The 55633-nt window shown below is 72.8% G+C and carries 48 protein-coding genes and 1 riboswitch (2 of these 49 running past the window's edge); of the genes, 32 read left to right on the forward strand and 16 right to left on the reverse strand.

What is annotated here, in order from left to right; all coding sequences use genetic code 11:
* Together ACYQ8Q_RS07815 and ACYQ8Q_RS07820 are read right to left on the reverse strand one after the other, a co-directional pair.
* On the reverse strand, positions 1-227 hold the 5' end (the start) of the coding sequence (locus ACYQ8Q_RS07815) for an ATP-binding protein (RefSeq protein WP_460063035.1). 2488 nt of this gene lie to the left of the window's left edge; the window shows 227 of its 2715 coding nt (coding positions 1-227); it begins with the start codon at positions 225-227; its stop codon lies beyond the left edge, outside the window.
* 466 nt (positions 228-693) lie between these two features.
* Positions 694-1377 carry a hypothetical protein gene (locus ACYQ8Q_RS07820; RefSeq protein WP_460063037.1) on the reverse strand — a complete coding sequence of 228 codons (684 nt, stop codon included), beginning with the start codon at positions 1375-1377 and terminating at the stop codon, positions 694-696.
* Positions 1378-1579: 202 nt separating this feature from the next.
* Here ACYQ8Q_RS07820 and ACYQ8Q_RS07825 point away from each other — a divergent pair, with 202 nt between their 5' ends.
* Positions 1580-1810, forward strand: a complete 231-nt coding sequence (locus ACYQ8Q_RS07825; RefSeq protein ID WP_460063038.1) for a hypothetical protein — start codon at positions 1580-1582, stop codon at positions 1808-1810.
* 31 nt (positions 1811-1841) lie between these two features.
* The gene (locus tag ACYQ8Q_RS07830; RefSeq protein WP_460063039.1) at positions 1842-2492 is read left to right on the forward strand and encodes a hypothetical protein; all 651 of its coding nucleotides are present in this window, start codon (positions 1842-1844) and stop codon (positions 2490-2492) included.
* Between the two features lie 88 nt (positions 2493-2580).
* Here ACYQ8Q_RS07830 and ACYQ8Q_RS07835 read toward each other — a convergent pair whose 3' ends face one another.
* The 3 genes from ACYQ8Q_RS07835 to ACYQ8Q_RS07845 all read right to left on the reverse strand — a co-directional run bounded on the left by ACYQ8Q_RS07835 (position 2581) and on the right by ACYQ8Q_RS07845 (position 9158).
* A complete protein-coding gene (locus tag ACYQ8Q_RS07835) occupies positions 2581-6981 on the reverse strand; it encodes an FtsK/SpoIIIE domain-containing protein (RefSeq protein ID WP_460063040.1) in 4401 nt (1466 codons plus the stop codon).
* 70 nt (positions 6982-7051) lie between these two features.
* Complete coding sequence (locus ACYQ8Q_RS07840) at positions 7052-7345, reverse strand: WXG100 family type VII secretion target (RefSeq protein ID WP_460063041.1); 294 nt, start codon at positions 7343-7345, stop codon at positions 7052-7054.
* A 70-nt stretch (positions 7346-7415) separates the two neighbouring features.
* A complete protein-coding gene (locus tag ACYQ8Q_RS07845; RefSeq protein ID WP_460063042.1) occupies positions 7416-9158 on the reverse strand; it encodes a putative T7SS-secreted protein in 1743 nt (580 codons plus the stop codon).
* Between the two features lie 164 nt (positions 9159-9322).
* On the opposite strand from ACYQ8Q_RS07845, the gene ACYQ8Q_RS07850 reads away from it, so the two are divergent.
* The 4 genes from ACYQ8Q_RS07850 to ACYQ8Q_RS07865 all read left to right on the forward strand — a co-directional run bounded on the left by ACYQ8Q_RS07850 (position 9323) and on the right by ACYQ8Q_RS07865 (position 13255).
* A complete protein-coding gene (locus tag ACYQ8Q_RS07850; RefSeq protein ID WP_460063043.1) occupies positions 9323-10777 on the forward strand; it encodes a hypothetical protein in 1455 nt (484 codons plus the stop codon).
* A 510-nt stretch (positions 10778-11287) separates the two neighbouring features.
* Positions 11288-11914, forward strand: a complete 627-nt coding sequence (locus ACYQ8Q_RS07855) for an ATP-dependent Clp protease proteolytic subunit (RefSeq protein ID WP_460063044.1) — start codon at positions 11288-11290, stop codon at positions 11912-11914.
* A gap of 6 nt (positions 11915-11920) precedes the next feature.
* The gene (locus ACYQ8Q_RS07860) at positions 11921-12226 is read left to right on the forward strand and encodes a hypothetical protein (protein WP_359276376.1); all 306 of its coding nucleotides are present in this window, start codon (positions 11921-11923) and stop codon (positions 12224-12226) included.
* A 372-nt stretch (positions 12227-12598) separates the two neighbouring features.
* Positions 12599-12778: riboswitch (cyclic di-AMP (ydaO/yuaA leader) on the forward strand.
* Between the two features lie 3 nt (positions 12779-12781).
* Positions 12782-13255, forward strand: a complete 474-nt coding sequence (locus ACYQ8Q_RS07865; RefSeq protein WP_460063045.1) for a C40 family peptidase — start codon at positions 12782-12784, stop codon at positions 13253-13255.
* Between the two features lie 52 nt (positions 13256-13307).
* On the opposite strand, the gene ACYQ8Q_RS07870 is transcribed toward ACYQ8Q_RS07865, so the two are convergent.
* Entirely contained in the window at positions 13308-13787 is a 480-nt protein-coding gene (locus ACYQ8Q_RS07870) for an ATP-binding protein (RefSeq protein WP_460063046.1), read from the reverse strand.
* A gap of 213 nt (positions 13788-14000) precedes the next feature.
* Here ACYQ8Q_RS07870 and ACYQ8Q_RS07875 point away from each other — a divergent pair, with 213 nt between their 5' ends.
* Positions 14001-14861 (forward strand): helix-turn-helix domain-containing protein, encoded by an 861-nt coding sequence (locus tag ACYQ8Q_RS07875; protein ID WP_359002107.1) that lies wholly within the window; start codon positions 14001-14003, stop codon positions 14859-14861.
* A 9-nt stretch (positions 14862-14870) separates the two neighbouring features.
* A complete protein-coding gene (locus ACYQ8Q_RS07880; RefSeq protein WP_460063047.1) occupies positions 14871-15116 on the forward strand; it encodes a DUF397 domain-containing protein in 246 nt (81 codons plus the stop codon).
* A gap of 35 nt (positions 15117-15151) precedes the next feature.
* Here the strand turns inward: ACYQ8Q_RS07880 and ACYQ8Q_RS07885 are convergent, their stop codons facing one another.
* Positions 15152-16279, reverse strand: coding sequence for an 8-amino-7-oxononanoate synthase (locus ACYQ8Q_RS07885; RefSeq protein ID WP_460063048.1), 1128 nt, complete (start codon positions 16277-16279; stop codon positions 15152-15154).
* A gap of 148 nt (positions 16280-16427) precedes the next feature.
* Here ACYQ8Q_RS07885 and bioB point away from each other — a divergent pair, with 148 nt between their 5' ends.
* The 3 genes from bioB to bioD are packed head-to-tail and all read left to right on the forward strand — an operon-like array spanning position 16428 to position 19646.
* A complete protein-coding gene (bioB, locus tag ACYQ8Q_RS07890; protein WP_460063049.1) occupies positions 16428-17636 on the forward strand; it encodes a biotin synthase BioB in 1209 nt (402 codons plus the stop codon).
* On the forward strand, positions 17629-18918 hold the full coding sequence (locus ACYQ8Q_RS07895; protein WP_460063050.1) for an adenosylmethionine--8-amino-7-oxononanoate transaminase: 1290 nt from the start codon (positions 17629-17631) through the stop codon (positions 18916-18918). The genes bioB and ACYQ8Q_RS07895 overlap by 8 nt, the downstream gene beginning before the upstream one ends.
* A gap of 2 nt (positions 18919-18920) precedes the next feature.
* On the forward strand, positions 18921-19646 hold the full coding sequence (gene bioD / locus ACYQ8Q_RS07900) for a dethiobiotin synthase (RefSeq protein ID WP_460073212.1): 726 nt from the start codon (positions 18921-18923) through the stop codon (positions 19644-19646).
* 43 nt (positions 19647-19689) lie between these two features.
* Here bioD and ACYQ8Q_RS07905 read toward each other — a convergent pair whose 3' ends face one another.
* Positions 19690-21780 carry a helix-turn-helix transcriptional regulator gene (locus tag ACYQ8Q_RS07905; protein ID WP_460063051.1) on the reverse strand — a complete coding sequence of 697 codons (2091 nt, stop codon included), beginning with the start codon at positions 21778-21780 and terminating at the stop codon, positions 19690-19692.
* A 199-nt stretch (positions 21781-21979) separates the two neighbouring features.
* Between ACYQ8Q_RS07905 and ACYQ8Q_RS07910 the strand changes: the two genes are divergently transcribed.
* Together ACYQ8Q_RS07910 and ACYQ8Q_RS07915 are read left to right on the forward strand one after the other, a co-directional pair.
* Entirely contained in the window at positions 21980-22666 is a 687-nt protein-coding gene (locus ACYQ8Q_RS07910) for an esterase/lipase family protein (RefSeq protein WP_460063053.1), read from the forward strand.
* Between the two features lie 100 nt (positions 22667-22766).
* Complete coding sequence (locus ACYQ8Q_RS07915; protein ID WP_460063054.1) at positions 22767-23444, forward strand: class I SAM-dependent methyltransferase; 678 nt, start codon at positions 22767-22769, stop codon at positions 23442-23444.
* A gap of 7 nt (positions 23445-23451) precedes the next feature.
* Here the strand turns inward: ACYQ8Q_RS07915 and ACYQ8Q_RS07920 are convergent, their stop codons facing one another.
* Positions 23452-23826, reverse strand: a complete 375-nt coding sequence (locus ACYQ8Q_RS07920; protein ID WP_460063055.1) for a fic family toxin-antitoxin system, toxin component — start codon at positions 23824-23826, stop codon at positions 23452-23454.
* Between the two features lie 4 nt (positions 23827-23830).
* Positions 23831-24073, reverse strand: coding sequence for a toxin-antitoxin system, antitoxin component (locus ACYQ8Q_RS07925; RefSeq protein WP_067256046.1), 243 nt, complete (start codon positions 24071-24073; stop codon positions 23831-23833).
* A gap of 120 nt (positions 24074-24193) precedes the next feature.
* On the opposite strand from ACYQ8Q_RS07925, the gene ACYQ8Q_RS07930 reads away from it, so the two are divergent.
* From ACYQ8Q_RS07930 to ACYQ8Q_RS07940, 3 genes are all read left to right on the forward strand, one after another.
* The gene (locus tag ACYQ8Q_RS07930; RefSeq protein ID WP_460063058.1) at positions 24194-24985 is read left to right on the forward strand and encodes an ABC transporter ATP-binding protein; all 792 of its coding nucleotides are present in this window, start codon (positions 24194-24196) and stop codon (positions 24983-24985) included.
* Between the two features lie 4 nt (positions 24986-24989).
* A complete protein-coding gene (locus ACYQ8Q_RS07935) occupies positions 24990-27557 on the forward strand; it encodes an ABC transporter permease (RefSeq protein ID WP_460063059.1) in 2568 nt (855 codons plus the stop codon).
* Between the two features lie 213 nt (positions 27558-27770).
* Positions 27771-30617: a carbohydrate binding domain-containing protein gene (locus ACYQ8Q_RS07940; RefSeq protein WP_460063062.1), complete on the forward strand. Its 2847-nt coding sequence runs from the start codon at positions 27771-27773 to the stop codon at positions 30615-30617.
* A gap of 6 nt (positions 30618-30623) precedes the next feature.
* Here ACYQ8Q_RS07940 and ACYQ8Q_RS07945 read toward each other — a convergent pair whose 3' ends face one another.
* Positions 30624-33167 (reverse strand): glycoside hydrolase family 36 protein, encoded by a 2544-nt coding sequence (locus tag ACYQ8Q_RS07945; protein ID WP_460063063.1) that lies wholly within the window; start codon positions 33165-33167, stop codon positions 30624-30626.
* A 128-nt stretch (positions 33168-33295) separates the two neighbouring features.
* On the opposite strand from ACYQ8Q_RS07945, the gene ACYQ8Q_RS07950 reads away from it, so the two are divergent.
* From ACYQ8Q_RS07950 to mug, 6 genes are all read left to right on the forward strand, one after another.
* A complete protein-coding gene (locus tag ACYQ8Q_RS07950) occupies positions 33296-33742 on the forward strand; it encodes a GNAT family N-acetyltransferase (RefSeq protein WP_460063065.1) in 447 nt (148 codons plus the stop codon).
* A 164-nt stretch (positions 33743-33906) separates the two neighbouring features.
* The gene (locus ACYQ8Q_RS07955; RefSeq protein ID WP_460063066.1) at positions 33907-35241 is read left to right on the forward strand and encodes a hemolysin family protein; all 1335 of its coding nucleotides are present in this window, start codon (positions 33907-33909) and stop codon (positions 35239-35241) included.
* Positions 35238-36251, forward strand: a complete 1014-nt coding sequence (locus tag ACYQ8Q_RS07960) for a hemolysin family protein (protein ID WP_460063067.1) — start codon at positions 35238-35240, stop codon at positions 36249-36251. Before ACYQ8Q_RS07955 ends, ACYQ8Q_RS07960 begins: the two co-directional genes overlap by 4 nt.
* Positions 36252-36331: 80 nt before the next feature.
* Positions 36332-37111: an SGNH/GDSL hydrolase family protein gene (locus ACYQ8Q_RS07965; RefSeq protein ID WP_460063070.1), complete on the forward strand. Its 780-nt coding sequence runs from the start codon at positions 36332-36334 to the stop codon at positions 37109-37111.
* 122 nt (positions 37112-37233) lie between these two features.
* Positions 37234-38676, forward strand: a complete 1443-nt coding sequence (purB, locus tag ACYQ8Q_RS07970) for an adenylosuccinate lyase (protein WP_460063073.1) — start codon at positions 37234-37236, stop codon at positions 38674-38676.
* Complete coding sequence (gene mug, locus ACYQ8Q_RS07975; RefSeq protein WP_460073213.1) at positions 38673-39227, forward strand: G/U mismatch-specific DNA glycosylase; 555 nt, start codon at positions 38673-38675, stop codon at positions 39225-39227. Before purB ends, mug begins: the two co-directional genes overlap by 4 nt.
* A 181-nt stretch (positions 39228-39408) precedes the next feature.
* Here the strand turns inward: mug and ACYQ8Q_RS07980 are convergent, their stop codons facing one another.
* Genes ACYQ8Q_RS07980 through ACYQ8Q_RS07990 form a run of 3 tightly spaced genes read right to left on the reverse strand, consistent with a single transcriptional unit; the run spans position 39409 to position 41498 of the window.
* Positions 39409-39783, reverse strand: a complete 375-nt coding sequence (locus ACYQ8Q_RS07980) for a hypothetical protein (protein WP_460063074.1) — start codon at positions 39781-39783, stop codon at positions 39409-39411.
* A gap of 57 nt (positions 39784-39840) precedes the next feature.
* Complete coding sequence (locus ACYQ8Q_RS07985) at positions 39841-40563, reverse strand: ABC transporter permease (RefSeq protein ID WP_460063076.1); 723 nt, start codon at positions 40561-40563, stop codon at positions 39841-39843.
* 2 nt (positions 40564-40565) lie between these two features.
* The gene (locus tag ACYQ8Q_RS07990) at positions 40566-41498 is read right to left on the reverse strand and encodes an ABC transporter ATP-binding protein (RefSeq protein WP_460063078.1); all 933 of its coding nucleotides are present in this window, start codon (positions 41496-41498) and stop codon (positions 40566-40568) included.
* 110 nt (positions 41499-41608) lie between these two features.
* On the opposite strand from ACYQ8Q_RS07990, the gene ACYQ8Q_RS07995 reads away from it, so the two are divergent.
* The 3 genes from ACYQ8Q_RS07995 (at position 41609) to ACYQ8Q_RS08005 (ending at position 44696) form a co-directional block, all read left to right on the forward strand.
* A complete protein-coding gene (locus ACYQ8Q_RS07995) occupies positions 41609-42763 on the forward strand; it encodes a sensor histidine kinase (RefSeq protein WP_460063079.1) in 1155 nt (384 codons plus the stop codon).
* 14 nt (positions 42764-42777) lie between these two features.
* Positions 42778-43440, forward strand: coding sequence for a response regulator transcription factor (locus ACYQ8Q_RS08000; protein WP_460063080.1), 663 nt, complete (start codon positions 42778-42780; stop codon positions 43438-43440).
* A 98-nt stretch (positions 43441-43538) separates the two neighbouring features.
* On the forward strand, positions 43539-44696 hold the full coding sequence (locus ACYQ8Q_RS08005; protein WP_460063083.1) for an ROK family transcriptional regulator: 1158 nt from the start codon (positions 43539-43541) through the stop codon (positions 44694-44696).
* Between the two features lie 95 nt (positions 44697-44791).
* Here ACYQ8Q_RS08005 and ACYQ8Q_RS08010 read toward each other — a convergent pair whose 3' ends face one another.
* Positions 44792-45559: a GntR family transcriptional regulator gene (locus tag ACYQ8Q_RS08010; protein ID WP_460063085.1), complete on the reverse strand. Its 768-nt coding sequence runs from the start codon at positions 45557-45559 to the stop codon at positions 44792-44794.
* Positions 45560-45754: 195 nt separating this feature from the next.
* On the opposite strand from ACYQ8Q_RS08010, the gene ACYQ8Q_RS08015 reads away from it, so the two are divergent.
* The 5 genes from ACYQ8Q_RS08015 (at position 45755) to ACYQ8Q_RS08035 (ending at position 52067) form a co-directional block, all read left to right on the forward strand.
* Positions 45755-46402: an NADPH-dependent F420 reductase gene (locus ACYQ8Q_RS08015; protein WP_460073214.1), complete on the forward strand. Its 648-nt coding sequence runs from the start codon at positions 45755-45757 to the stop codon at positions 46400-46402.
* A 102-nt stretch (positions 46403-46504) separates the two neighbouring features.
* Positions 46505-47335 carry an alpha/beta fold hydrolase gene (locus ACYQ8Q_RS08020; RefSeq protein WP_460063088.1) on the forward strand — a complete coding sequence of 277 codons (831 nt, stop codon included), beginning with the start codon at positions 46505-46507 and terminating at the stop codon, positions 47333-47335.
* Positions 47336-48372: 1037 nt separating this feature from the next.
* Positions 48373-49959, forward strand: coding sequence for an alkaline phosphatase D family protein (locus tag ACYQ8Q_RS08025; RefSeq protein WP_460063089.1), 1587 nt, complete (start codon positions 48373-48375; stop codon positions 49957-49959).
* A gap of 109 nt (positions 49960-50068) precedes the next feature.
* The gene (locus tag ACYQ8Q_RS08030) at positions 50069-51337 is read left to right on the forward strand and encodes an N-acetyltransferase family protein (RefSeq protein WP_460063090.1); all 1269 of its coding nucleotides are present in this window, start codon (positions 50069-50071) and stop codon (positions 51335-51337) included.
* A 142-nt stretch (positions 51338-51479) separates the two neighbouring features.
* Complete coding sequence (locus tag ACYQ8Q_RS08035; protein ID WP_460063091.1) at positions 51480-52067, forward strand: hypothetical protein; 588 nt, start codon at positions 51480-51482, stop codon at positions 52065-52067.
* A 75-nt stretch (positions 52068-52142) separates the two neighbouring features.
* On the opposite strand, the gene ACYQ8Q_RS08040 is transcribed toward ACYQ8Q_RS08035, so the two are convergent.
* The gene (locus tag ACYQ8Q_RS08040) at positions 52143-53363 is read right to left on the reverse strand and encodes a trans-sulfuration enzyme family protein (RefSeq protein ID WP_460063093.1); all 1221 of its coding nucleotides are present in this window, start codon (positions 53361-53363) and stop codon (positions 52143-52145) included.
* 60 nt (positions 53364-53423) lie between these two features.
* On the opposite strand from ACYQ8Q_RS08040, the gene ACYQ8Q_RS08045 reads away from it, so the two are divergent.
* Positions 53424-53897 (forward strand): Lrp/AsnC family transcriptional regulator, encoded by a 474-nt coding sequence (locus ACYQ8Q_RS08045; protein WP_340383724.1) that lies wholly within the window; start codon positions 53424-53426, stop codon positions 53895-53897.
* Positions 53898-54044: 147 nt separating this feature from the next.
* Positions 54045-55633, forward strand: the 5' portion of a protein-coding gene (locus ACYQ8Q_RS08050; RefSeq protein ID WP_460063095.1) for a DUF885 domain-containing protein. Its footprint extends 115 nt past the window's final position; only the first 1589 of its 1704 coding nucleotides appear in the window; it begins with the start codon at positions 54045-54047; its stop codon lies off the right edge, out of view.

Raw genomic sequence — 55633 nt, forward strand, 5'->3', positions numbered from 1 at the left:
AGGACGAGCTGCAGACCCGCGTAGGGGATGTCGCTCTCGGCCTCGACACCGCTGGTGCGCAGGACCCGGTAACCGAGACCCTCGGCGAGGGCGGCGGTCTCGGCGAGCAACGCCGTCTTCCCGATGCCGGGCGCCCCGCGGACCAGCACCGCGCTCCCGTGGCTCCGCGGCTCGGCCAGCAGCCGGCGCAACAGATCCAGCTGATCATCCCGACCGATGAGCTCCACGTTCCCCCCATCAGCCGGGTCCCCGGACTCGGTCTGTCTGGAGGTCAGGGTACTGCGCCGCGGCCGACGGCCCCAACGGGAGACCGGGATGCGACGGGCGCTCGCTTCACCTCGGCCCCAGGACCAGGCGGTGTCCGCCGGCTCTTCCGCCCGACCGCCAGGGAGCAGCCGCCCAGCAGCCCGGCGACGGAATCCAACCGCGCGGCGTCGTCGGCGTGTTGCGGCAGCAGTCCGCCGGCCGGCGCGGGACTCCCTGCCCGGCCGGACCGACCGGTCCGCCCGGTCGGCCGGACTGCGCGAGGCAGGGCTGCTGCTGTCGCTCCGGCCCGCGCAGGAGGACGCGCCCTGCGAGGACACGGATCGGCCGAAACGATGTCCGAGGAGGCGCCCTTGTGACCTCAGGAAACGCAAGTCGCCCGCGGGAGCGCATGACGCTCCGGGATGTTGCGCCCACCAGTGAGCGGTGTCAGCGCACCGCCTTCTGTCCCGTAGGACCGACAGCGAACCACTTGCCGTCGAGGCCCTGCCCGTTCAGGTCACCGGCCCCGGCGTCGCCGGAGAAGCGGTAGACGGGCCAGCCCCCCACCGTGACCTGGACCTGGCCGTCCTGCCTGCGGATGGCCCCGACCTCCTTCGGGTTCACACCCGCCAGGTAGACGTTGCCGCCCTCCTTGATGATCACCGGCGGCCACTTCGAGGCGCAGGCGTCATTGCAGTTCGACTGGGAAGGAGCGGCGGTGTCGCCGTCGAAGCGGTAGAGCGCCGCCTGGTTGATGTTGATCAGGTGGGCCACCGGCAGCTGCGGCGAGGTCACCGCCGACAGCTGCACCCACTTGGGCGGAGTCTCCTGCACCGCCGCGCCGACCACCGTGCCGCCGGTGCCGCCCAGGCCCGCGTCCCGCGCCGTGGAGTCCACCACCTGCAGCGCCGAGTTGTCGGCGCCGCCCTGGCCGGGCGCGGCAGTCGTGGGGGCCGCCGAGGACGTGGCTGGGGCGGGGGCCGGGGTGGACGGATCCTTGCTGTCACCGATCTGGATCGTCTTGCCGCAGGCGGTCAGGCTCGCCACACCGCACACCGCGAGGACGGTGGCGACGGTGGCACGGTGCTTGGCGGCGCCGGGGGACAGCAGGCCGCTGAGAAACGAGGTCATGCGAGAGACACGACACAGCAGCCGCCGAGGGTTCAATGCCGTGCCCGGATCGCCTCGCGCCCGGCCCGGTTGAACGATCCGGCCCGGTGGCCTCGTGTCCCTCGCAGAGACGGATGGCCAGCGCACAGGAACGGATCCGGCAGTGACAGACATCCACATCCCCGATGACGCACTCACGGACGGCGCGAAGAGAATGCGCCTCGTGCAGGACAACATCGACATCGGACGCACCACGTTCGACTTCGATGCCGCCTTCGGACGCGAGCTGTCCAGCGGCGCCGCACAGAACTTCGAGGACCGGTGGAACGACGGCAAGCACCAGCTGCAGAAGCAGGTGGGGGGCATCATCGACGCCATCACCCAGATCTCCGACGCCTTCGCCGAGGCGGACCGGCGCTCGGCGGCGAGTCTCGACGACGGCCAGGGCAAGTGACCTCCCCGACGGACACGGTGAAGGGTGACCGATGAGCACGGCACAGCGATTCCTGCTGGAGATCCCCGACGGGTGGGGCCAGGTCGATCTGAGCGGCGAGGAGATGGCGCGGGTCCGCGCACAAGCTCTCGCCGCGACCGGCGACCCGCGGCAGAAGGCCGAGATCAACGACATGTTCCGGCAGGGCCGTGAGGTGACCCGCGCCGCTCGCCGCTACGGAGCGCTGCTGGCCTCGGGCACGGCGACCATGTACCCGGACGGACTCTTCATGGCGTACGGCATGGTCTTCGCCGTCACCACTCCCGAAGGCCAGGAGCTGACGCTGCCCGTGCTGTCCGCGCAGCTGGGTGTCTCCTCCGGCACCGGTGCGGCACCGAAGGACCGCGTGATCACCTCGGTGGAGGTGCCCCATGTCGGCCCGGCGGCGCGCGTGACCGGCACCGAGGTGACACGGGTGACCGCGGACATCTCCGTCAAGCTGCTGACGATGCACACGATGATGCCGGTGCCCGGCACCACCCGGGACTTCCTCGCGGTCTCCCTCGCCAGCCCCAACCTGCCGTTGAAGGACGAGGTGTACGACCTCTTCGACGCCATCACGAGCACGTTCCGGTTCATCACCGACGACGGAGTCCAGGTCCCCGCGGGAGCGAGCAGCACCGGCGAGATCCCCTCCGGCTGAATCCCCGGAAGGGCCCTGTACGTCACTGCGGGGGGACCGTCGTACGGACGGCCGCCCCGCAGTGGACGTGAGGATGCACCCCCGCCCTCTACCGGTCCGACTCCAGGTAGGGCACCTGCACGGTCCTCAGCACCCCGTCGCCCAGGTGCAGCAGACCACGCCCCGGCTGCGGGGCCTGGCCGACGACACCGCGGCTCAGCTTCACACCGATGACCTCGCCGTCGCTCAGTCCCTGCGGGGAGAGGAGCATGCCGGTGCGGTTGCGCTTCACCTGGCCCATCCATCCGGCCAGGCTCAGCGACAGCGACTCGGCGTTGCCGGCCGCGAGCACGCCCCAGCCGGTTCCGGCGCCGCCGCGGGCGAGCAGCGCGAGGTCGGAGTCGATCTCGGCGCCCATGAAGAGTTCGGCGTCGTCGACGACGATCACGCCGTACTCCTGCGAGACGTTGTTGAGTGCCTGCCGGAAGTCACCCACCGGCACCTCCGCGTCGGTGACGACGGTGACCACGCCCGGCCGTCCCTGCAGATCGCGCAGAGGTGAGCGCCGCGGGGCCAGCACGATCAGGCCGGTGCCGGCCGCCAGCAGCGACTCCGCCGCCGTGAGCAGGGTGGTGCTGCGTCCGGTGCGCGGCGGCCCGGCGATCACGAAGGTCGGCACGTCCGTGAGGTCGGGACCGAGCGAGGTGAGGGTGTCCCCGCCGACTGCCACCAGTGGGCGCATCGGACCCCCCGCGGTGTGTAGGGCGAGGGCGTCGGCGTACGTGATCCGGTCGGGCAGGACGTCCAGCCGGAGCGCGCGGCGGGCGTCGGGGACCGCTGCCTCACGCTCGGTCAGCTGTCGGCCCAGCGCGGCCAGGACATCGGCCTGCGCGGTGCCCGCGAGGTCCTCGCCGAGCACGGCGATCTGGGCCTCGCTGAGGTCCTGGGGGCGGATGCCCCGGCCGGGCGCGGGGTCGGACGGCGCGGACTTGGTGGGGATTCCGACGCCGGAGTAGTCCTGGCGGTCGTTGAGCCTGAGGACGATCTTGTCCTCGGTGGTGCCGGAGAAGCGGCTGCTGCCGAGCACCCGGTCTCCGGCCAGTACGACGTGGATGCCCACGCCCGCACCGTCGCGCAGCAGACGCAGCATGCGCTCCATGTAGCTGCCGTTGTCGTACGAGGTGAACTCGCGCTCGAAGACCTCGAACCGGTCGACCAGCAGCACGATGTGCGCGAGCCGCTCGTGCACCGGCTGGCTGCTGCGCAGTTCGGTCAGGTCCGCCGTGCCGCGCGCGCCCAGAATGCTCTGGCGCCCGGTGAGTTCGGCAGCGAGGCGGTCCAGCAGCCGGCCCAGCCGCTCGATCTGGGTGCGGTCGACGACGGCACCGCAGTGCGGCAGTTCGGTGAGCACGTTGAGCGCGCCGTTGCCGCAGTCGATGCCGTACAGGTGCACGTCGTCGGCCCCGTGGGCCTGGCCGAGCGCCGCGGCCAGGGTGCGCAGGGTCTGGGAGCGCCCGCTGCGGGGCGAGCCGATGATGTGCAGATGGCCCGTCCGGTCGAGGTCGAACGTCAGCGGCGCCCGGCTCTGCTGGGCGGGCAGGTCGACCATGCCGTACGCGACCGGCAACAGCGCGGCCTCGCGTTCGGCTGCGGGCTTCGGCGCGGGCGCTGCCGTCCACGGCAGCAGGGCGGGCAGGGGCGGCAGCCACGGGCTGGGCCGGCGCGGCACCCCGGCGAGCGTGGCGGCCTCTGCGACGGCTACGACGAGCACGGCGAGGTCGGTGACGGCCTCGGTCTGCGCCGCGGAGGAGCCGCCGCGTGCGCGCGGATTCGGCAGCGGGCCCCCGAGAGCGTTCCAGGACACCGGCGTCGCGCTGACGGCCACCTCCGTCCCCGCGGCGGGCAGGCCGCCCGGACGGCGGCCGCCGACGCGCCCGGACTGGAACGGCAGCAGCGCCGAGGGACCCAGCCGGGCATAGGCACGGCCGGGGTTGGCCGGGGAGATGTCACCGGAGTCGGGAGCGTCGATGATGTCCCGGCTCTCGCCGGTGTCGGTGGTGCGCAGCGCGATCCGCAGGTTGGTGTTGGCACGGATGTCAGGGGTGACCGCGCCGCCGGGCCGCTGGGTGGCCAGCACCAGATGGATGCCCAGGGACCGGCCGCGCTGCGCGATGTTCACCAGGCCCGAGATGAAGTCGGGCAGTTCGCGCACCATGGAGGCGAACTCGTCGATGACGAGCAGCAGTCGGGGCAGGGGTGGCAGGACGTTGCCGCCCCGCGAGCGCTTGTCGAGGTAGTCCTCGATGTCCTTGGCGCCCGCCTGGGCCAGCTGCGTCTCACGGCGGCGCAGTTCGGCACCGAGCGAGACCAGGGCCCGCTCCACCAGCCGGGTGTCCAGGTCGGTCACCAGACCGACGGTGTGCGGCAGGTCGGCACATTCGGCGAATGCGCTGCCGCCCTTGTAGTCGACGAGGACGAACGTCATCTCGTCGGGCCGGTTGACCACGGCGAGGGTGGCGACGAGGGTCTGCAGCAGCTCGGACTTGCCGGAGCCGGTGGTGCCGGCGATGAGGGCGTGCGGGCCGTCGCGCACCAGGTCGACGGCGAACTCCCCGTCATAGCCGACGCCGAGGACCGCCTTCGTGGACCGGCCGCCCAGGGACCAGCCCGCCGCCAGTGCCTGTGCGGTGGGCGGCTCGATCTGCAGCAGGTCCAGCAGCCGTACGGATCCGGGCAGCGCGCTCTCGTCGCTGTCGCCCACACCTCGCAACGGGGCGAGCGCCCGCGCGAAGTCCTCGTACCAGGCGGGCTCCGGGGAGTCGCCGCGCACGTTCTCCAGCGCTGCGGCGGAACCGGTGCGCACCTTGGCGGTGCCCGTGCCGGCCTCGGTGACGACGACGGCGCCGCACTCCTCGGGCAGCAGCCGCTCCTCCCGGTCGATGCAGACGGTGTGGACTCCCACCGCCGGCCCGTCGCGCAGCAGGGCGATCACGCCGGGCAGTGAACGGGCCCGGCGCGCCTCCTCCAGGACGACGAGGATGTCGGGGTAGCCGTTGGCACCGCCCCGCGTGATGTCCGGTCCGGCCGCGCCACGGGCGGCGACGATCTGGCCGAGTTCACCGACGCGGCGGGCCAGCGAATCCGCGGTGCTGCCGATCAGGGCGTAGGCGTCCTCGCCCTGCGCCTGGGTGTGCGGCAGCCAGCGGGTCCAGGACCAGTCGCGTTCGCCGGACGGCCCGGCGAGGACGACGATGCGCAGGTCGGTGGGGCTGTGCAGGGCGGCGGCCTGAGCGGTCAGCCATCCCGCCAGCCGGGTCGCGCCCGGTCCGGCGACACCCGCGACACCGACCCGGCGCAGGGGAAGGGCCACCGGCACCTGGTACAGCCACGGCACGGTGTTGCGGCGGTGCTCGTCCTGCTCCGGGTCGTCGACGCCGACCGACGACGGCAGATCGGCGGTGCCCGCGCGCACGGACAGGAAGTCCGGGTCCTGCCAGCGGCGTTCCCACAGCCGTTCCGACGGCTGGATCGCCATCTGCAGCAGTGCGGCCGGATCGGGCAGGGAGAGACGGAGGTTGTGCTGTTCGTCCAGAACGGCGGCGTCGATGTCCGCGCGGACGCCGGCCACCGCCCGGTCGTACTCCTCCTTCTTCTCCAGGTACTTCAGCATCGCCTGCTTGCGCCCGCCGAACTGGGTGACCAGGGCGGCGATCGGCGAGAGCAGGGCGATGAAGACGAACGACCACCGGTGCGTGACGAAGATGGCGATCGCGGCGCTGCCGGCCGGCAGCAGCAGGATCGGCAGCAGCGGGATGGGCCGCTTGTCGGGCTTGACGGGAGGCGTGGGCAGCCGGAACTTCGCCCCCGCCGCGGGCGGCAGGAACCTCGGCGGCCGGTTGAACTCCAGGCCGAGCCCGTCCTCCGCCGCGACCAGCGGTGCGCGCGCCGTTCGCCTGGAGGTGAGCTCGAGCAGGATGGTGCCGACGGCGAGCTGGCTGCCCTCGCGCCAGGGGGACCGAGGGCGCGGGGGCTTGCCGTCGAGCAGAGCGTTTTCGGTCTCGAGAAGATCGGCGCGGCCGTCGAGGTGGACGCGTACCCGTGCCGCGAGCGCCGGGGCGCCCTCGGTCAGGCGGATACGGCAGCCCGGGGCGGTGCCGATGTCGTAGTCGCCGGGGACCAGGCGGTAGGTGACGCCCGCGCCAGGCCCGGAGACGATACGGACCTCGGTGCGGCCCTCGGGCTCGGCCTCCCCGGGAACGGGAGCGCCGAGCCCCAGGTCCATGCCGTCCCGCACGCCCGCCACCTGCAGAGTGCTGCGCGGGTCGACGGGCGTCGAGCCGATGTACAGGGCCGGCTCCGGCGGCGCGGTGCCGTCGGCCCCCGCGTACCCGACGGCGCGTGCCAGTTCGGACGCGAACCTGCCCGCGGTGGCGGTGGGTTCGGTCTGCACGGAGACGGTGGTGGACGCCTCCTCGGCCCGCGGGTCACGAACGCTGACGGTCAGTCGCACTGCTCATCGTCCTTCTCGAGTAGCGGTGGGTCGGCCCCGCACGCCGAGGCGGCGAGCCGGGCCGGATGGGTCAGGACAGGGCGGAACCGAGCTGGCTGTCGGTCTGGTCGAAGGCCTCACCGACGGTCTTCACGTACTGGCCGATGCCCTGCAGGCCCTGGTTGACCTGCTCGAAGCCCTTGGCGAACTCGTCGAAGAACGGCGAGAACTTCTGCTGGGCGGCCGGGGTGCTGTAACCGTCGGCGAGCAGGTTGGTGATCTTGCCCCTGACCTCGTTCAGCTTGTCCTGGAGCTGGGAGAAGTCGTTGAGCAGAGCCTGCGAAGTCGACGCGGTGGTGTCGGAGTTGACGCTGTAGTTGGGCACGGAAGTACTCCTTGCTGGTGATTAATGCCGTCCATCCGTTCAGGGATGGAGAACTGGAGGTGCGTGGGACCTAGCCGCCTTGGCCGTCGGCCGGGGGCACGACGGGCCGCGCCGCGGACGCACCGTCCGGGACGGTGGGCGACGGCGGCAGCGGGACGTCGACAGGGTTCACCGGCACCGGGGTTGCGGGCCGCGGGTCGGCCGGAGACGGAGGAGAAGCCACCGGACTCCCAGGCCGCCCATCCACCGGAGACCCCGGAGGAACCACCGGACTCACAGGCCGCGTGTCCGCCGGAGGCGGCGTCGCAGGCCGCGGGCCTGTCGGGGATGCCGGCGGGGTGACGTCCGGCGGCGGCGCCGCAGGCGTGGCATCCGGTCGGGGACGTCCCTTGAAGGGGATCTTGTCGGTGATGCTGTCGATGCCACGGCCCAGGCCGGCTTTGCCGAGCGCGCCCACAGCGAGTTTCGAGGCGCCATTGGCGATCTCCCCGGCCGCGACCTCCTTGGGATCGCCGCCCTGAGCAACACCGACCCCGATCTTCGTACCGACGCTGGCGCCCTCCTCGAGGAAGCCGCCCAGCTGGTCGGACACCTTCTTGCCGAGGGAATCGCCCACCGCGGGCGCCGTCGTGTTGCCGAACCGGCCACTCTGGCCTTCTTCCACCGACGGGACGCCTCGGCCTTTGCCGATGGCGCCCACCCCGCCCTTGAAGAGGGCTCCGGCAACAGCACCGGCTGCGGCTCCGCCGAGCACGCTGGCAAACGTGAGCTCGTCGCCGTTGGCTTTCTTGGCGGCCGCCTCGATGCCGGCGTTGACGGCGAATTTCTTGCCGGCGTCGGCGAGGGCATCGCCGATGAACTTGCCGACGGGGTTGCCGAGGAAGCCCCCGACAACCTTGTTGTCGGTGAGCGACTTGCCGATGTCGCCGATGCTGCCCGTGGCCTTTTTGATCAAGGGGAGGTTCTTCACTGTGGCGGCAAGGGCGGGACTGATGGCCTCCGCGAGCCGGCCGCCGAACTTGAGGAGCGCGCCGCCGGGGATGATGCCCAGCAGGCCGGTGACGAAGTCACCGGCCTTGATTCCGCCTGTCTGACTTGCGACTACTTGGTTGAAGACGAACAACAGGCCGCCGAGCAGGGCTCCGACCACGGGGAAGAAGACCGCGAGAATCGCCACGAAGGCGGCGACCAGGACCTGCACGAACGGAAACTCCTTGAAGAAGTCGGCGATCTTCTGGAAGATGTTCCGCTCCGGGATCGCCTCCTCCGCCGCCTTGTCCAGCACCTGGACCAGCCGGCGCTGCGCGCTCTCCCGCAGCGTCCTCGCCTGCTCCGCCAGACTCCGGGCCGCACCCATCTCGGCCTGGCCCGCGTCGATGGAATCCTGGGTCGAACGCGCCTGCGCCCGCTGCTCGTCGGTCGCATCGGCGCCCAACTGCCGCACAGTCCGGTTCGCCTGCGGCGCGGCGGCTCGCGCCCGGTCCACGGCCTGGTCGAAGACGCCCTGCGCCTCCTCCAGCCGGGGAACGTACTCGCTGTACGCCTGAGCCGCGTCGTGGTACGACGTCTTGGTCTTGGTCAGCTTGTCCGGCAGGTCGTCGCCGACCTTCGCTCTGAGGGCGTCCATCGCGTCACCGGTGCCCTCGGAGATCGCCCCGTCCCGCTTGACGATGTTGAGCGCCCGCTCCGCGTCGTCGCCGACGCTCTGGTAGCGCTGCACGATCTTCAAGATGATGTCGGGGTCGCCCGGTGTCGGGTCCGAGTCCATCCCAAGAAGCTCGAAGTCCTCGGGGCTCGAGTGCCGGCGTGCCATTGCGATTCCCCCCGGTCCGGTCCGGTGCGTTGACGTGCGATCGCGAGGTACACGGGGCCGGGCTCGCGGAAGGTTCAACAAATTCCGCGTCAGGTTCGAACTTTTCGGCCGGGTGGTCCCGTGTAGTCGGTGCAACGCAACACCGGACGACATGGGTGGACACGATGAGCAACGGCGCGGGCCAGGTGCCCGACCATCGGCCGAGAACCGTCACGGCACACCGCATCCCGCAGGCTCTGCTGTACGCCTTGACAACTCTGTTGGCGGCTCTGTTGGCGGCGTTCCTGGTGGCGATCGGCACAGCCGGTTCCGCCGAGGCGGCAGCCCCCGGCGACGATCTGATCAAGGTGTTCGTGGTCCAGGACCCGGCGCAGACCGGCGGGCAGCTCGCCACTTTGCAGTCGATCGCCGCGGCCACACTGGGAGACGCGGCGCGGGCCGACGAGATCTTCGACCTCAACCGCGGTCTGACGCAGAAGGACGGAAGTGCCCTCAGCGGTCCCGGCGAGCAGCTGCACCCGGGCTGGATACTGCGACTGCCGACAGACGCCTCAGGAGCCGGGGTGCAACTGGCCAGGGACACCGGAGGCCAGAGCAGTGCCTCCGCTCCCCCGGCCTCCGGGTCGTCGGCTCCGCCGGGCGCGGGCGACGAGCAGTCCACCATGCTCACCATCCCTCTGGCCACCGCGATCGCGCTGCTCGGCACGATCCTGCTCGCCCTGGTCACCGCAGGCATCGTGGGCCGGCGGAAGGTGCGTGCCGGGTACGTCGTCGTCCGCCGGGGCGTTCACAGGCTGGGCGAGCCCGCACGCCGGCGCCGCAGGCTGGCGCATCGGCAGGCGACCAGCCGCTGGTTCGCCGCAGACCTCGACGCGGTGCGGCGTGCCTACGGCACCCTCGGCGAGTTCGCCGCCACGGACCGGGAGCCCGAGAGGCCGGTGCACGCGCTGAGCGTCGATGACACCGGCGTGACGGTGTGGCTGTCCGCGTCCGATGCGGCCGGTGCGCCATGGACGAGCATCGACAGCACGCGCTGGCGTCGTCCCGCTGCCGCGCCGGGCTGGCAGGTCCCGGGGGACGGCGGCGTGACCTCACCCGCTGTTCCCACCACGGCCTGTCTGGTACGGGCAGGCACGGACACCGACGGCCGGCCCGTGTTCGTAGACCTCAGCCGCCTGGACGGCGTCCTCAGCGTGACCGGCGAGAAGGCGGTGGCCCGTGACGTCGTGCAGAACCTGCTGGCGGAGATCGCCCGTACCCGCCCCGGCACCCCGGTGACCGTGCTGCGGGGAACGGCCGATGCTCCGCCGCTCGCCGTTCCGCCGAGCCTCCAGCAGCTGCCGCAGGTCCCCGCTCCGGCCGTGGCCGTTCCGGTCCGGGCACCAGCCACGGTACGCGGCGCCGCCTCGCGCCGGCCGCTCAAGGGACTGGTCGTGGTGGCGGGTACGCCGGGCTCGCGAGAGTCCGCCGAACTGGCAGCCTTGTGCGGCCCGGGCGGTGCGGGCTGGACCGGACTCGTCTATGGGGATGCCCAGGACGCGCACTGGCGCTGGTACACCGACGGTGACGGGCGCGTCGACATCCCGGCACTGGACCTGAAGCTCACGGTTCCGGCCTGAGTGCCGTCCGGCCCGTCACCGATGGACGTCGTGATCTTCCGGAATCCGAGATGTCTCCTACAGAGCGGCACTGGACCACATTCGACACCCGGAATGCCCGGACATGCCGCATGGGTAGTGGACACAAACGACGAAACCCACAGCCCGGATTCGACCCGGATTCGCCCCCTGTTCGAGATGGAGTCGCCCCACGTTCGACATCCATCAACCATCCGGGCGCGACACGCCGGGCAAGTCGGCCCCAACCCGTCCGCCTCGCGTCACGACACCGCCCATGGCCACGAGCGAACGAGCGTCCGGCTTCGGTCATGCAGACCCTCGCGTGGTCCGCCCGGCAATCCAAACGAAGGTTCGTAGAGAGAGTTGTGAGATATCCGCCCTCGGCGAACGGCCGAAATGGCCTCTGACCTGGGCATTTGATGTGATCACTAGAATCCGACCCCCTTCTCGCGTCACGTACGTCCTGTACATTTTTTACAGATGCGCCAGACGCCCGAGGAGGGGTTCCCGATGACCCGACCGTCCGCCCGACATGTCCTGCCCGAGTTCACGGAACGCACGAGCCACGGACACCGCACGATGGATCCGTACAGCAAGCTGCTGGAGGAGCGGATCGTCTTCCTCGGCACACCGATCGACGACATCGCGGCGAACGACGTGATGGCCCAGCTCATGTACCTGGAGCACAAGGACCCGGACCGGGACATCGCGCTGTACATCAACTCCCCCGGCGGCTCGTTCGGCGCGATGACCGCGATCTACGACACCGTCCGGTACGTCACCTGTGACGTGGCGACGACCTGCCTGGGCCAGGCCGGCCCCTCGGCGGCGGTACTGCTGGCGGCGGGCGCGCCGGGCAAGCGGTTCGCGCTGCCGGGCGCCCGGGTGGTGATCCGGCAGCCCGCGCTGCCCGAGCCCGTCGAGGGCCAGGCCAGTGACCTGGCGATCCAGGCCGAGGAGCTGGCGCGCACCCGGGACCTGATGGAGGAGATGCTGGTACGGCACACCGGGCGCAGTCCCGAACAGGTGACCGAGGACATTGAGCGGGACCTGATCCTGACCGCGCCGCAGGCCATGGCGTACGGGCTGGTGGACGGGGTCGTCCCCAGCCGGCGCGACCTCTCCGGGGCGAGGTGAGCAGCGATGGTGCCCGACCTGCCGCCGCTGCCGGCGCTCACCCGCGCCGAGGCCGAGCTGATCGACCGTTATCTGGACGTGGTGGATCTGCTCGGGCGGATCAATCCCGCGCACGACGGTGACACCTACCGGGGCCTCAGGGCCGCCCAGGCGCTGGTGGCGAGGGCGGCGGAGCTGCGCGACGCCCTGACGCTGATGCACCAGCGGGGCGAGAGCGAGCTGCATGCGCCGACCCTCGCGCGGGCGCTGCGCGTCCTGGACGGGGAGCGCCGCACGGCGCGCGTCACGGTGCCTCCGCTCTCCGACAGTTGACCGACCGGCGTCCGGCCCGCCGCGCCGTCCTCGTGACCGCGACGTCCGGGCCGGACTTGAAACGGACCAGTCGAGTTACCCCCGTTCGGCGTAGCCGGGGCTCTTCTTGCGGACGAGCGCACTGCGCCGAAGGCGCCGTTTCACGGGGCGGCACAAGGGGTAGCGGCCCAGGTCGGGAGGCCTTTTGCGGTCTTGACACCTGATAACCCATCAGGGTGTTCACCCGAACAGGTGAATGGTGAGTAACCCCACAAATCACCGGTTCCATTGGGAATTTCGGTCAACGGTGAGTCAAGATCCGTGTCTGACGACAAGTCCCCGCCACAAGCGGCGGGGCGGTCCGGGCGGACGCCGAGTCCTGCCGCTGCCCGGATTGACCCGTCGACAGGAGTGCATCGGCAGGAGTGGAGGACCCAAGCACGACGGGTCGCCGGAACGGTCACGCCATGACCGGGTCGAGCAGCCCTTGGGGTGAAGCCGCGTGAGCGGCCGGGCACCTTTGTCAGCCCGAATCCGACAGGTCATCCTTCACAGGCGGTTGACGAAGGGTTGCGCATGACTGCGCTCAATCGTGTCCCGTCGCTCATGGCCCGGGCCGGTACGGCCTCCGCGTTCGCCATCGCCGCCGTGGGCGGCTCGATCGTGATCCCCGGGGTGGCCGCCGACGCGGCAGCCGCCACGCCGGCGACGAAGGCGCTCCAGGTCGCGGCCTCCAAGAAGGGTGCACCGTACAAGTACGGAGCCGCCGGACCCAAGAGGTTCGACTGCTCAGGTCTCACGATGTACTCGTTCAAGAAGGCGGGCAAGACGCTGCCGCGCACGGCGGCGCAGCAGTACAACAAGACGCGCCACATCTCGGCCTCCAGCCGCAAGGCCGGCGACCTGGTGTTCTTCCACTCCGGATCGAGCGTCTACCACGTCGGGATCTACGCCGGGCACGGCAAGATCTGGCACTCGCCGAAGACCGGCAGCTGGGTCAAGCTGGAGAAGATCTGGACCAAGAGCGTCTGGTACGGCCGGGTCCGCTAGGGCCGGGGAGCACCGCTTCCCGGGGTGGTGACGGCGTCCCCCTGACGCGTCCTCACCGCCCCGGGAGCTCGCCCGGCCGCGGGAGCCCCGCGGCGCGGGCCGCCGGCTCCGCCGGGACGGCCCACGGCAGCTCGACCGTGACCGTCTTGCCGCCCTCCCGTGTGGGGCGCACCCTGAGCCTGCCGCCGCGTTCGGCGGTCAGCCAGCGAATGATCACCATGCCTCGGCCGTTGTCCTGCTGGACGGCGGCCGGCAGTCGTTTGGGGAAGCGCGGGTGGCTGTCGGTGACGCCGATGCACAGCCGTTCGTCGCGGTCGAGCACCAGGTCCACCGTGAAGGTGGGGGACTGACCGAAGGTGTGCTGCACGGCGTTGGTGGCGAGTTCGGAGACGATCAGCCGGATGGCGTCGGCCGTCTCCGTGTCCGCCGGCAGTCCCCATTCGTCCAGCGTGCCGGCCACGAATCCGCGGGCCGTGGAGACCGAGGCGGCTTCGCTCGGCAGAGTGACGGATGCTTCCAGATGGTCTGCCATGGCGACCTCGTCCCTTTCCCACGGGACCGGAGTCCGACACGCTGCGGATGGTTCGATTACGGTCCCGGACTGGTGCTACTTCGCCAGACTGCCATCAGCGCGCCCGTCACGGGTGGCGATCCACCAAGATATGCATATATCTGTCGCTCAATGCGGTGAACTCTGCCACGGCAGAGCGTTTCTGGACGACCCATAAGGAGTAAGGAGGAGCCCATGCAACACGGTCCCGCGGTACGCCGCCGGAAGCTGGGCGCCGAACTGCGCAGCCTGCGCGCCCGGGCGGGGCTCACGAGCGGCGAGGCGGCCCGGCTCGTCGGCTGGCACCAGTCCAAGGTGAGCCGCATCGAGACAGGCACCAGTGGTACGAAACCGGCCGATGTGCGGTTACTTCTCGACGTCTACGGCGTGACCGATCCGCAACTGCGGGAGCTGATGACGGCGTTGGCCGGCTCGGAGGAGAGCGGCGGGCGCGACCACTGGTGGCACGCCTACCGCGGGGTCCTCCCCGCCGCCTACCGGGACTTCATCAGCCTGGAGTCACAGGCCGGCGCGATGCGCACGCTGGAGACGACGGTGGTACCCGGGCTGCTCCAGACGGCCGAGTACGCCCGCGCGGTGACCCGGGCCGCGGTGGAGGGGGCGGACGAGGACCAGTTGGACACCCTGGTGGAGGTGCGGATCGCCCGCCAGGACGTACTGCGCAGACAACCACCGCTCCGGCTGAGCGCGGTGCTGGACGAGGCGGTGCTGAGGCGGGAGGTGGGCGGCCCCGAGGTGATGGAGCGCCAGCTCGTCCGGCTGATGGAGGCGGCGCGGCTTCCCCAAGTGCGTTTGCAGGTACTGCCGTTCGCGGCCGGTGCCCATATCGGTGTCACCGGACCTTTCGTTATCTTCTCTTTTTCGAGCGCCCCTGATCTGGATGTGGTTGTTCTCGACCACTTGACGAGTAGCCTCTATCTCGAACGGAAAGAAGACCTCGAGGCCTACACCGAGGCCTTCAACGCCCTTCGGGCACATGCGCTTTCGCCCGGGGAATCACTGGAATACATCGCCGCGACAGCTGACGGCGCGTAGGGAGGCACCATGACTGCTCTGCCTCGGAACGTACCTCGGAACGTACCTCGCAGCACCGATCCCCACGCTCTCCCCCAGATGCGGTGGCTGCGCAGCAGCTTCAGCACGGGAGCGAACAACTGCGTGGAGACGGCCCGGCCGGCCCTCGGGCCCTTCGCCGGGCTGCTCGCCGTACGCGACTCCAAGGACCCGGAGGGTCCCGCCCTGCTCTTCTCCCCCGAGAGCTGGTCGGGTTTCACCGCCGCGTTCCACTGATCAGCAGGGGCGACCCACGGCCGTGTCACGCCGACTCATGGTCGTGTCTCCCCGATGACCCGTACAGCGCGATCCAGCTCGGCCCCGGAGAGGTCGGCGCGGGCGGTCAGCCGCAGGCGTGAGATGCCGTCGGGCACGGAGGGAGGACGGAAACAGCCCACGGCGAGGCCTGCCGAGCGGCAGTCCGCCGCCCACTGCACGGCCTCCTCCGGGGAGGGCGCACGCACGGAGACGACCGCGGCGTCCGGACGTACCGCTTCCAGGCCTGCGGCCGTCAGCCGGTCGTGCAGTTCCGAGGCCACCGCACGCGCGCGTGCGGCCCGCTCGGGCTCCCGGCGCAGCAGCCGCAGCGCCGCGAGGGCCGCACCCGCCGCAGCGGGGGCGAGGCCCGTGTCGAAGATGAAGGTGCGGGCCGCGTTGACCAGATGGTCGATCACCCGCGCCGGCCCCAGCACGGCCCCGCCCTGGCTGCCGAGGGACTTCGACAGCGTCACCGTGACGACCACGTCCTCGGCGCCGGCCAGCCCGACCGCGTACGGGGCGCCCCGCCCGCCGTTCCCGAGGACGCCGAGGCCGTGCGCGTCGTCCACCACCAGCCCGGCGCCGTGCTCCCGGCAGGCGGCGGCCAGTCCGGCCAGCGGGGCCGCGTCGCCGTCGACCGAGAAGACCGTGTCGGAGACGGCCACCGCCGGGCCGTCGTGGGTGCCGAGCGCCTTCCGTACGGCGTCCGGGTCCGCGTGCGCCACCACCTGGGTGGTCCCCCGGGCCAGCCGGCAGCCGTCGATCAGCGAGGCGTGGTTGCCCGCGTCGGAGACGATCAGCGAGCCGTGCGGGGCCAGCGCGGTGACCGCGGCCAGGTTCGCGGCGTACCCGGAGGAGAAGACGAGCGCCGCCTCGAAGCCGCAGAACTCCGCCAGCTCCCGCTCCAGCTCGGTGTGCAGCTCGGTGGTGCCGGTGACCAGCCGGGAGCCGGTCGAGCCGCCGCCCCAGGTCCGCGCGGCCGCCGCGGCGCCCTCGGCGACCTCCGGGTGCCGGGACAGGCCCAGGTAGTCGTTGCTCGCGAGATCGAGCAGCGGCGAGTCGGCCGGACGGGGCCGCAGCGTCCGGACGAGTCCGGCCCGGCGCCGCGCCCGCGCCTGTTCGTCGATCCAGCCGAACGCCATGGCTCCTCCGGGGCTTTTGTAGGTAGCGGACAGACCCTAGCGTCACGGACCGCTACCCACGGTGTGGCAATACCCACACGTCGATCCGGGTGTGTTGTGTGATCCCTACCTTGGCCCGGGGCGGTCCCGTAGGACAGGATCGGCTCTCATGGACCTGCTGAACACGCTGGTGGACAAGGGGCTTCGGCGCGAGCTGCCGACCCGCGAGGAGGCGCTCGCCGTCCTCGCCACTTCCGACGACGACGTGCTGGACGTGGTGGCCGCGGCCGGGAAGGTGCGCCGGCACTGGTTCGGCCGGCGGGTGAAACTCAACTATCTCGTCAACCTCAAGTCGGGCCTGTGCCCCGAGGACTGCTCGTACTGCTCCCAGCGGCTCGGCTCCACGACCGGCATCCTGAAGTACAGCTGGCTCAAGCCCGACGAGGCTTCCAAGGCCGCCGCGGCGGGGCTCGCGGGCGGGGCCAAGCGGGTCTGTCTGGTGGCGTCCGGGCGCGGTCCGACCGACCGGGACGTGGACCGGGTCTCCGAGACCATCAAGGCGATCAAGGACCAGAACGAGGGCGTCGAGGTGTGCGCCTGTCTGGGGCTGCTCTCCGACGGCCAGGCAGAGCGGCTGCGCGAGGCGGGCGCGGACGCCTACAACCACAACCTCAACACCTCCGAGGCGACCTACGGGGACATCACCACCACCCACACGTACGCCGACCGGGTGGACACCGTCTCCAAGGCGCACGCGGCGGGTCTGTCGGCCTGCTCCGGGCTGATCGCCGGCATGGGCGAGAGCGACGAGGACCTGGTCGACGTGGTCTTCTCGCTGCGCGAGCTGGACCCGGACTCGGTGCCGGTCAACTTCCTCATCCCGGTCGAGGGCACCCCGCTGGGCAAGGAGTGGAACCTCACCCCGCAGCGCTGTCTGCGGATCCTCGCGATGGTCCGGTTCGTCTGCCCCGACGTCGAGGTCCGTATCGCGGGCGGCCGCGAGGTCCATCTGCGCACCCAGCAGCCGCTCGCGCTGCACCTGGCCAACTCGATCTTCCTCGGCGACTACCTCACCACCGAGGGCCAGGCAGGCAAGGCCGACCTGGAGATGATCGCGGACGCGGGCTTCGAGGTGGAGGGCGCGGGCGAGGTCACCCTGCCCGAGCACCGGGCGGCGACGGCCGGCGGCTGCGGCTCCCACGCCGAGGCCGGCTGCGGATCGCACGCCGAGGCGGGCTGCGGTTCCGGCTGCGGGTCGCACGAGGGCGGCTCGGTGTGCGGTACGGCCGCTGCCGCCGCCCCGGCCGGTGAGCCCCGTACGGACCTGGTCGCCGTGCGCCGCCGAGGCGCCGGCACCGACCTCGCGCCCAATGCCTGAGCAGCCCGCACTGCCCGTCGCCGAGCTGCTGGAACTGGACCGGCGGCACGTCTGGCACCCGTACGGTCCGATGCCCGGCCGGGTGGACCCGCTCGTCGTGGAGTCGGCGAGCGGGGTGCGGCTGCGCCTCGCGGACGGCTCGGGCGAGCTGGTCGACGGCATGTCGTCCTGGTGGTCGGCGATCCACGGCTACAACCACCCGGTGCTCAACGAGGCCGCGCGCGAGCAGCTCGGCCGGATGAGCCACGTCATGTTCGGCGGGCTCACGCACGAGCCCGCCGTCCGGCTGGCGAAGCTCCTTGTCGACATGTCGCCCGACGGCCTCGAACACGTCTTCCTCGCCGACTCCGGCTCGGTGTCGGTCGAGGTCGCGGTCAAGATGTGCCTCCAGTACTGGCGTTCGCTCGACCGCCCCGCCAAGCAGCGCCTGCTGACCTGGCGCGGCGGCTACCACGGCGACACCTGGCAGCCGATGTCGGTGTGCGACCCCGAGGGCGGGATGCACGAGCTGTGGACCGGGGTGCTGCCCCGTCAGGTCTTCGTGGACCCGCCGCCGGCCGCGTACGAGGAGGCGTACGCCGAGCAGCTGCGCGCCGCGATCGAGCGGCACGCGGACGAACTGGCCGCGGTGATCGTGGAGCCGGTGGTGCAGGGCGCGGGCGGGATGCGCTTCCACTCCCCCGCCTATCTGCGGGTGCTGCGCGAGGCGTGCGACGCGCACGACGTGCTGCTGGTGTTCGACGAGATCGCGACCGGGTTCGGGCGCACGGGCACGCTGTTCGCGGCGGACCACGCGGCGGTGACGCCGGATGTGATGTGCGTGGGCAAGGCGCTGACCGGGGGTTATCTGACGCTGGCGGCGACGCTGTGCACCTCCCGGGTGGCCGACGGCATCTCGCGCGGCGAGGTGCCCGTCCTCGCCCACGGCCCGACGTTCATGGGCAATCCGCTCGCCGCGTCCGTCGCCTGTGCCTCGATCGGGCTGCTGCTCGGTCAGGACTGGCTCGCGGAGGTCAAACGGATCGAGTCGGGCCTCAGGGACGGGCTGGCGGAGGCCGCCGGGCTCCCCGGGGTGCGCGACGTCCGGGTCCTCGGCGCCATCGGGGTGGTCCAGCTGGACCACCCGGTGGACATGAAGGCGGCCACCGCGGCGGCCGTGCGGGAGGGCGTCTGGCTGCGGCCGTTCCGCGACCTGGTCTACACGATGCCGCCGTACGTCACCGGCGACACGGACCTGGCACGGATCGCGCGCGCGGTGTGCGCCGCGGCGCGGGAGGGATGAGCATGCCGATCCTGGTGATCACGGGGACGGGCACGGAGGTCGGCAAGACCGTCACGACGGCCGCCGTCGCGGCCTCCGCGCTCGCGGCGGGCCGCACGGTGGCGGTCCTGAAGGCCGCGCAGACGGGTGTACGGCCCGACGAGCGCGGGGACGCCGAGGAGATCGCGCGCCTCGCGGGACCGGTCACGACCGCCGAGTGCGCCCGCTACCCCGAGCCGCTGGCCCCGGCCACGGCGGCCCGGCGGGCGGGACTGCCCCCGGTGCGGCCGTACGACGTGGTGGAGGCGGCGCAGAAGCTGGCCGCGGAGCACGACCTGGTACTGGTCGAGGGGGCGGGCGGGCTGCTCGTCCGCTTCGACGAGGCGGGCGGCACCCTGGCCGACGTGGCCCAGGCACTGCGGGCCCCGGTCCTGGTGGTGGCCTCGGCGGGCCTGGGCACCCTGAACACCACGGAACTGACGTCCCGCGAACTGCGCGCACGGGGCGTGGAACTGCTGGGCGTGGTGATCGGCGGCTGGCCCGCGACCCCGGACCTGGCGATGCGCTGCAACGTCACGGACCTGCCGGACGTGGCCGGGGCACCGTTGCTGGGCGCGCTGCCGATGGGCGTGGGCGCCCTTTCACCGACCGAGTTCCGCAGGGCGGCCCCGACCTGGCTGGCGTCGCGCTTGGACGGGACATGGGAGGCATCGACTTTTCGAGAAGGGGCACTGGCAGCGCCCCGATAGGGGCGCGGGGAACTGCGCGACCAGCCCCCACCCGCCCGCACGCTCATTCGACCTCCGAAAGCAGCCGGACCAGCTCGATCCGGGAGCGAATCCCCAGCCGCGTGAAAACCCCCCGCAGATGATGGTCGATGGTCCGGGGGCTGAGCGCGAGCCGCGAGGCGATCTCCCGGTTCGTGGCACCCTCCGCGGCCATCCGGGCGACCAGGAGCTGCTGAGCGGTCAGCCGTACGACGGGCGGCTCGGTGCCCTGAGGCGGGGTGGCGGGCGCGCCGAGGGCGCGCAGCTCCGCACGGGCCGCCTCCGCGCAGTGCGGCGCGCCGAAGGAGTCGAACGCCTCGCGCGCGCTGTGCAGCCGGTCGCGGGCCTCCGCGCGGCGCCGCAGCCGGCGCAGGGCGCTGCCGAACAGCAGTTCCGTGCGGGCCCGTTCGAAGGCACGAGTGCCCTCGGCATGCAGATCGAGGGCCGTGCGGTAGTGGTCGAGGGCTTCGGCGCCGGGGGTGAGCAGCGCCCGGCAGCGGGCGCTCAGCGCGAGGTCGTCGGGGCTGCGGACGGCGCGGGCCCAGCGGTCGTAGTCGGCGTGCGCGGCGCGCGCGATCCGGGTGTCGCCCGCGCGGGCGGCGGCCTCGACGTAGTGCGGGGTGGCCAGATGGCGGACGGCCCGGTGGCCGTGGCCCGGGCCGAAGGCGGCGAGGGCGCGCAGCCGGGCGGCGGCGGCGCCGTAGCGTCCGGAGCCGAGGTCGAGGAAGGCGAGCGCCCACTGGGCGAGGGCGGCGGGCAGGCCGAGACCGTGGGCGAGGGCGTAGGAGCGGGCCGCCGCGGCCCGCTCGCGGCACAGGTCGCCGTCGCCGGTGAGCGCGGCGAACATCGCGAGGGCGGCCTGGAGATGGCAGGCGCCGTTGTCCTGTCCGGTGGCGTACGACTGCCGTAGGGCGTCCAGCGCGGCGGCCTCGGCGGCGCGCGGGCGCCCGGTCCAGAAGTCGGCGTAGGCGCGGAACTCCATCGCCTGGGAGACGACCGCGGTCAGGCCCCGGGCGCGGGCCGCGGTGGCCGCGCGGACGGTGGCGGTGGCGGCGCGGGTGTGGTCGCCGAGCATCAGGGCGGCGATGCCGGCGTGCAGGAGCCGGCTAGGGTCGCCGCCCGGCCCGCACCGTCCTGCGGTCGCCTCCAGCAGGTCACGGGCGTCCTCGTACCGTCCGTCGGCCGCGGCGGCGAGGGCCGGGAGCACGCCCGGCGGCCGGACGCCGAGCCGCCGCGCGGCGACCACGGCCTCTGTACATCGGCGCAGGTCACCGGTGTAGATGGCGGCTTCGGTGGCGCGGGCGAGGAGCGGGACGGGTTCGGTGCCGAGGGCGGCCCCCGCGATCAGCGCGTCGAACGCCTCCCCCGCCTGGCCGGTGCGCAGCGCGAGGACGCCGGTGAGGGCGTCGGTGTGGGTGCGGGCCGCGAGGGTACGGGCGTGGTCGGCGTCCCCGGAGTGCCAGGCGTCGGCCGCCGCGCGGGCGAGGAGACGGGGCTGTTCACGGGGATCGGTGCCGAGCGCGGCGGCGCGTTCGGTGAGGGCGGCGGCGAGGGCGGGGTCGGCGGCCCGGCGGGCCCGGTCGGCGGCGGCCGTCAGCTCGGCCGCGAGCCGTCCGCTGGGGCCGAGCGCGGCCGCGCCCCGGTGCCAGGAGCGGCGGGGCAGTTCGGTGTCGTCGTGCAGGACGCGGGCGAGCAGCCGATGGGCCTCGCGGCGGTCGGCGGGGGTGGCCGTCTCATAGGCGGCGATCCGGGTCCAGGCGTCGCGGAAGCCGACCCCGCCCGCCGTGGCATGGGCGATCCCGGCGCTCTCGGCGGCCTCCAGCGGGCGGGTGTCGAGGCGGGCGGCGGCCACGGCGCGCAGGAAGGCGTGGGTGGCGACGGGGTACTGGTCGGCGGCGGCCAGGAGCAGCAGCAGCCGGGTGTCCTCGGGCAGGGCGCGGATCTCCCGGCGGTAGCCGTGCAGCAGGCCGGGGGCGAGGTCGGCGGGGTCGGTGGGCAGGGGGTCCAGGCCGGCCGCCTGACGGTCGGTGAGCCGCGCCGCGAGTTCGGCGGCGGCGCGCTGATCGCCGTACACCAGACGCAGCACGCGCACCCGGACGCCCTCGGGGAGGGACATCACAGGGCGCCGCCACGCGGCCGGGGCCGGGGGCGGCGGTGGCGAAGTGCCGTCGAGACGTGGGGGGTTTACAGGAGTCACCACCCGATTGACGTTACTGGCGGGTTACTTGAACAGTAAAGACCGGCGATTTCACCGATGCGGCGCGCGTAGACCCGACCGGACACTCCTGGCAACCCCACCCGTTTCAGGAGGCATCATGCAGCGCTCCAGGCGTCGCATCGCCACGGCCCTTACGGCCGTGGTCTCTTCGCTCCTTCTGTCACTCTCGCTCTCCGCCCCCTCCGCCCGGGCGGCGACCCACAACCCCATCGTCTTCGTGCACGGCATCAGCAGTTCGTCGAGCAGCTGGGACGACTGGGTCGCCGACTTCAAGGCCGACGGCTACACGTCCGCCGAGCTGGACGCGTGGACGTACAGCTGGTCCCAGTCGAACGCCACCACGGCCTCCCAGCTGGCCACCGAGATCAAGAACGTGCTGGCGAGAACCGGCGCGAGCAAGGTCGACGTGGTGGTCCACTCGATGGGCGCCCTCAGCTCCCGCTACTACCTCAAGAACCTCGGCGGCACGTCCTACGTGGACGACTTCGTCTCGGTCGCGGGCGTCAACCACGGTACGTCGGTGGCCTCCTGGTGCAGCTGGCTGTACACCTCGTGCGCCGAGATGGTCACCGGCAGCTCGTTCCTCACCGCGCTCAACTCCGGTGACGAGACGCCGGGCAGCGTGACCTACGGGACGTACTGGTCGAACTGCGACGCGGCCATCGACCCCGACTCCTCGGCGCTGCTGAGCGGGGCCACCAACGTCGGCGTCGGGTGCATCTCGCACAACGACATGAACAACGACTACGGCGTATACGAGCAGGTGCGCGACTTCATCCAGTGACCCCTGGGTGACCGGGCACGCCTGTGTGAAGGACAGCGGGGGTGCGACGGCTCCCCACGGGGGAGAATCCGGGTAGGCCCGTCCTGCCCGGGAGGTCGTCATGCCGATACGGTCCGCCGGCTCCGGCCGGGTGCCCGGTGACCCCGTCCACCACCCGCTGTTCGCCCGCTGCTACGCCGCGCTCGGTTCGGCTGCGGAGACCCGGGCCGGTCTCGCCGGTGTGCGGGGCCGGCTGCTCGCCGGGCTCTCCGGCCGGGTCATCGAGATCGGCGCGGGCAACGGACTGAACTTCGCGCACTATCCGGCGGCCGTCTCGGAGGTCGTCGCGATCGAACCGGAGCGCCGGATGCGGACCCTGGCGCTGGAGGCGGCGCTGCGCGCCGGGGTGCCGGTGGACGTCGTCCCCGGTGCGGCGGAGGCGCTGCCGGTCAAGAGCGAGGCGTTCGACGCGGCGGTGGTCTCGCTGGTGCTGTGCAGTGTGCGGGACGTGCCCCGTGCGCTGGCCGAGCTGCGGCGCGTGCTGCGGCCCGGCGGCGAACTGCGCTTCCTCGAACACGGCCCCGGCGGCGGCCGGGCGATGCGGGCCACCCAGCGCGCCCTGGACCGCACGGTCTGGCCCTCCCTCGCGGGCGGCTGCCATCTGACCCGGGACACGGTCGGCGCGCTGCGCGAGGCCGGGTTCGAACTCGGCCCGTACCGGCGGATGTTCCTGCCGGAGAAGGGGCCGAGGTTCCCCTTCTCCTACGCCGTGCTCGGCACGGCCCGCAGGCCCGCCTGAGCGGCGCTCACAGGCTCCACTCGCGCAGTTCCTGCGCGATGTCGGCGACCGACGCCTCACCGGTCTTGACCAGGCGGGCCAGATCCCGCACCTGTTCGGGCGAGGTGGCCACCTTCAGACCGCTGGCGACGAGATAGGCGTAGGCGACCGCACAGGCGAACAGCGCGTTGGAGCGCTCCAGCGCGGGGACGTGGATGAGGAGTTGGAGCAGCGCGGCCGCGCGGGCCGGCGGGTCGGTGTACACGGGGACGTCGAATATCTCGGCCTGATGGCGTGCCACGGCGGCGATCAGGGCGCCCCAGTCGGTGACCTGGGGGTCGCCCGGGGTCTGCTGCTCGGCGAGCATGAGGAGCCAGGCGAGATCGATACGGAGATCGCTCAAGGGATCAGCGGCGGCCTTCCGGCACGGTGCCCTCGCGGTCCGCGCCGAATTCCTCGGCGAAGACGTTCTCGTACTGCTTCATGAAGTCGGCGGCGGCCTCCACGAAGGTGTGGCCCACCTCGCCGGCGTCCTGTCTGACCAGCTCCTCGATATAGCGGTTGACGCTCATGCCGCGCGCCGTGGCGCGCTCGCGGGCGGCCTGGGCCGTGCCCTCGTCGACGCGTACGTTCAGCTGGGTCTTCGCCATGCTGTCGACGCTAGCGCGAGGGTGCTAGCGCGGCAAGGGCGCGCCGGAACCGAAAAGAGATACCGGCTGTGCGCCGGGTCACACTAGTCTCGGCACGACGACGCGAGCGAGGAGGCAGTCTTGTCCACAGCGGCCTTGTCCACCCCCGACGGGATCGCGGCCCGTGCCCACGGTCTGACCAAGGCGTACGGCTCCGGCGAGACGACGGTGCTGGCCCTGGACTCCGTGGACGTGAGCATCGGGCGGGGCCGCTTCACCGCGGTCATGGGGCCCTCGGGGTCCGGGAAGTCCACACTGATGCACTGTCTGGCCGGGCTCGACACCGTCTCGGCCGGTCAGGTCTGGCTCGGCGACACGGAGATCACGGGACTGAAGGATCGCGAGCTGACCCGGCTCCGGCGGGACCGGATCGGGTTCATGTTCCAGTCGTTCAACCTGATCCCGACGCTGAACGCGGCCGAGAACATCACGCTGCCCATGGACATCGCGGGCCACAAACCCGACGAGAAGTGGCTGGACCAGGTCGTCGACACGCTCGGGCTGCGGGAGCGCCTGAAGCACCGGCCGTCCCAGCTGTCCGGCGGTCAGCAGCAGCGGGTGGCCTGCGCCCGGGCGCTGGTCTCCCGGCCCGAGCTGATCTTCGCGGACGAACCGACCGGCAACCTGGACTCGCGGGCCGGTCTGGAGGTGCTCGCGTTCCTGCGCCAGGCGGTGGACGAACTCGGCCAGACGGTCGTCATGGTCACCCACGACCCGGGCGCCGCCGCCCACTCCGACCTGGTCCTCTTCCTGGCGGACGGCCGGATAGTGGACGAGATGGAGCGGCCTACGGCCGATGCGGTGCTCGAACGCATGAAACGGTTCGACGTCGGCCGCGCATCCGTCGCGGACGGCGCTCCAGAGGAGGACTGACCCGGTGCTGAAGGCGACCCTCAGGAGTTTCCTGGCGCACAAGGGACGGCTGCTGCTGTCGGCCCTCGCCGTCGTGCTGTCCGTAGCGTTCGTCTCGGGCAGTCTGATCTTCTCGGACACGGTGACCCGCACCTTCGACCGGCTGTTCGCCTCCACCGCGGCGGATGTGACCGTGGAGCCGAAGGACGACCTGAACTCCAATGTGCCGAGCGGCGCGGTGCAGACGGTTCCGGCCGCCCTCGCCGGACAGGTCGCGCGGGTCGACGGGGTCGCCTCCGCGCACGCGGACGTCAGCGTCGAGAACATCACCGTGGTCGACAGCGACCACAAGTCCGTCGGGCCCACCACCGGCGCCCCCACCATCGCCACCGACTGGTACGTCACCCACCGCAGCCCGGTGAAGCTGACCTCCGGCCACGCCCCGCGGGGCGCCGGCCAGGCCATGCTGGACGCCGACACCGCCGACAAGAAGCATGTGGAGATCGGCGACACGCTCACCGTGATGGCCCAGCCGGGTTCCTTCGACGTCGAGATCGTCGGCATCGCCACCTTCACCACCACCAATCCGGGCGCGGCCCTGGTCTTCCTGGACCCCGAGGTGGCCGCGACCGAGCTGCTGGGCTCGGCGGGCAAGGCCACCAGCATCTCGGTCGACGCGGCGCCGGGCGTCTCCGACGCCGTGCTCAAGGACCGGGTCTCGGCCGCGCTGGGCTCCGGGCCGTACGACGTGAGGACCGCCGACGAGCAGGCCGAGTCCTCGGCCGCGTCGCTGGGCGGCTTCCTCGACGTGATCAAGTACGTGATGCTCGGGTTCGCCGGCATCGCCGTCCTGGTCGGGGTGTTCCTGATCGTCAACACGTTCTCGATGCTGATCGCCCAGCGCACCCGTGAGCTGGGCCTGCTGCGCGCGCTCGGCGCCGACCGCCGTCAGGTACGCCGGTCGGTGCTGACCGAGGCGGTGCTGCTCGGGCTCGTGGGCTCCACCCTGGGTCTCGCGGCCGGTATCGGTCTGGCGGCCGGGCTGATCAAACTGATGAGCGCGTTCGGCATGAACCTCAAGACCACGGAGATGGTCGTCGGCTGGGGGACTCCGGTGGCGGCGTACGTCGTCGGCGTGGGCGTCACCTTCGTGGCCGCCTACCTCCCGGCCCGGCGCGCCGCCACCGTCTCGCCCATGGCTGCCCTCGCGGACGCGGACATCGCCGGGGTGGGCCGGCCGCTGAAGGTGCGCGCGATCGTCGGGGCGGTCGTCGGGGCGCTGGGCGCGGCCGCGCTGCTGGGCTGTGCGACCGCCTCGAAGACGGCGTCCGCGGCCTCCCTCCTGGGCCTCGGCGTGGTCCTGACGCTGATCGCCACCGTGATCGCGGGACCGCTGCTGGTCCGCCCGGTGATCCGGGTCCTCGGCGGCGCCTTCCCGGCCCTGTTCGGCCCGGTGGGGCGGATGAGCCAGCGCAACGCCCTGCGCAACCCGCGCCGCACGGGCGCCACCGCCGCCGCGCTGATGGTGGGCCTGGCACTGGTCGGCGGTATGTCGGTGGCGAGCGCCTCGATGTCGAAGTCCTTCGACGAGCAGATCGACAAGACGCTCGGCGCGGACTACGTGATCCAGAACGCCAACTTCACGCCCTTCCCCCAGGAGGTGACCGACGCGGTCCGCGCCACCGACGGCGTCGGCCTCGTCGTACGGCAGCGGTTCGCGCCCCTCGCCGTGCGGCTGCCGGACGGCAAGCGGGTCGAGACGACGGCCTCCGGGTACGACGACCGGCTCGACGACGTCGCCCATGTCACGTACGCCCAGGGCGACTCGGCGGCGGCGCTGGCGGACGGCGCGATCGGCATGGACGTGGATTTCGCGAAGGACCACGGGGTGAAGCTGGGCAGTGTGCTCCCGGTGGAGTTCCCCGGCGACCGCACGACCTCGCTGAAGGTGGGCGCGCTCACCGACCAGGACGCCTCCGAGGGGTTCGGCATGGAGGGCGGGCTGTTCCTCGGGATGGGGACCGTCGAGAAGTACGTGCCCGGCGGCCAGGACTCCGCGCTGTACGTGAACACGGCCCCCGGCACGAGCGCCGAGCAGCTGCGGCCCCGGCTGGAGAAGACGCTCGACGCGTATCCGCAGGTCCAGGTGCGCGACCAGGCCGACTACAAGAAGCTGGTCCACGACCAGATCTCCGTCCTGCTCTACCTCGTGTACGCCCTCCTCGGCCTCGCGATCGTCATCGCGGTGCTCGGCGTGGTCAACACCCTGGCGCTGTCGGTGGTGGAGCGGACCCGGGAGATCGGGCTGCTGCGCGCCATCGGCCTGGGCCGCCGTCAGCTCCGGCGGATGATCCGGCTGGAGTCGGTGGTGATCGCGGTCTTCGGCGCGGTCCTGGGCCTGGCGCTCGGCCTGATCTGGGGCGTCTGCATGCAGCAGGTCCTCGCCCTCCAGGGCATGAAGGCCCTCGCCGTCCCGTGGGGCACGATCGTCGCGGTCGTCATCGGCTCGGCGGTGGTCGGGGTCGTCGCCGCCCTGCTGCCCGCCCTCCGGGCCTCCCGGATGAACGTCCTGGCGGCCATCGCCCACGAATGAGGGCCCCGCTGACGTAACCGTTTACCGATCACCGGACACGGGCCCGACCACGAGGAAAGCGGGCCCAACCAGCACGAATCGCCTCCCTTGCACTCACCTCGCCCCTTTCCTGTGAGTCGGATCCCGCCCCTGCACGACCGTTGACCGACCGAGCCGCAGCTCATTAGCGTGGAAAACGCTTACTGAGCCGTCGGTCGAGAGGAACGTCCTGTCGTGTCCGCATTCCTTCCGCGCAGATCTCTCCTGAAGTTGGCCGCCGGGACCGCGACCGCGGGCCGGCTCTGGCAGGGCGGCACCGCCGTCGCCGCGGAATCCGTCGAGGCGCGGTCCGGGTTCCGCCGCCCCCTGGACACCCTCGTCCTGGGGGACAGCGCGTCGGAGTCCGCACACGGCCTGTCCGCCGCCCGTTCCGATGTCGTCACCGGCGGCCTCGGCCAGGCGGCCCGCGTGCTCGGCGCCCCGGAGACCGCCGGCTTCTGGGGCGGCACCCTGGCCGCGACCATGGCCTGCAGACCCCAAGGCGTCACCTACGTCACGATCAAACTGTGGGGCTCGGAGAGCGGCGCGGAACTCGGCCGGCTCCAGCTCTTCGCCGAGGGCGAGCAGGTCGGCCACTACCACCTCGGCGCGGTGGACCCCCTGGACATCGCGAGCGACGACCCCCGCTCGCCGGAACGATTCTTCTTCCACACCCTGCCCCTCCCGGCCGGCCTCACCGCCGGCCGGACCTCGGTGCACCTGGAAGTACGGTCCATGGGCCGGATCGCCGGGTACGCGGCCACGGCCGACGCCTACTACAAGGCCATGGAAGGCCCGAGCCGCACCATCTACCGCCTCTACACCCACGACGAGCCCTACTTCGACACCACCGACGACGACATCACCGGCGCCCTGCCGGCGCCCGTCGTGCGCACCTCCCCGGGAAGCGAGATCGTCGACACGATCGACGCCCGGGTCCGCGCCCAGGCCGCGAACGAAGCGGCCCGCACCACCGCCCAGACCGAGCTGTGGTACCTGGACTTCCTCGCCCGCGCGTACGCCATGCCGTCGACCGCCGCGTACCGGAACATCGCCGTCCCCCCGCAGATCGCCCGCAGCCTGGACGCCGTCCACGCCAAGTACGTCGCCGACCCCGCCGTGATGACCGGCTCCAGCCAGCAGTGGATGGGGCTGGGCCGCGCCGGTCTCGTCATGCTCGCCCTCGCCGACGACCTCGAGCCGCTGCTCGACGAGCCGGTGCTCGGGACGCCGTACGGTCTGAGCAATCCGGGATTCGAGTTCGGCACGACGGGCTGGAGGTCCAGCATCTGGTCCGGCAGCGGCACCGCCTCCCGCGACACCACCGTGTACCGCACCGGCCACGCCTCGGCGAAGGTGACGATCCCCGCCTCCGGCACGGTCGGCTACACCACCTCGGCCAGACTCCCGGTGGACCAGGGCGACTACACCTACGGGGTCTGGATCAGGACGGACGGCGTCGGCAGCGGCGGCGCCTACCTGGACATCCTCTTCTACGACGCGAGCGGCGCCCTGGTGGGCACGGACCACAAGTTCCCCGCCTCGCCCGGCACCCACGACTGGGAGCAGGTGACGGCCTCGCTCACCACCCCGGGCAACGCCACCCACGTCACCATCGGCATCCGGCTGTCGGGCGCCGGGACCGCCTGGTTCGACGACCTGACGATGACCGAGCCGGCCGGCTCGTCGTACACGCCGGTGCCGCGCCGGGCCGCCTGGGCGCGGATGCTGCTGGACAGCCGCGAGTACTGGCGGCAGAACATCCCGCAGTACACCAACCAGGCGATCATCTGCGCCCTCGGCCTCTATCTCGCCGACCGCGGTCTGACCTGGCTGGGCTCGGACCGGGCCTGGGGCGAGGAGAAGGCCCGGGGCTACCTCCACCAGTCCGTCGGCCTGGTCCCCTGGCTGGGCCCGGAGACCGAGGACGGCACCCCGACCAGGCCGCTGGGCGGCTCGTACTACCAGGTCACGAAGAAGGGCATCTCCAAGGAGCTGGGCTACGCGGGCAGTTACGGCGAGCTCCAGGAGTGGCTGTCGTTCGTGTACGACGCGGTGACGGTCGTCGGCGGCGTCGAGGACGACCTCCTGCGCGACCACCTCGTCAAGATGGCCAAGGCCCGTGCCGTCTTCCGCCACCCCTCCCTGGACCGCGACGGCTGTACGACGATGCGGCTGGAGACCCTCGTCGGCTGGCGCGACACCGAGTACCCGGGCAAGGTCGCCTACGACCAGGACGCCAAGTGGGACGGCCACGCCCTGAAGACGGCCGCGCAGCTCAAGGACCCGGACCTCGTCGCGTACGCCCGCCAGTCCCTCGCCGACGGCCAGGCCTTCCAGTCCCTGAAGGACTCGCACGAGGCGACGGTCTCCGCCCGGACCCACCTCAACCTGCTCAGCACCGCGGGCGACTACGCGTACGTCAGCCGGGCCGCCGGCAGCGGCGCGAAGCTCCCCATGACGCCCGGGGAGCCCGACTTCGTCTTCACCGACGAGGAGAACGGGCTGGTCGCCGTCAGACACGACGACGAGATCCTGTTCGCCTCCCTGTACTGGCGGGCCCGCTGGGGCGTCAACGGGCTCGCCCGCGTCCACCACATCACCGCCGCGGGCGTGGAGCGCTCCGCCACCGTCCGGCAGCACGTGAGATACCTCGCGGACGGCCGGACCTTCACCGAGCCCGACTGGGTCAACTGGGAGTTCACGGTCAACGACCTCGCCGTCCCCGACGGCGGTTTCGCCCCGCCCGGCGACCCCCTCCGTCAGGCGTACGCGGGGCAGGTGCTGCCGCTGGCCAAGGCCCCGGACGACGTACCAGAGCGCGCCCCCGGCGTCGAGAGCCCGTACGCCGGGCGCGCCTCCTTCTACCGGTGCGTGTACGGCCCGTATCTGATTGCCATGAACACCACCGAGGACCGCGGTCACACCTTCACCACCAAGGGCTTCGGCGCCGCCACGAACCTGGTGACGGGCGCGCGGGTGGGCGGGAACGCCGAGCTGTGCGTGAAGCCGGGCAGCACGGTGGTGCTGCGCAGGCGCTGAGCGTGCTCAGTCCCGTGCGGGCGGCGGCTCCAGGACGATCAGGGCCGCCGATCCCTCCGCCGGGAGAAGCGCCCGCAGGGTACGGGCGTTCGGGTCCCAGTCGAGCGCCGTCCCTTCGCCCGGCTTCCCCCGCGCCTCGAACAGCACCCTGGGCCGGTCGCCGGGCCCGGTCCAGGGCAGCGGGACCGTCACCGCGGCGGGCGCCCCGGTCCGGCGCCACAGGGCCAGGAGGGTCGTACCGTCCTCGGCCGCCAGGGCGAGGGCCGGCGTGCCGTCGCGCCAGCCGGGCAGGCCCAGCGGCCAGTGCGGGCGCGCGGTCGGCAGCAGATGCCGGTACCCCTTGTACGTCTGCATGGCTTCCCGCACGCGCGCGTGCTGCTCGTCGCTCAGCAGGTCGGGCCGGCCGCTGAGGTGGACGCGGCCGAGCAGCGCCGACACCAGCACGGTGGAGAGGTCGGCGGCGGTGTGCTCGGGCTGCGGGTACGCCCAGATCGCGCCCTGCTCCGGGGTGACGGCCGTGGGCGCGGCGGCGGCGATGGCGGGCAGCAGCCGGAAGTCCTGCTGGTCGGTGACGGAGTGGATGGACAGCCGGGAGAGGATCGCGTGGTCCGTCCGGCTGCCGCCGGCCGCACAGCTCTCCAGGGTCAGCCCGGGATGGCGGTCGAGGACACCGTCGAGCCAGTCCAGGTAGGCGCGGTTGTGGCCGAGCAGCCCGTCGCCGGGGCCGTCGGCAGCGTGGCCATCGGTGACCGTGGCGCCGGTGGCCGGGAGGCCCGTGGCCGGGAGGCCCGTGGCCGGGAGGCCCGTGGCCGGGAGGCCCGTGGCCGGGAGGCCCGTGGCCGGGAGGCCCGTGGCCGGGAGGCCCGTGGCCGGGAGGCCCGTGGCCGGGAGGCCCGTGGCCGGGAGGCCCGTGGCCGGGAGGCCCGTGGCCGGGAGGCCCGTGGCCGGGAGGCCCGTGGCCGGGAGGCCCGTGGCCGGGAGGCCCGTGGCCGGGAGGCCCGTGGCCGGGAGGCCCGTGGCCGGGAGGCCCGTGGCCGGGAGGCCGTCCGTGCCCGCGCCGATGTCGATGTTGTAGTCGAGTTTGAGGTAGCCCACCCCGTAGTCGCGCACCAGCCGGTCCACCACCGTGTCGAGGTGGGCGCGGGCGGCCGGGTGCCGCAGGTCCAGCTGGTGACGGCCCCATTCCACGACCCGGACCCCGTTCCGGCGGAAGAACGCCTCGTCGGGCAGCGCGGCCGCGACGGGGCTGCGCACGCCGACCACCTCCGGCTCCAGCCACAGGCCCGGCACCATGCCCGTCTCCCGGATCCGGTCCATCACCTCGCCGAGACCGCCGGGGAAGCGGGTCGCGGACTCCCGCCACTCCCCCACGGCGTCCCACCAGCCGGGCACCCCGCCCGGACCGGCGGTGCCGGGCGGCTCGGGGTCGAACCAGCCGGCGTCGACGCAGAAGACCTCGGCACCCGCCCGCGCCGCCGCGTCCACCAGCGGGAGCAGCGCTTGGGTGCTGGGCTCCCCCATCAGGCTGTTCATGAAGTCGTTGAAGACCACCGGCAGCCCGTCCAGGTCGGGGTGCGGTCGGCGGGTGGCCCGGCGGTGGCCGGTCAGCGCGGCGACCGCGGCCGGGAAGCCGCCCGAGGGGACGAGGGCCACCGCGACGGGGACGCTGCGGAAGGTTTCCCGGGGAGCCAGTCGGCGGCGCCACTGGTGTTCGCGGTCCGTCGGTCCGGACAGCGTCAGGTACAGGTCGTCGAAGCGGTCGGCGAGTTCGGCGTGCCAGGAGCCGTTGTGCTCGATCTGCCAGGCCAGCGCACGGCCGGTGTCCGGCTCCTCCAGGCAGCCCATCGGCAGGTGTTCGGAGGAGGACCAGGAGCCGGTGCTCGTCACGGCGATCCGGTTCTTCGAGCCGGTCTGGCCGTACGCCACCATGCCCACGTCGATCAGGCCGCGCTCGGCGAGCGTCGCCCGTGACCAGCGGAACTCGCCGCTCCAGGGGTTGGCGGCGAGCCACAGCGCGAGCCCGTCCTCCCAGCGCCGGCCGGGCGGCAGGGTGCGGGCCAGGTTGGACAGCGCGAACGAGGACACGTATTCGAGGGTCACCGGGGTGTCGCCCGTGTTCTCCACCCGTGCCTCGGCGTGCAGCACCGGTATCCCTTCGCGCAGCCGGTACTCGGCGGTGACCCGCAGCCCGGTCGTGTCGTCGGCCATCCGGACCCGCAGGGTGCGCAGACCCGAGGCCTCCTCCCCCTCGTGACCGGTTTCGTGACTGGTTTCGTGACTGGTTTCGTGACCGGTGCAGCGCAGGGCGCGGGAGAGCGCGCCGTCGACATGCCGCTTGCCGGAGGTGCCGAGGCGTCCGCCGTCCGTGGTCTGCACCTCGACCAGCGGCAGGGCGCGGCGGGCGAGGGCGGCGCATCGCTCGGGCTCGCGGTCCGGGTCGGGGAGGGAGGCCGCCTCACCGGCGGCCAGCAGCCGCGCGGGGCCGGCCGGATCCAGGGCGAGGAGCAGGGAGAGCTCGGCGGTCCCCCAGCGCAGATGGGTGATGGTCATGAGGGCGGCTCCGGTCCCAGAAAACGTTTACCATCCGCACGGTACCCACCGGCTCGCGCCCCTCTCAAGTGACCGTCCGGATCGTGGAATTCGCCGCCCGGCCCGCGCGCCCGTGATGGGATCGCCGCATGTCTGATCTGCGCATACGGGCCGCGACGCCCGACGACCTGGACACCGTTCTCGCCTTCTGGAGGACCGCCGCCGAGGGGACGAGCATCAGCGACGACCGCGCCGGCGTGGAGCGGCTGGTCACCCGGGACCCCGAGGCGCTGCTGCTGGCCGAGCGGGGCGGCGAACTGGTGGGCACGGTGATCGCCGGGTTCGACGGGTGGCGGTGCCATCTGTACCGGCTGGCGGTGCATCCGGAGCGGCGCCGTCAGGGCATCGGCTCGGCGCTGCTGGCCGCCGCCGAGGAGCGGTTCGTACGGCTCGGCGGGCGGCGCGGGGACGCGATGGTGCTCAACCGGAACGAGACGGCGCACCATGCGTGGCGCGCGGCGGGGTACACGCCGGAGGAGACGTGGCGGCGCTGGGTGAAGCCGTTGCAGGCACCCGGGGCCGGGGAACTTTGCTGATCCTTTACCATTGGGGGACCGTGCGACAGCGTGCGGTCCCCTGTGACCCCTCTGCGACTCCTCGAAAGGTGTGAGCGTCCGCCCATGGGCGAGCCTCCCAGTAGCCGTGCGCGACATCGCGCGATCCTCCCTGCCCTGCCGGACCATGGGACGGAGGTGAACCGATGACGGAAGTGCTCCTGCTGCTGGTCGCGATCCTGCTGTCCCTCGCGTGCGGCGCCTTCGTGGCCGCCGAGTTCTCGCTGACCACGGTCGAGCGCAGCGAGCTGGAACGGGCGGCGGAGCGCGGTGAGCGCGGCGCCTCCGGCGCGCTCAAGGCCGTACGGAACCTCACCTTCCAGCTCTCCGGCGCCCAGCTCGGCATCACCGTGACCAACCTGGTCGTCGGCATGCTCGCCGAGCCGTCGGTCGCCGCCCTGATCGCGGGACCGCTGGAGTCGGCGGGCCTGTCGGGCTCGACGGCGAGTTCGGTGGCGCTGGTGCTGGGCACGGCGCTCTCGACGGTCTTCCTGATGGTCGTCGGCGAGCTGGTGCCGAAGAACTGGGCGATCTCCTCGCCGCTGCCCGTGGCCAAGACCGTGGGCAACGGGCAGCGCTGGTTCAGCTCCGCCTTCCGGCCCTTCATCACCCATCTCAACAACACCGCCAACCACGTCGTGCGCCGCTTCGGCGTGGAGCCGACCGAGGAGCTCGCCGCCGCGCGGGGCCCCCAGGAGCTGGCGGCCCTGGCCCGGCACTCGGCCCGCGAGGGCGCGCTGGAGGCGGACACCGCCGAGCTGTTCGTGCGCACCCTGAACCTGGCCGACCTGACCGCGGAGAACGTGATGACCCCGCGCGTCCAGGTCATCTCCCTGGACGCCCTGGCGACCTGCGAGGACGTGGCGAACGCGACCCGGGCGACGGGCCTGTCCCGCTTCCCCGTCCACCGCGGCGGCCTGGACGCGGTCGTCGGCACCGTGCACATCAAGGACGCCCTGGCGATCCCCGCCGAGCGGCGGCTGCACGTCCCCGTCTCGGAGATCATGCGCGAGCCGCTGCTGGTCCCGGAGTCGCTGACCGTGGACCGGCTGCTGGACCGGCTGTCCGGCAAGCGGACGATGGCCGTGATCATCGACGAGTACGGCGGCACGGCGGGCGTGGCGACCCTGGAGGACATCGTCGAGGAGGTCGTCGGCGAGGTCCGCGACGAGCACGACCCGCACGAGACGCCCGACCTGGCCCCCGCGGGCACCGACGACGACGGCCGCGCGCTGTACTCGGCCGACGGCGCCGCGCGGATGGACCAGCTCGCGCGCGTGGGCCTGCAGGTGCCCGAGGGGCCGTACGAGACGCTCGCCGGCCTCGTCGCCACCGAGCTGGGCCGGATACCGGCCGTCGGTGACGGCGTCGAGGTCGCCGGCTGGCGCATGGACGTGGTCGACGCGTCCGGCCGCCGCGCCGCACGCGTGCTGCTGCACGCCCCGCTCGCCGAGGACCACGTGGAAGGGGCGGACCAGTGACCGCCGTACAGCTGCTGATCGCCCTGGCGACCCTCGTCGTCAACGCCTTCTTCGTCGGCGCGGAGTTCGCGCTGATCTCCGTCCGCCGCGCGCAGATCGAGCCGTACGCCGAGCAGGGCGACCGGCGCGCCAAGAGCGTGCTGTGGGGCCTGCAGCACGTGTCCGCGCTGATGGCGGCGGCACAGCTCGGCATCACCCTGTGCACGCTGATCCTCGGTGTGGTCGCCGAACCGGCGATCGCGCATCTGCTGGAACCGGTGTTCCACGCGATCGGTGTGCCCGAGGGCGCGGGGCACGCCGTGTCCTTCGTGATCGCGCTGGTGGTGGCCACGTATCTGCACATGCTGCTCGGCGAGATGGTGCCGAAGAACATCGCGCTCGCGGAGCCGGTGCGCAGCGCGCTGGTGCTCGGTCCGCCGCTGGTCACGCTGTCACGGGCGCTGCGGCCGGTGATCTTCGCGATCAACGCGTTCGCCAACGCCCTGCTGAAGCTGCTGCGGATCGAGACCAAGGACGAGGTCGCGGCGGCCTTCTCGGACGCCCAGCTCGCCCAGATCGTCAAGGACGCGGGCGCGGCGGGGCTCATCGACGGCCGTGCCCAGGAGCGTCTGCACGACGCCCTGGAGCTGGGCCGCCGTCCGGTGCGGGATGTCGTCATGCCGCTGGAGCGGGTCGTCCACGCGCGCGTGGGCGTCACGCCGGAGGAGCTGGAGGGACTGGCCGCCGAGTCGGGGTTCTCCCGGTTCCCGGTGGTGGACGAGGGGCGCCGGATCATCGGCTATCTGCATGTGAAGGACGCGCTGGACGCCTCGCCCCGGGACGAGCCGTTCCGGCTGCGGGACATGCGGCCCATCGCACGCGTGCGGGAGGCGACCCCCCTGGACGACGTGCTCACCGCGATGCGGGGCAGCCGGACGCATCTGGCGGCCGTGCTCGGCGCGGACGGACGGCTGGCCGGGCTGGTGACGATGGAGGACGTGCTGCGCGAGCTGTTCGGACAGCCGGCGTGAGCCGGGGGCGCCCGGGGCCGCGAACCGGACCGGGGTGACCGACCGCCGGGTATGGGACTGGGGCTACCATCTATGTCGCCATGCAGACGAACCCCACACACACCAGCCTGGTCGCGGTCGGCGACTCCTTCACCGAGGGCATGTCTGACCTGCTGCCCGACGGCTCCTACCGGGGCTGGGCCGACGTCCTGGCGGGCCGGATGGCGGCCCGCACACCCGGCTTCCGGTACGCCAATCTGGCGGTGCGCGGCAAGCTGATCCGGCAGATCGTCGAGGAGCAGGTGGACGTGGCGGCCGCGATGGACGCCGATGTGATCACCCTGGTCGGCGGTCTCAACGACACCCTGCGCCCCAAGTGCGACATGGGCATGGTCAAGGGGCTGCTCACGGAGGCGGTGGAGCGGCTCGCCCCGGCCTGCAAGCAGCTGGTGCTGATGCGCAGCCCGGGGCGCCAGGGTCCCGTCCTGGAGCGGTTCCGGCCCCGCATGGAGGAGCTGTTCGTCTGTGTCGACGAGCTCGCCGAGCGGCACGGCGCGCTGGTCGTCGACCTGTACGGCGCCCCCTCGCTCTCCGATCCCCGGTTGTGGGACGTCGACCGGCTGCACCTGACGCCCGAGGGACACCGCCGGGTCGCCGAGGCGGTCTGGCAGACCCTCGGCTACACCCCCGAGGACACCGAGTGGCGCACACCGGTGCCGGCGACCGTGCCGCCCGGCTGGGCCGCCCGCCGGGCCGCCGACGCCCGTTTCGCCAAGCAGCACCTGATCCCCTGGATCGGCCGCCGCCTGACCGGCCGCTCCTCCGGCGACGGCCGCCCGGCGAAGCGCCCCGAGCTGCTGCCGTACGAGGGTCCCGCGTAGGAAAGCCCCGGACGCGACCCGGTCCGCGCTCGCCGACACCCCCGGGTGACGCCCGTCTCGTAGGATCCGCCGAACGGGACCGTGGCGCTGGCCTGCACGAATCGCCAGTAGAATCCGTACACGTGACTTCTGCGCCCGCCAAGCCCCGCATCCCGAACGTCCTCGCCGGACGGTACGCCTCCGCCGAGCTCGCCACGCTCTGGTCGCCCGAGCAGAAGGTGAAACTGGAGCGTCAGCTCTGGCTCGCCGTGCTGCGGGCCCAGAAGGACCTCGGGATCGAGGTGCCGGACGGGGCGATCGCCGACTACGAGCGTGTCCTGGACACCGTCGACCTGGCCTCCATCGCCGACCGCGAGAAGGTCACGCGGCACGACGTGAAGGCGCGGATCGAGGAGTTCAACGACCTCGCCGGGCACGAGCAGGTCCACAAGGGCATGACGTCCCGCGACCTCACGGAGAACGTCGAGCAGCTCCAGATCCGTCTCTCGCTGGAGCTGGTCCGCGACCGCACGGTGGCGGTGCTGGCCCGTCTGGGCAAGCTGGCCGGCGAGTACGGCGAGCTGGTCATGGCCGGCCGCTCGCACAACGTGGCCGCGCAGGCCACCACCCTCGGCAAGCGCTTCGCGACGGCCGCCGACGAGCTGCTCGTGGCGTACGGCCGGGTCGAGGAGCTGCTCGGCCGCTACCCGCTGCGCGGGATCAAGGGCCCGGTCGGGACGGCGCAGGACATGCTGGACCTGCTGGGCGGTGACGCGGCCAAGCTCGCCGAGCTGGAGGACCGGATCGCCGGTCACCTGGGCTTCTCCCAGGCCTTCACCTCCGTGGGCCAGGTCTACCCGCGCTCGCTGGACTACGAGGTCGTGACCGCGCTGGTGCAGCTCGCCGCCGCGCCCTCCTCGCTCGCCAAGACGATCCGGCTGATGGCGGGCCACGAGCTGGTGACCGAGGGCTTCAAGCCGGGCCAGGTCGGCTCCTCGGCGATGCCGCACAAGATGAACACCCGCTCCTGCGAGCGCGTCAACGGCCTGATGGTCATCCTGCGGGGTTACGCGTCGATGACCGGTGAGCTGGCGGGCGACCAGTGGAACGAGGGCGACGTGTCCTGCTCGGTGGTGCGCCGGGTGGCTCTGCCGGACGCGTTCTTCGCGCTGGACGGTCTGCTGGAGACGTTCCTGACGGTGCTCGACGAGTTCGGCGCCTTCCCGGCGGTCGTGGCCCGGGAGCTGGACCGCTACCTGCCGTTCCTCGCCACCACCAAGGTGCTGATGGGCGCGGTGCGCGCGGGGGTGGGCCGTGAGCTCGCGCACGAGGCGATCAAGGAGAACGCCGTCGCCTCCGCCCTCGCGATGCGCGAGCAGGGCGCGGAGCGCAACGAGCTGCTGGACAAGCTGGCCGCCGACGAGCGTCTTCCGCTCGACCGCGCCGAGCTGGACGCCCTGATGGCCGACAAGCTGTCCTTCACGGGCGCGGCGGCCGCACAGGTGGCCGTGGTCGTCGGCCGGATCGAGGAGATCGTCAAGCAGCGGCCCGAGGCGGCCGGTTACACCCCCGGGGCGATCCTCTGACACCCTCGCCCCGCTTCACCCAGGCGGAGCTGGAGGCCGCCCGCGACCGTCTCGTACCGGACGTCGTCGCGGGCGGTCTGCGTGTGCTGTTCTGCGGGATCAACCCGGGGCTGATGACCGCCGCGACCGGTCACCACTTCGCCCGTCCGGGCAATCGCTTCTGGCCGGTGCTGCACCTGTCCGGGTTCACACCGAGGCTGATGAAGCCGGCCGAGCAGGCGGAACTGTTGGCGTACGGCCTCGGGATCACGAACGTGGTGGCGCGGGCGACCGCACGGGCCGACGAGCTGAGCGCCGAGGAGTACCGCGAGGGCGGGCGGCTGCTGACGGAGAAGGTGACCCGCCTGGCGCCCCGCTGGCTGGCGGTGGTCGGGGTGACCGCCTACCGGGCCGCCTTCGAGGACCGGAAGGCCTCGGTGGGGCCGCAGGAGCGGGTGATCGGGCGGACGCGGGTGTGGGTGCTGCCGAACCCCAGCGGACTCAACGCCCACTGGACGGCGACGACGATGGCGGAGGAGTTCGCCCGGCTGCGGCTGGCGGCGGAGAACTGAGCGGCACAGACCCGGCGGCACGAGACGGCACAGACCCGGCGGCACGAGACGGCACAGACCCGGCGGCACGAGACGGCACAGACCCGGCGGCACGAGACGGCACAGACCCGGCGGCACGAGACGGCACAGACCCGGCGGCACGAGACGGCACAGACCCGGCGGCACGAGACGGGTGTTGTCGTCAGGGTGGGTCGGTTTCGGTGGCGACGAGGAGGAGTTCTATCTCGTCGTCCGGGTCGAGGTCGGCGACGCCCAGGGCGATCCAGCGGCCGTGGTCCGCGGCCTGCCAGAGGTACACGTCCGCGACCCGCAGGCTCAACTCGGCCCAGGGCTCGGGTATCTCCTCGGTCGCGGTCCGCAGCCGTACCGTCTGCAGGCCGAGGTGCTCCGGCTCGCCCCATCTGCGCGTCAGTTCCCCTGCCAGGTCCTCCCTCTCCTCGTGGAACCGCGCCGCCTCCGCGACCCGCACCGCGGCGTCCGCCGCCCTGAGACCATGGCTGGTCGCTAAGGCGGCGGTGCGGTCGCCGGGACCGGCGAGCAACCTCTCGATGTCCATGGGTCCAGTAAACCGGCCGCCACTGACAATTGGCGGCGCGTCAGCGGGCCCCTTCGTTCAGGCGTCCCGGCGGTGGAGCCGCCACGCGCCCGCGGTGACCGCCGCCAGCGCCCAGAGCGCGGCCACCGCGAGCCCCGTCCAGGGGCCGAGCGCGCCGTCCCACGTGCTGTGGAGCACCACCTGACCGGCCCGGTCGGGCAGGAAGTCCGCCGGGTTGCCGGACAGGTCGCCCAGGACGAAGGACACGACGAGGAGAAAGGGGATCAGGATGCTCAGCGTGGCCGTTCCCCTGCGCAGGACGGTCGTGAGACCGGCGGCGAGCAGGGCCATGAGCGTCAGGTGGACGGCACAGCCCACGGCTCCCCGCAGACCCTCCGCCGGGCCCGGACCGGTCGGCGCCAGGGCGCCCGCCAGCGACGCCGTCAGCAGGCCGGTCAGCAGTCCGACGACGAGCACGGGCAAAGCGACCGCCGTCAGCTTGGCGGCGAACCAGCGGCCCCGGCGGGGCACCGAGGCCAGCGACAGGCGCAGGGCGCCGCCCCGGAACTCGCCGGAGACGGCGGTCGTGGCGAAGGCGATGGCCGCGATCTGCCCGAAGCTCACGCCGAAGAACGCGGAGAAGAGCGGGTCGGAGTCCGTGCCGTCGGTGCCCCACGCGGCCAGTGCGGAGAACACGACGGTGGTGAGCGGAATCGCGCAGAGGGCGCCGATCTGCGACCGGAGCGTACGCGTCTTGATCCACTCGGCGCGAAGTGCGGGCGTGAAGTCCGACAAGGTCATGGTCAGGCCTCCTGGTGCTCACGGGACTGCGGAGCCGCGAACTCCACCTCGGCGGCGGTCAGACCGAGGTAGGCCTGCTCCAGCGTGCCTTCCTCCGTGGCCAGTTCGAGCAGGGGGACGCCGGCCGCGCAGAGCAGCGGGCCGATGTCGTCCACGCGCGCGTGGGACACGGTCCAGTGGCCCTCGGGGTGTTCCACGGCCTCGTGGCCGTGCCGGGCCAGTGCGGTCCGCAGGGTGGCGGGGGCCGTCGTACGGATGCGGACGCGGGGGTGCACGCGTGCGTCGATGAAGTCCCGCATCGGGGTGTCGGCCAGCAGACGGCCCCGGCCGAGGACGACGAGGTGGTCGGCGAAGGACGCGGTCTCGTTCATGAGGTGACTGGAGACCAGCACCGTGCGGCCCTCGGCGGCCAGAGCGCGCAGCAGTCCGCGGATCCAGACGATGCCCTCGGGGTCCAGGCCGTTGGACGGTTCGTCGAGCAGGACCACTTCGGGGTCGCCGAGCAGGGCGGCGGCGATGCCGAGGCGCTGGCGCATACCGAGGGAGTACGTCCGCACCCGTCGGCGGGCGGCCGGAGCGAGGCCGGTCTCCGCCAGGACCTCGTCCGCCCGGCGGGCCGGGATGCGATTGCTCGCCGCCAGCGCGAGGAGGTGGTCGCGGCCGGTGCGCGAGCCGTGCGGGGCCTGGGCGTCGAGCAGGGCGCCGACCCGGCGCAGGGGGTCCGGGAGGGTGACGTAGGGGCGGCCGCCGACGGTGGCGGTGCCGGAGGTCGCCCGGTCGAGGCCGAGGACGAGGCGCAGGGTGGTGGACTTGCCGGCGCCGTTGGGGCCGAGGAAGCCCGTGACCCGGCCGGGCAGGACCCGGAAGGTGAGGCGGTCGACGGCGCGCCGGGTGCCGTACTCCTTGGTGAGGTCGTGGACGTCGATGCTGGTCATGACCACGACTCTGGCGGCCGGCCGGGGTGCGGGGCCTCCCCCGGCCGGGGAGAGCGTCTCCCCCGCTCGGGGGAGGTCCGTTGTCGGTGGGGCCTGGCAGGCTTGTCCGCATGGGCCGCTGGCTGCGCCCGCTGTTGCGGGGGACGACGTACACACGACTGCTGCACCTGTGGGTGCCGATGCTGGTCGTGAGCCTCTGGATGTTCATCGACCCGTCCCGGCCGTGGGTGCCCGCGCTGGTCCTCGTCCCTGTGGGGCTGATCCCGGGGGTGCGCAGGGGCGAGGGTGTGCAGGCCCGGCTGCTGCTCCTGGCCGGGGAGGCCGACTCCGGACTCTCCGTGGCCGCGGCCGCGACCTGGCGCGACCGGCTGCGCACCGTGGTGTGGCTCGAAGTGCGCATGCTGCTGGGCGCGGTGACGACGTTCGTGTGCGTCTGGCTGCCCGTCCTCTGCTACGAGCTGGTCCGCGCCGCCCTCGGACGTCCGGGCGGCGACATACCGCTCGTGCGGGACGCCCCCGGGCACTGGGCCTGGGCGCTCCTCGCTCCCCTGCCGCTGTGTGTGCTGTACGGCGTGGTGGTCGGCCTCGGCCGGGTGGTCACCGCGGCCGCCCGGGCCCTGCTCGGTCCCTCCGCGGCCGAGCGGCTCGCCGCCCTGGAGGAGCGGACCGATCAGTTGCTGGAGCGCACCCGTATCGCGCGCGAGCTGCACGACTCCCTCGGGCATGCGCTGACGGTGGCGGTGGTGCAGGCGGGCGCGGCCCGGGCGGCCGGCGACGCGGAGTTCACCGACCGGGCGCTGGCGGCGATCGAGGACACGGGGCGGTCGGCCCTCGCGGATCTGGAGCGGGTGCTCGGGGTGTTGCGCGAGGCGGAGCGTCCGGTGAGCGGCAGACCCACGCTCGCCGAGGCCGACCGGCTCCTGGAGTCGGCGCGGGTGTCCGGCGCGAAGGTCGACGCCGAGCTGAGCGGCCCGCTGGACACGGTGCCGGGGCCGGTGTCCCGGGAGGGCTACCGGATCCTTCAGGAGGCGCTGACCAATGTGCTGCGGCACGCGGGGGCCGTCCCGGTGCGGGTGCGCGTGGGCGTCGTGGCGGACACCCTGCGTCTGGAGGTGCGCAATCCGCTGCCGGCCGGCCTGCCGGGCCCCGGGCGGGGCAGCGGGCTGCGCGGGATCCGTGAGCGGGCGGCCCTGCTCGGCGGACATGCCCGGATCGGGCCGGAGGCGGGCGACTGGGAGGTGCGTGCGGAGCTGCCGCTGCGCTGATCTACGCTGGCCGGATGCCGGTGACCGTGCTCCTCGTGGACGACGAACCCCTGGTCCGTGCGGGTCTGCGGGCCGTGCTGGAGGCGCAGGGCGACATCGAGGTCGTGGGCGAGGCGGCGGACGGGGCCTCGGTGATCCCGCTGGTGCGGCGACTGCGGCCCGACGTGGTCGCCATGGATGTCCGGATGCCGCTGATGGACGGCATCGAGGCCACCCGGGCGGTGCTGCGGACGGTGGACCGGCCGCCGAAGATCCTGGTCGTGACGACCTTCGAGAACGACGAGTACGTGTACGAGGCGCTGCGGGCGGGCGCGGACGGGTTCCTCCTGAAGCGGGCCCGGCCCGCCGAGATCGTGCACGCGGTGCGGCTGGTCGCCGAGGGCGAGTCGCTGCTGTTCCCATCGTCCGTACGGCGGCTGGCCGCCGAGTACGGCGGGCCGGGCGGCAACCGCGCGGCCCGGGACACCCTGGAGCGGGCCCGGCTGACCGAGCGGGAGGCCGAGGTGCTGCGGCTGATGACGCGCGGACTGTCCAACGCGGAGATCGCCGGGCAGCTGGTGGTGGGCACCGAGACGGTGAAGTCGCATGTGAGCGCGGTGCTGGCGAAGTTGGGGGCGCGGGACCGCGTGCAGGCGGTGATCACGGCGTACGAGTCGGGCTTCGTGGCGCCGGGTTGAGACGGTGTGTGACGGCATCGGTACGGATTCCGCACTCGCCCGGCTCGTCCCCGCCGAGTACGATCCGCCCAACACGCGCACGAGCTGGAGGACAGACGTTGGGGCGGCTGACCGGCGGGGATCCCTCGCTGTTGCGCAGGATCAACTCCGCGGTGGTGCTGCACGCGCTGCGTGCCACGGACTGCGCGACGCTCACGGAGATCACCCGTGTGACCGGGCTGTCCCGGCCGACCGTCGAGGGGGTCGTCGAGGATCTCATCGGGGCCGGGCTCGTCGTGGAGAAGGCGGCCGACGAGAGTGTCGCCCGGCGGCAGGGGCGGCCCGCGCGGCGGTTCCGGTTCCGCGCCGAGGCCGGGCATCTGCTGGGCCTGGAGATCGGCCCGCACCGGGTGGCGGCGCTGCTGGCCGATCTGGACGGGCGGCTGCTGGGCTCGCAGGCCAAGGACGTCGACGAGACGGCGACCGCGGACGAGCGGCTGGAGCGGCTGCGCGCCGCGGTCGCCGAGCTGCTGCGTCGGGCGGGCGTGCCACGGGACTCCCTGCGGGCGGTCGGGGTCGCCACGCCCGGCATAGTCGAGGCGGACGGGACCGTGCGGCTGGGCACGGCGCTGCCCGAGTGGACGGGACTGCGGCTGGGCGACCGGCTGGGTCGTTCCTTCAAGTGTCCGGTGCTGGTGGAGAACGACGCCAACGCGGCGGCCGTCGCCGAGCACTGGAAGGGCTCGGCCACCGAGTCCGACGACGTGGTGTTCGTGCTGGCCGGGCTGAGCCCGGGCGCGGGGTCGCTGATCGGCGGACGGCTGCACCGGGGGTACGGCGGGGCGGCCGGGGAGATCGGGGCGCTGCATCTGCTGGGGCGTGAGGTGACGCCGGAGACGCTGCTGTCCACGACGGGCGAGCCGCTGCATCCGCTGGACGAGCAGGCGGTGGCCAAGGTGTTCGCCCGGGCCCGTGAGGGCGACGAGCAGGCGCGGGCGGCCGTGGACCGGTTCATCCAGCGGCTCGTCCACGATGTGGCGGCGCTGGTGCTCGCCCTCGATCCGGAGCTGGTCGTCGTCGGCGGCTGGGCGGCCGGGACCGACGGCGTACTGGAGCCGCTGCGGCGGGAGTTGGCGCGCTACTGTCTGCGGCCGCCCCGGGTGGCGCTGTCGATCCTGGGTGAGGCGGCGGTGGCGATGGGGGCGCTGCGGCTGGCGTTGGACCATGTCGAGGAGCAGCTGTTCGCCGTGGAGGGGACGGTGACGGCCCGCAGGTGAGGGCGTCGGCGGCGGGAACCCGGCGAACCGGCGCCGCCCTGAGAAAGGGAACGCGCCGCGCCCCGGAGGGAGTTCCGGGGCGTGGCGCGCGGGCGTCAGGAGGCCTGGCGTTCCGGTTCCGGGCCGTGGTGTATCTCCACGCCGCCCGAGGCGCCGAACGTCAGGCGGCACGTGTCAGCGCGGTACGTGGCGACGGAGAGGGCGGCGGTACGGCCCCCCGCGAAGAAGCGGGTGGTGACGACGAGGACGGGGGCGCCGGGCAGCCGGTCGAGCTCCCTGGCGTCGTCCGCGCGGGCCGAGCCCAGCTCCACGGCGCGGTCCTGGCCCTGGAGTTCCAGGTGCTGGAGTTCGCGCAGCACCGCACGCGCGCGGGCCGCCTCGGACGGGGTGTCGATCGCGGTCAGGTCGGGCACCGAGGCCGCCGGGACGTAGAGCAGTTCGGCGGCGACCGGCTGGCCGTGGGAGACGCGCGAGCGGCGCACCACGTGCACCGCCCGCTCGCGCGGGGTCTCCAGGGCGGTGGCGACGGCGGCGGGCGGGACCGCGAGGGCGCAGTCGACGCAGCTCCAGGCGTCGTCCCCGCTGCCCGGCCAGCCCTGGCGCTCCGAGCCGACGGCGACACCCATCCGGGGCGGTGCGACGGTCGTGCCGACGCCGCGACGGCGCTGGAGCCGGCCTTCCAGTTCGAGCTGCTCCAGGGCCTGGCGCAGCGTCGCACGGGCGACACCGAAGCGGGCGGCCAGGTCGCGCTCGTTCGGCAGGATCTCGCCGACGGAGAACTCGGAGTCGAGTGCCTCGCTGAGCACGGTCTTGAGATGCCAGTACTTCGGTTCCGGCACCGATTCCAGTTGCGTGGTCCCCACCCTGTCCTCCGCAATCGCCGTGGTCCGGCGGCGTATTTCGCGCCCTTGTTTATTAAAGGTTGTTGTACTTCTCTGCGACCATAGGGCGGCCCCCATCCTTGGTCAAGACCAATCAGCGCGGTGCTGTCCGGGCGGAATCCGGGCTCCCGGCACACAATGACCGAGTCGGCAGTGGTCCGGAAACGGGAGGTCGCCATGCGGTACGGGGTGCTGGGCACGGGGCAGGTCGGTCGTACGCTCGGCGGGAAACTGGTGGCACTGGGCCACGAGGTGACCCTGGGTTCGCGTACGAAGGACAACCCGGTGGGCCGGGAGTGGGCCGCGACGACGGGCGCCGCCGCCGGGACGTTCGCCGAGGCCGCGGCGGGCGCCGAGCTGGTCGTGAACGCGGTGGCGGGGCAGGTGGCGCTCGCCGCGCTGGAGGCGGCCGGGGCGGAGAGCCTCGCGGGGAAGGTCGTGGTGGACGTCTCCAATCCGCTGTCGTTCGAGGGCGGCGAGGTGCGTCTGTCGCCGGTGGAGTCGGACAGCGTGGGCGAGCAGATCCAGCGGGCGTTCCCGCACGCACGGGTGGTGAAGTCCCTGAACACGGTCAACTGCGAGGTGATGGTCGATCCCGGGCGGGTGCCGGGGCGGCACCAGATCTTTGTGTGCGGGGAGGACGCCGAGGCGAAGGCGCAGGTCACGGAGTTGCTGGGGGAGTTCGGGTGGCCGGCGGACCGGGTGCTCGACTTGGGCGGCATCCAGGCGTCACGGAGTGTGGAGATGTGGCTGCCGCTGTGGCTGAACCTCATGCGCCACTTCGGGCACGCGGACTTCAATCTGGAACTGCACACGCCCCGTTGAACCGGTCCGGGTCGACGGCACCCTTGAGGGCTACCCGTCGGTAGCAATTGCTGACAAGCTGTCTATGACGTTCGCCGGTCCGCCCAGACGAGGAGCTCCCCCATGCCCGCCACCGTCTCCTTCCCGGTCACCACGCCCAGTGGCCCGCAGCCGGTCTCCGTCTCCTACGAGCGGACGGGCCGCGGCGAACCGCTTCTGCTGCTGCACGGGATCGGCCATCACCGGCAGGCCTGGGACCCGGTGGTGGACCTCCTGGCCGCCGAGCGCGACGTCATCGCCGTGGACCTCCCGGGCTTCGGCGTCTCCCCCGCGCTGCCGGAGGGGCTCGCCTACGACCTGCCGACCACGACCGCCGTGTTCGCCGCCTTCTGCGAGGCGCTGGAACTCGAACGGCCGCATGTGGCGGGCAATTCCCTCGGCGGACTGCTCGCCCTGGAGCTCGGTCGCGAGAAGCTCGTACGGTCCGTCACCGCGCTGTCCCCCGCCGGGTTCTGGTCGGAGGCCGAGCGGCGGTACGCCTTCGGCGTCCTGCTCACCATGCGTCACATCTCCCGTCGGCTGCCGCTGCCCCTGGTCGAGCGACTGTCCCGTACGGCGGCCGGACGCACGGCGCTGACCAGCACGATCTACGCCCGTCCCGGTCGGCGTGCGCCCGAGGCCGTGGTCGCCGAGACGCTCGCGCTGGCCCAGGCCACCGGCTTCGACCAGACCCTGCGGGCGGGCACCACCGTGCAGTTCACCGACGACATCCCCGGGATTCCGGTCACCGTCGGCTGGGGCACCCGCGACTGGCTGCTCGTGCGCCGCCAGGGCGTCCGCGCGAAGCAGATCATCCCCGCCGCCCGTCTGGTCCGCCTCCCGGGCTGTGGCCACTGCCCGATGAACGACGACCCGGCCCTGGTCGCCCGCGTCATCCTGGACGCGAGCAACTGAGGTGGGGCCGGTCGGGTGAGGTGACACGCGGGACGCTCGAACCGGACACGAGAGGCTGAGCCGACATGCCGGGCTGAGGGCGGCCGAGGTTGAGCGTTCAATCGGCCGGGGGTGGCCCGAAACAGCGGCGGGGGCTGCCAGCCCAGGGGGCAGGCCACCGGGCGGGCCAGGGCAGGTGGAGGTGCATCGCCGGGCGAGCCCGGACGGGCGAGGGCGCACCGCCGGGCGGGCCCGGACGGGCAAGGCCGCCGGGCGGGCCCGGACGGGCGAGGGCAAGGCCGCCGGATGGGCCCGGGCAGGCGAGGGCGCACCGCCCGGACGGGCCGAGCCCAGGGCGCGGCCCGGCGCGGGGGTGGGCAAGACCGAGGGGCGGGCGCAGACGCGGGCTGGACAAAGCAACGGACAACGGAACGAGCCGAACACGGAATCGGGCGGCGTACGGGGCCGTGCCGCACATGTGGGCGAGCCGGGACACCGGGCCGTGCCGAACGTGTGGGCGAGCCGGGACACCGGGCCGTGCCGCGCATGTGGGCGAGCCGGGACACCGGGCCGTGCCGCACATGTGGGCGAGCCGGGACACCGGGCCGTGCCGCACATGTGGGCGAGCCGGGACACCGGGCCGTGCCGCACATGTGGGCAGAGTCCCCATGCGGCCTGTCCGTCACCCGCTCCGATGTCGCCACCGGTGGCCTCGGCCAGGCGGTCCGCGAGCCGGCACGAACACCGGCCGGGAACCAGGACGAGCCCAGCAGGGCAGCGGGCCGGCGGGCTTGGCGACAGACTGCCGCGGGATTCGGCCCGCCGGGGGCAGGGGACAGCGTGGGGACGGTCGCCCCGTGGGCCGCGGAGGACGGCAGCACCGGTAGGCCCCGGAGGACCACACAGCCCGCGCCGCACTCACGGGCCTCCCAGGCGTCGGTGGGGTGACTCCCCTCCGTGTGCTGGGAGTTGTTCACTTGGGGTTTGCGTGGGCGCTGTCGTGTCCCCGTAGTTGTGGCGGTGCACACCGGCCGGATCCCGTCCCTGGAGGCCCTCCCATGTCCCACCTTCATCTGCCCGGGCGCCGCAGTGTCCTGCGCGGCTCGCTCGCCGCGTCCGCGGCTCTGACCCTGCCCGTCGCGGCCGGCGCGGCACCGGCGCTGGCCCTGTCCGGACGGCCCCGGGCCGACTGGGGCGTGCAGACCGGGGACGTGACCTCGGACTCCGGTCTGGTGTGGGTGCGCGCGGACCGTCCGGCCCGGATGATCGTCGAGACGGCCGCCACCGAGTCCTTCCGGCACGCGCGGCGCCGGCACGGCCCCCTCCTGGGCGCCGGCACCGACTTCACCGGCACGACCCGGCTGCACGGCCTGCCCGCGGGCGAGCAGATCCACTACCGCGTGCTGCTGGCCGACCCGGACGACCCGCGCCGTACCGGCGAGCCGGTCACCGGCACCTTCCGCACCGTGCCCGCCGGCCGCCGGCGCGGGGTGCGCTTCCTGTGGTCCGGGGACCTGGCCGGCCAGGGCTGGGGCATCAACCCCGAGCTCGGCGGCTACCGCATCTACGACGCCATGGCCAAGCTCGACCCCGACTTCTTCCTCTGCAGCGGCGACAACATCTACGCCGACGGCCCGATCACCGCGACCCAGGCGCTGCCCGACGGCTCCCTCTGGCGGAACATCGTCACCGAGGAGAAGTCAAAGGTCGCCGAGTCCCTCGGCGAGTTCCGCGGCAACTTCCGCTACAACCTGCTGGACGAGAACCTGCGCCGGTTCAACGCCCAGGTGCCCTCGATCATCCAGTGGGACGACCACGAGGTCCGCAACAACTGGTACCCCGGCGAGGTGATCGCCGCCTCCGACACCCGCTACACCGAGAAGAGCGTCGACGTCCTCGCGGCACGCGCCCGCCGGGCGTTCGGCGAGTACTTCCCGATCTCGACGCTCCAGCCGGGTCGCGAGCAAGGCCGGGTCCACCGCGTGCTGCGGCACGGTCCGCTGCTGGACGTGTTCGTGCTGGACATGCGGACGTACCGCAACGCCAACTCGCCCGACGACCAGACGGTGGACCCGCAGGGCATCCTCGGCCGGGAGCAGGTGGAGTGGCTGAAGCGGGAGCTGACGCGTTCGCGCGCGGTGTGGAAGGTGATCGCCGCCGACATGCCGCTCGGCCTGGTCGTGCCGGACACCACGGAGGGGAAGGCGAACATCGAGGCGGTGGCGCAGGGCGACCCGGGTGCGCCGCTCGGCCGTGAGCTGCAGATCGCCGAGCTGCTGCGGTTCGTCAAGCACCGCAGGATCACCGGCACGGTGTGGCTGACGGCCGATGTGCACCACACCTCGGCCCAGCACTACCAGCCCGCGCGGGCCGCGTTCACCGACTTCGAGCCGTTCTGGGAGTTCGTGTCCGGTCCGCTCAACGCGGGCGCCTTCCCGGCCAACGCGCTCGACGGCACCTTCGGTCCGGAGCGGGTGTTCGTGAAGGCCCCGACCGCGTCCAACGTGTCCCCGGCCGGCGGCTACCAGTTCTTCGGCGAGGTCGACATCGACGGCGACAGCGGGGAGCTGACGGTCCGGCTGCGCGAGCAGGACGGCACCGTGCTGTTCACCCAGGTGCTCCAGCCGGGGCGCGTGGGACAGTGAGGGCGCGGCAGGAGCCGTAGAAGAATTAACAAAACGGGCATTAGCGGCCTTTACCCGTCAGTCACAATCCGTTCGTGATCACGCAACACCGTTCCTCCACAGTGGCTGCATGAGTCGAGACCTGTCTGACGTGAACTGCACCAAGATCGCCGCGCTCTCCGCGTTCTTCAAGGCCCCGTGGCGGGCACGACGCCACGAGGACCCGCCGCCCACGAGCGATACCGGTGCCCGGCCGTCCTCCCCGGAGGAGCAGGCCGGGCCCGGAGCCGTCGGCGGGGAGAGCACGCTGTGGCGGATGCGGACCACCGTAAAGGACGCGCCGGGATCCCTCGCCGCGCTCTGCGCCGCGCTGGCGGGGCACCGGGTGGACATCCTCAGCCTCCAGACGCACCCCCTGGGTGCGGACACCGTCGACGAGTTCCTGCTGCGCGCCCCGGCCGCGCTGGCCTCCGCCGACATCACCGGCGCCGTCGCCGGGGCGGGCGGCTCGGGCACCTGGATCGAGCGGGCCGACGCCCACGATCTGGTGGACGTGCCGACCCGGGTCCTCGGGCTCGCCACCCGCACCGCGCTCGACGCCGCCGAACTGCCGCTCGCGCTGCGGCAGCTCCTCGGCCGGTGCACGATCCGCTCGCTGCCCGCCGCACCCGTGGGCGGCGGCCGGGGACCGGCCGACGTGCCCGTCGAAGGCGTGCTGGAGGACACCGTGATGCGCCTGCGGGCGCCGGAAGGCGGAGTGATCACCGTGGAGCGGCCGTATCTGCCGTTCACCCCGACCGAGTTCGCCCGTGCGCGGGCCCTGGTCGAGCTGGACGCCCGGCTCGGTCCGCGGATCCCGCGCAGCCAGGACGTGCTGACGCTGCCCGAGGGCAACGACATCACCGTACGGCGGGCCGACACCGGAGATCTGGAGGCGGCCAGGGCGATGCACGAGCGGTGCTCGCCGCGGACGCTCGGCCGGCGGTACCACGGACCGGTGGGCGACGCCGACCGCTACCTCAACCACCTGCTCAGCCCCCGGTTCGGGCGGACCCTCGCGGTGTGGACGCCGTCCGGGCGGATCGTCGGGCTGGGTCACCTGCTGTGGGACGGGGACGAGACCGAGGTGGCGCTGCTCGTGGAGGACCAGTGGCAGCGCCGCGGGGTGGGGCGTGAGCTGCTCGAACGGCTGGTGGCGATGGCCGTCGAGGCGGGGTGCGCGAGTGTGTACGCCGTGACGCAGTCCTCCAACACCGGGATGGTCGCCGCGATGCGTGGTCTCGGGCTGCCCCTGGACTACCAGATCGAGGAAGGGACCCTGGTGATCACGGCTCGGCTGGACGCCGTGGGCGTGGTCGCGGAGCGCGGGGAGGCCGGCTCTCAGCGCGCCCGCGGATAGCCGGTGACAGCGACTCCGCCCCGCCGGTCCCGTGCGGTACGTCGGCCAAGTGGGCGAGGAGGCCGGGCGATCGGCATGGTGCGGGAAGGCGGAGGGGGTCGCGGTCGGAGACTGGTGGGCCGGAGCCAGGCAGGGAGAGCGCATGGACGACCGCAGCCGTGCGGATGCCCAGGGGGCCGTGGCCACCGGTGCGGATCCCGGCGGACGGGCCGGGGTGCTGGGCACCGCGCTGGCCGGTGTGCTCGCCTTCGCGCTCGCCTCGGGCTCATGGCAGTGGTTCTCCACCTACCTCGGCGTCACCCTGCTCGCGGTGGTCTTCTCCTTCACCCGTCCGCCGGCCCCCGCGCCCGGCGGACGCTCCGTGTACCTGCGGAACCTGACGGCCTACTCGCTGGTCGTCGGCCTGTGCGCGGCCCTCGCGGTGGCCCCCGCCATGCAGCGCTGGGCCTGGTTCTTCCCGATGCCGGGCACCCGTGCCGACTGCGCCCGCCTGGGCAGCTACGCCTCGCTCCAGGCCCAGGCCGCGCTGAGCGGCCTCGGCGGCCGGGACGGCGCCGCGCTGGCGTCCGCGCAACGCGACCTGAGCCGGCACGCCGTCGACGACTGCCTGGCGTCCACGACGACGCTCTGGCTGCCGGTGTACGCGTTCGCGGCAGCCCTTCTCGCGGCGTTCGGCGCCTGGTCGATCAGCAGGGCCGGCGGACGGCGGGGGGCGGCCGGGGAGCCGTGACCCGCGGCTGAGCGGTGCCACGGCGCGGCAGCCGCTCGCGGACGGGCGCTCGCCCTCCCGGGAGCGGACGGCCGGTCAGGAGGCGGCGGCAGGGGATGTCCTGGCACAGGACGTCCGCGGCGGAGCGTCCCCCAGCGCCTCGTCCAGGTCGGTCCACAGGTCCTCCGTGTCCTCCAGACCCACCGACAGACGCAGCAGGCGGTCGCTCACCCCGGCGCCTCTGCGGTCGTCCGCGTCGACAATGCGGTGGCTGATGGACGCCGGGTGCTGGATGAGGGTGTCGACGCTGCCGAGGCTCACCGCGGGGGTGATCAGGCGGACGCCCGCGATCACCTCGTGCGGATCGCCGTGGACCTCGAAGGCGATCATCGCGCCGCCGAGCCGCGGGTAGTGGACGCGGGCGACGCGCGGGTCGAGGGCGAGCCGGCGGGCCAGTTCGGCGGCGGTTCCGGAGGCCGCCCGCACCCGGACCGGGAGGGTCGACAGTCCGCGCAGCAGGAGGTAGCCGGCCAGGGGGTGCAGGACGCCGCCGGTGGCGAAGCGGATCTGCCGGAGCAGCCCCGCGAACTCCGCGTCGCAGGCGACCACGCCGCCCAGGACGTCCCCGTGTCCGCCGAGGTACTTGGTGGCGCTGTGCAGGACGAGCCGGGCGCCCTGTTCGGCGGGGCGCTGGAGCACCGGGGTGGCGAAGGTGTTGTCGGCGAGCAGCGGGACCGAGCCGCAGGCGTGGGCGACGGCCCGCAGGTCGACCTCGGCGAGGGTCGGGTTGGCCGGGGACTCGACCATGACCAGTCCGGTGTCGGGGCGCAGCGCGTCCGTGATGCCGGCCGGGTCGGTCCAGGTGACCTCGGAGCCGAGGAGTCCGGCGGTCAGGAGGTGGTCGCTGCACCCGTAGAGGGGGCGTACGGCGACGACGTGCCGCAGGCCCAGGGAGGCGCGGGCGAGCAGGACCGCGCTCAGGGCGGCCATCCCGCTGGCGAAGGCGACCGCGCTCCCGGTGCCCTCCAGCCGGGCGAGGGCGGTCTCGAAGCGGGCGACGGTCGGGTTGCCGAGCCGTCCGTAGACCGGCGGCCCCTCCGGCTCGGCGCCGGTCGCGGCGAACGCGTCGATCCGGGCCGCCTCGGCGCGGCTGTCGTAGGAGGGGTAGGTGGTGGACAGGTCGATCGGCGGGGCGTGCAGGCCCTGCCGGGCCAGGTCGTCCCGCCCGGCGTGCACGGCCTCGGTGGCCAGGGCGCGGGGTGCTGCGGACCGTCGTATCTCGGGGGACGCGTGCGTGCTCGCTGCGGCTGAGTCCATGGACCGCAGAGTGAACAACGCACGGGCCATCGGATTCGAACACCGTGCTACGTTCGGCCGATGGCCGAATCTGTCGTACTGGACCCGGTGGACCTGCATCTGCTGCGGTTGCTGCAGAACGACGCCCGGACCACCTATCGCGATCTCGCGGCGCAGGTCGGGGTGGCGCCGTCGACGTGTCTGGACCGGGTGACGCGGCTGCGCCGCTCGGGCGTGATCCTCGGGCATCAGCTGCGGCTGGATCCGGCCAAGCTGGGGCGGGGGCTCCAGGCGCTGCTGTCGGTGCAGGTCAGGCCGCATCGGCGGGAGCTGGTGGGGCCGTTCGTGGAGCGGATCCGGGCGCTGCCGGAGGCGCTGACCGTCTTCCATCTCACCGGGCCGGACGACTACCTGGTGCATGTGGCGGTCGCCGACATGGCGGATCTCCAGCGGCTGGTCCTGGACGAGTTCACGGCCCGGCGGGAGGTGGCACGGGTCGAGACCCGGCTGATCTTCCAGCAGTGGGACTGCGGACCACTGCTGCCGCCGGGCTAGGGCGTGTCCGCGACGTCCCTCCTCCAGAGGGGGTGCCCCCAGCCCCGCGAGGGCGCGGTTCCGCTCGGCTCAAACCCCTCGGCACCGTCCTACGCCCACAGCTCAAACGCCGTGACGTGCGCTTCCCTCCGTACGAGGATGGTGTGCATGTCACAGACCAACCACCCGCTTCCCCGTGCGGTCGCCGACGCCTATGTCGACGACCTCATCGCCCTCGACCCGGTCACCGGTACCTATCTAGGCGTGGCGGAGAGTTCGAGCCGTCTGCCCGACTTCTCGCCCGCGGGTCTTCAGGCCCGGGCGCGACTGGCCCGGGACACGCTGGGCCGGCTCGACGAGGCGGAGCGGCGACCGGGCGCGGACAGTGACATCGAGCGCCGGTGCGCGCGCCTGCTGCGCGAGCGCCTGACCGCGGAGCTCGCCGTGCACGAGGCCGAGGAGGGGTTGCGCGCGGTCGGCAACCTGGGCATGCCGGCGCACCATGTGCGTGAGGTGTTCACCGTGACGCCCACGAAGACCGCGGAGGACTGGGCGGCGATCGCCGAGCGGCTGCGGGCCGTGCCGGCGGCCCTCGGCGGCTACCGCGAGTCCCTGGCGCTGGGGCTCGAACGCAAGCTGTACGGCCCGCCGCGCCCGACGGCCACCTTCGTCGACCAGCTCACCGAGTGGTCGGACACGGACGGCAGCGGCCGCGGCTGGTTCGAGGACTTCGTGGCCACCGGCACCGCGTCGCTGCCGGAGGCGCTGCGCGCGGAGCTCCAGGAGGCGGCCGGGGCCGCGACGGCGGCGGTCGTGGAGCTGCGGGACTGGATGCGCGACGTGTACGCGCCGGCGATCGAGGGCGCGCCGGACACGGTGGGCCGGGAGCGGTACGCCCGCTGGTCGCGCTACTACAACGGCACCGACCTGGACCTGGACGAGGCGTACGCGTACGGCTGGGCGGAGTACCACCGGCTCCTCGGCGAGATGAAGAAGGAGGCCGAGCGGATCCTGCCAGGGGCGGCCACGCCCTGGGTGGCCCTCGCGCACCTCGACGAGCACGGCAAGCACATCGAGGGCGTCGACGAGGTCCGCGACTGGCTCCAGGGCCTGATGGACCAGGCGATCGAGGCGCTGGACGGCACCCACTTCGAACTCGCCGAGCGGGTACGGCGGGTGGAGTCGCGGATCGCCCCGGCGGGCGGCGCCGCGGCCCCGTACTACACGCCGCCGACCGAGGACTTCTCACGGCCGGGCCGCACCTGGCTGCCGACGATGGGCCAGACCCGCTTCCCGGTGTACGACCTGGTGTCCACCTGGTACCACGAGGGTGTGCCGGGCCACCATCTGCAGCTGGCGCAGTGGGCGCACGTCGCCGGTGACCTCTCCCGGTACCAGGCCGTGGTCGGCATGGTCAGCGCCAACGCCGAGGGCTGGGCGCTGTACGCGGAGCGGCTGATGGACGAGCTGGGCTTCCTCACCGATCCGGAGCACCGGCTCGGCTATCTGGACGCGCAGATGATGCGGGCGGCGCGGGTCATCGTGGACATCGGCATGCATCTGGAGCTGGAGATCCCGGCGGACTCGCCGTTCCACCCGGGCGAGCGCTGGACCCCCGAGCTGGCGCAGGAGTTCTTCGGGGCGCACAGCAGCCGCCCGGCGGACTTCGTGGAGAGCGAGCTGACCCGCTATCTGACGATCCCGGGCCAGGCGATCGGCTACAAGCTCGGAGAGCGGGCCTGGCTGCTGGGCCGCGA

Source organism: Streptomyces sp. YKOK-I1 (genome assembly GCF_054660435.1).

What these genes read in the sequence shown, in the direction of transcription:
- ACYQ8Q_RS07880 (WP_460063047.1), top strand. Translation starts at nt 14,871, where the DNA reads ATGACTGCTCTGCCTCGGAACGTACCTCGGAACGTACCTCGCAGCACC.
- ACYQ8Q_RS07980 (WP_460063074.1), bottom strand. Translation starts at nt 39,783, where the DNA reads ATGGACATCGAGAGGTTGCTCGCCGGTCCCGGCGACCGCACCGCCGCC.
- ACYQ8Q_RS08040 (WP_460063093.1), bottom strand. Translation starts at nt 53,363, where the DNA reads ATGGACTCAGCCGCAGCGAGCACGCACGCGTCCCCCGAGATACGACGG.
- ACYQ8Q_RS07910 (WP_460063053.1), top strand. Translation starts at nt 21,980, where the DNA reads ATGCAGCGCTCCAGGCGTCGCATCGCCACGGCCCTTACGGCCGTGGTC.
- ACYQ8Q_RS08030 (WP_460063090.1), top strand. Translation starts at nt 50,069, where the DNA reads ATGAGTCGAGACCTGTCTGACGTGAACTGCACCAAGATCGCCGCGCTC.
- ACYQ8Q_RS07895 (WP_460063050.1), top strand. Translation starts at nt 17,629, where the DNA reads ATGCCTGAGCAGCCCGCACTGCCCGTCGCCGAGCTGCTGGAACTGGAC.
- ACYQ8Q_RS07845 (WP_460063042.1), bottom strand. Translation starts at nt 9,158, where the DNA reads ATGGCACGCCGGCACTCGAGCCCCGAGGACTTCGAGCTTCTTGGGATG.
- ACYQ8Q_RS07855 (WP_460063044.1), top strand. Translation starts at nt 11,288, where the DNA reads ATGACCCGACCGTCCGCCCGACATGTCCTGCCCGAGTTCACGGAACGC.
- ACYQ8Q_RS08045 (WP_340383724.1), top strand. Translation starts at nt 53,424, where the DNA reads ATGGCCGAATCTGTCGTACTGGACCCGGTGGACCTGCATCTGCTGCGG.
- ACYQ8Q_RS07860 (WP_359276376.1), top strand. Translation starts at nt 11,921, where the DNA reads ATGGTGCCCGACCTGCCGCCGCTGCCGGCGCTCACCCGCGCCGAGGCC.
- ACYQ8Q_RS07905 (WP_460063051.1), bottom strand. Translation starts at nt 21,780, where the DNA reads ATGTCCCTCCCCGAGGGCGTCCGGGTGCGCGTGCTGCGTCTGGTGTAC.
- ACYQ8Q_RS07965 (WP_460063070.1), top strand. Translation starts at nt 36,332, where the DNA reads ATGCAGACGAACCCCACACACACCAGCCTGGTCGCGGTCGGCGACTCC.
- ACYQ8Q_RS07945 (WP_460063063.1), bottom strand. Translation starts at nt 33,167, where the DNA reads ATGACCATCACCCATCTGCGCTGGGGGACCGCCGAGCTCTCCCTGCTC.
- ACYQ8Q_RS08035 (WP_460063091.1), top strand. Translation starts at nt 51,480, where the DNA reads ATGGACGACCGCAGCCGTGCGGATGCCCAGGGGGCCGTGGCCACCGGT.
- ACYQ8Q_RS07915 (WP_460063054.1), top strand. Translation starts at nt 22,767, where the DNA reads ATGCCGATACGGTCCGCCGGCTCCGGCCGGGTGCCCGGTGACCCCGTC.
- bioB (WP_460063049.1), top strand. Translation starts at nt 16,428, where the DNA reads ATGGACCTGCTGAACACGCTGGTGGACAAGGGGCTTCGGCGCGAGCTG.
- ACYQ8Q_RS07885 (WP_460063048.1), bottom strand. Translation starts at nt 16,279, where the DNA reads ATGGCGTTCGGCTGGATCGACGAACAGGCGCGGGCGCGGCGCCGGGCC.
- ACYQ8Q_RS07865 (WP_460063045.1), top strand. Translation starts at nt 12,782, where the DNA reads ATGACTGCGCTCAATCGTGTCCCGTCGCTCATGGCCCGGGCCGGTACG.
- ACYQ8Q_RS08020 (WP_460063088.1), top strand. Translation starts at nt 46,505, where the DNA reads ATGCCCGCCACCGTCTCCTTCCCGGTCACCACGCCCAGTGGCCCGCAG.
- ACYQ8Q_RS07955 (WP_460063066.1), top strand. Translation starts at nt 33,907, where the DNA reads ATGACGGAAGTGCTCCTGCTGCTGGTCGCGATCCTGCTGTCCCTCGCG.
- ACYQ8Q_RS08025 (WP_460063089.1), top strand. Translation starts at nt 48,373, where the DNA reads ATGTCCCACCTTCATCTGCCCGGGCGCCGCAGTGTCCTGCGCGGCTCG.
- ACYQ8Q_RS07925 (WP_067256046.1), bottom strand. Translation starts at nt 24,073, where the DNA reads ATGGCGAAGACCCAGCTGAACGTACGCGTCGACGAGGGCACGGCCCAG.
- ACYQ8Q_RS07990 (WP_460063078.1), bottom strand. Translation starts at nt 41,498, where the DNA reads ATGACCAGCATCGACGTCCACGACCTCACCAAGGAGTACGGCACCCGG.
- ACYQ8Q_RS07830 (WP_460063039.1), top strand. Translation starts at nt 1,842, where the DNA reads ATGAGCACGGCACAGCGATTCCTGCTGGAGATCCCCGACGGGTGGGGC.
- ACYQ8Q_RS07870 (WP_460063046.1), bottom strand. Translation starts at nt 13,787, where the DNA reads ATGGCAGACCATCTGGAAGCATCCGTCACTCTGCCGAGCGAAGCCGCC.
- ACYQ8Q_RS07850 (WP_460063043.1), top strand. Translation starts at nt 9,323, where the DNA reads ATGAGCAACGGCGCGGGCCAGGTGCCCGACCATCGGCCGAGAACCGTC.
- ACYQ8Q_RS07875 (WP_359002107.1), top strand. Translation starts at nt 14,001, where the DNA reads ATGCAACACGGTCCCGCGGTACGCCGCCGGAAGCTGGGCGCCGAACTG.
- ACYQ8Q_RS07950 (WP_460063065.1), top strand. Translation starts at nt 33,296, where the DNA reads ATGTCTGATCTGCGCATACGGGCCGCGACGCCCGACGACCTGGACACC.
- ACYQ8Q_RS07985 (WP_460063076.1), bottom strand. Translation starts at nt 40,563, where the DNA reads ATGACCTTGTCGGACTTCACGCCCGCACTTCGCGCCGAGTGGATCAAG.
- ACYQ8Q_RS07820 (WP_460063037.1), bottom strand. Translation starts at nt 1,377, where the DNA reads ATGACCTCGTTTCTCAGCGGCCTGCTGTCCCCCGGCGCCGCCAAGCAC.
- bioD (WP_460073212.1), top strand. Translation starts at nt 18,921, where the DNA reads ATGCCGATCCTGGTGATCACGGGGACGGGCACGGAGGTCGGCAAGACC.
- ACYQ8Q_RS08000 (WP_460063080.1), top strand. Translation starts at nt 42,778, where the DNA reads ATGCCGGTGACCGTGCTCCTCGTGGACGACGAACCCCTGGTCCGTGCG.
- ACYQ8Q_RS08015 (WP_460073214.1), top strand. Translation starts at nt 45,755, where the DNA reads ATGCGGTACGGGGTGCTGGGCACGGGGCAGGTCGGTCGTACGCTCGGC.
- ACYQ8Q_RS07995 (WP_460063079.1), top strand. Translation starts at nt 41,609, where the DNA reads ATGGGCCGCTGGCTGCGCCCGCTGTTGCGGGGGACGACGTACACACGA.